54 protein-coding genes, 3 tRNA genes, 1 other RNA gene and 1 pseudogene (2 of these 59 cut by a window edge) are annotated in these 57,671 nt (G+C 68.2%); 45 read left to right on the top strand and 14 right to left on the bottom strand.

All coding sequences use genetic code 11. The features are described 5' to 3' along the window. The 6 genes from CLV49_RS17425 to ssrA form a co-directional block, all read left to right on the top strand. Positions 1–642, top strand: the 3' portion of a protein-coding gene (locus CLV49_RS17425; RefSeq protein ID WP_106564673.1) for an ABC transporter ATP-binding protein. It extends 108 nt beyond the left edge of the window; 642 of the gene's 750 nt are visible here — the last part of the coding sequence; its start codon lies off the left edge, out of view; it ends in the stop codon at positions 640–642. Next, positions 639–1,871 (top strand): ABC transporter permease, encoded by a 1,233-nt coding sequence (locus CLV49_RS17420; protein ID WP_106564672.1) that lies wholly within the window; start codon positions 639–641, stop codon positions 1,869–1,871. The genes CLV49_RS17425 and CLV49_RS17420 overlap by 4 nt, the downstream gene beginning before the upstream one ends. Before the next feature lie 49 nt (positions 1,872–1,920). Then, positions 1,921–2,772, top strand: coding sequence for a hypothetical protein (locus CLV49_RS17415; protein ID WP_106564671.1), 852 nt, complete (start codon positions 1,921–1,923; stop codon positions 2,770–2,772). Then, a complete protein-coding gene (locus tag CLV49_RS17410; RefSeq protein WP_106564670.1) occupies positions 2,765–4,741 on the top strand; it encodes an efflux RND transporter periplasmic adaptor subunit in 1,977 nt (658 codons plus the stop codon). Before CLV49_RS17415 ends, CLV49_RS17410 begins: the two co-directional genes overlap by 8 nt. 163 nt (positions 4,742–4,904) lie before the next feature. Beyond that, positions 4,905–5,381: an SsrA-binding protein SmpB gene (gene smpB / locus CLV49_RS17405; protein ID WP_106564669.1), complete on the top strand. Its 477-nt coding sequence runs from the start codon at positions 4,905–4,907 to the stop codon at positions 5,379–5,381. 155 nt (positions 5,382–5,536) lie between these two features. After that, positions 5,537–5,905, top strand: a transfer-messenger RNA (tmRNA) gene (gene ssrA, locus CLV49_RS17400). An 83-nt stretch (positions 5,906–5,988) separates the two neighbouring features. Here ssrA and poxB read toward each other — a convergent pair. From poxB to CLV49_RS17385, 3 genes are all read right to left on the bottom strand, one after another. Next, entirely contained in the window at positions 5,989–7,713 is a 1,725-nt protein-coding gene (gene poxB / locus CLV49_RS17395) for a ubiquinone-dependent pyruvate dehydrogenase (RefSeq protein WP_106564668.1), read from the bottom strand. Between the two features lie 146 nt (positions 7,714–7,859). Next, positions 7,860–10,760: an aminotransferase gene (locus tag CLV49_RS17390; protein ID WP_243696512.1), complete on the bottom strand. Its 2,901-nt coding sequence runs from the start codon at positions 10,758–10,760 to the stop codon at positions 7,860–7,862. A gap of 16 nt (positions 10,761–10,776) precedes the next feature. Further along, the gene (locus CLV49_RS17385; RefSeq protein WP_106564666.1) at positions 10,777–11,592 is read right to left on the bottom strand and encodes an inositol monophosphatase family protein; all 816 of its coding nucleotides are present in this window, start codon (positions 11,590–11,592) and stop codon (positions 10,777–10,779) included. A 154-nt stretch (positions 11,593–11,746) separates the two neighbouring features. On the opposite strand from CLV49_RS17385, the gene CLV49_RS17380 reads away from it, so the two are divergent. After that, a tRNA-Lys gene (locus tag CLV49_RS17380) sits at positions 11,747–11,819 on the top strand. A 401-nt stretch (positions 11,820–12,220) separates the two neighbouring features. On the opposite strand, the gene CLV49_RS17375 is transcribed toward CLV49_RS17380, so the two are convergent. Further along, the gene (locus CLV49_RS17375; RefSeq protein WP_106564665.1) at positions 12,221–12,649 is read right to left on the bottom strand and encodes a VOC family protein; all 429 of its coding nucleotides are present in this window, start codon (positions 12,647–12,649) and stop codon (positions 12,221–12,223) included. A gap of 119 nt (positions 12,650–12,768) precedes the next feature. Here CLV49_RS17375 and CLV49_RS17370 point away from each other — a divergent pair, with 119 nt between their 5' ends. Together CLV49_RS17370 and CLV49_RS17365 are read left to right on the top strand one after the other, a co-directional pair. Continuing rightward, a complete protein-coding gene (locus tag CLV49_RS17370) occupies positions 12,769–13,224 on the top strand; it encodes an SRPBCC family protein (RefSeq protein WP_106564664.1) in 456 nt (151 codons plus the stop codon). Between the two features lie 124 nt (positions 13,225–13,348). Next, the gene (locus tag CLV49_RS17365; protein ID WP_106564663.1) at positions 13,349–13,711 is read left to right on the top strand and encodes a hypothetical protein; all 363 of its coding nucleotides are present in this window, start codon (positions 13,349–13,351) and stop codon (positions 13,709–13,711) included. 9 nt (positions 13,712–13,720) lie between these two features. Here CLV49_RS17365 and CLV49_RS17360 read toward each other — a convergent pair whose 3' ends face one another. The 3 genes from CLV49_RS17360 to CLV49_RS17350 all read right to left on the bottom strand — a co-directional run bounded on the left by CLV49_RS17360 (position 13,721) and on the right by CLV49_RS17350 (position 15,020). Continuing rightward, on the bottom strand, positions 13,721–14,227 hold the full coding sequence (locus CLV49_RS17360; protein ID WP_208019757.1) for a metallophosphoesterase family protein: 507 nt from the start codon (positions 14,225–14,227) through the stop codon (positions 13,721–13,723). A gap of 31 nt (positions 14,228–14,258) precedes the next feature. After that, on the bottom strand, positions 14,259–14,588 hold the full coding sequence (locus tag CLV49_RS17355) for a hypothetical protein (RefSeq protein WP_127054217.1): 330 nt from the start codon (positions 14,586–14,588) through the stop codon (positions 14,259–14,261). A gap of 213 nt (positions 14,589–14,801) precedes the next feature. Continuing rightward, positions 14,802–15,020: a hypothetical protein gene (locus CLV49_RS17350; RefSeq protein ID WP_106564661.1), complete on the bottom strand. Its 219-nt coding sequence runs from the start codon at positions 15,018–15,020 to the stop codon at positions 14,802–14,804. A gap of 209 nt (positions 15,021–15,229) precedes the next feature. Here CLV49_RS17350 and otsA point away from each other — a divergent pair, with 209 nt between their 5' ends. From otsA to CLV49_RS17310, 8 genes are all read left to right on the top strand, one after another. Further along, complete coding sequence (gene otsA / locus CLV49_RS17345; RefSeq protein ID WP_106564660.1) at positions 15,230–16,726, top strand: alpha,alpha-trehalose-phosphate synthase (UDP-forming); 1,497 nt, start codon at positions 15,230–15,232, stop codon at positions 16,724–16,726. Next, a complete protein-coding gene (otsB, locus tag CLV49_RS17340) occupies positions 16,723–17,511 on the top strand; it encodes a trehalose-phosphatase (RefSeq protein WP_208019758.1) in 789 nt (262 codons plus the stop codon). The genes otsA and otsB overlap by 4 nt, the downstream gene beginning before the upstream one ends. Before the next feature lie 72 nt (positions 17,512–17,583). Next, positions 17,584–19,278, top strand: coding sequence for a dihydroxy-acid dehydratase (gene ilvD / locus CLV49_RS17335; RefSeq protein WP_106564659.1), 1,695 nt, complete (start codon positions 17,584–17,586; stop codon positions 19,276–19,278). A 51-nt stretch (positions 19,279–19,329) separates the two neighbouring features. Next, entirely contained in the window at positions 19,330–21,138 is a 1,809-nt protein-coding gene (locus CLV49_RS17330) for an acetolactate synthase large subunit (protein WP_106564658.1), read from the top strand. Position 21,139: 1 nt separating this feature from the next. Then, positions 21,140–21,649, top strand: a complete 510-nt coding sequence (ilvN, locus tag CLV49_RS17325) for an acetolactate synthase small subunit (RefSeq protein WP_106564657.1) — start codon at positions 21,140–21,142, stop codon at positions 21,647–21,649. 34 nt (positions 21,650–21,683) lie between these two features. Then, complete coding sequence (gene ilvC / locus CLV49_RS17320) at positions 21,684–22,709, top strand: ketol-acid reductoisomerase (protein WP_106564656.1); 1,026 nt, start codon at positions 21,684–21,686, stop codon at positions 22,707–22,709. Between the two features lie 73 nt (positions 22,710–22,782). Continuing rightward, entirely contained in the window at positions 22,783–23,262 is a 480-nt protein-coding gene (locus CLV49_RS17315) for a hypothetical protein (protein WP_106564655.1), read from the top strand. Further along, positions 23,262–23,615 carry a hypothetical protein gene (locus CLV49_RS17310; protein ID WP_106564654.1) on the top strand — a complete coding sequence of 118 codons (354 nt, stop codon included), beginning with the start codon at positions 23,262–23,264 and terminating at the stop codon, positions 23,613–23,615. Before CLV49_RS17315 ends, CLV49_RS17310 begins: the two co-directional genes overlap by 1 nt. A gap of 33 nt (positions 23,616–23,648) precedes the next feature. Here CLV49_RS17310 and CLV49_RS17305 read toward each other — a convergent pair whose 3' ends face one another. Next, complete coding sequence (locus tag CLV49_RS17305) at positions 23,649–24,041, bottom strand: DoxX family protein (RefSeq protein ID WP_106564653.1); 393 nt, start codon at positions 24,039–24,041, stop codon at positions 23,649–23,651. Positions 24,042–24,191: 150 nt separating this feature from the next. On the opposite strand from CLV49_RS17305, the gene serA reads away from it, so the two are divergent. Beyond that, entirely contained in the window at positions 24,192–25,781 is a 1,590-nt protein-coding gene (gene serA / locus CLV49_RS17300) for a phosphoglycerate dehydrogenase (RefSeq protein WP_106564652.1), read from the top strand. Positions 25,782–25,790: 9 nt separating this feature from the next. Here serA and CLV49_RS17295 read toward each other — a convergent pair whose 3' ends face one another. Together CLV49_RS17295 and CLV49_RS17290 are read right to left on the bottom strand one after the other, a co-directional pair. Further along, positions 25,791–26,201, bottom strand: coding sequence for an SRPBCC family protein (locus tag CLV49_RS17295; RefSeq protein ID WP_106564651.1), 411 nt, complete (start codon positions 26,199–26,201; stop codon positions 25,791–25,793). A gap of 63 nt (positions 26,202–26,264) precedes the next feature. Further along, on the bottom strand, positions 26,265–26,834 hold the full coding sequence (locus tag CLV49_RS17290) for a TetR/AcrR family transcriptional regulator (RefSeq protein WP_243696513.1): 570 nt from the start codon (positions 26,832–26,834) through the stop codon (positions 26,265–26,267). A gap of 78 nt (positions 26,835–26,912) precedes the next feature. Between CLV49_RS17290 and CLV49_RS17285 the strand changes: the two genes are divergently transcribed. The 9 genes from CLV49_RS17285 (at position 26,913) to CLV49_RS17245 (ending at position 36,082) form a co-directional block, all read left to right on the top strand. After that, on the top strand, positions 26,913–28,445 hold the full coding sequence (locus CLV49_RS17285) for an MFS transporter (protein ID WP_106564650.1): 1,533 nt from the start codon (positions 26,913–26,915) through the stop codon (positions 28,443–28,445). Positions 28,446–28,521: 76 nt separating this feature from the next. After that, on the top strand, positions 28,522–29,604 hold the full coding sequence (locus CLV49_RS17280) for a 3-isopropylmalate dehydrogenase (protein WP_106564649.1): 1,083 nt from the start codon (positions 28,522–28,524) through the stop codon (positions 29,602–29,604). Continuing rightward, entirely contained in the window at positions 29,601–30,710 is a 1,110-nt protein-coding gene (locus CLV49_RS17275) for a branched-chain amino acid aminotransferase (RefSeq protein ID WP_106564648.1), read from the top strand. Before CLV49_RS17280 ends, CLV49_RS17275 begins: the two co-directional genes overlap by 4 nt. A 9-nt stretch (positions 30,711–30,719) precedes the next feature. Beyond that, entirely contained in the window at positions 30,720–31,493 is a 774-nt protein-coding gene (locus CLV49_RS17270) for a fumarylacetoacetate hydrolase family protein (protein WP_106564647.1), read from the top strand. Then, the gene (locus tag CLV49_RS17265) at positions 31,490–32,734 is read left to right on the top strand and encodes an MFS transporter (protein WP_106564646.1); all 1,245 of its coding nucleotides are present in this window, start codon (positions 31,490–31,492) and stop codon (positions 32,732–32,734) included. The genes CLV49_RS17270 and CLV49_RS17265 overlap by 4 nt, the downstream gene beginning before the upstream one ends. A 44-nt stretch (positions 32,735–32,778) precedes the next feature. Further along, positions 32,779–34,299 (top strand): glutamate--tRNA ligase, encoded by a 1,521-nt coding sequence (gene gltX / locus CLV49_RS17260; protein WP_106565193.1) that lies wholly within the window; start codon positions 32,779–32,781, stop codon positions 34,297–34,299. Beyond that, a complete protein-coding gene (locus tag CLV49_RS17255) occupies positions 34,296–35,273 on the top strand; it encodes an NAD(P)/FAD-dependent oxidoreductase (RefSeq protein ID WP_106564645.1) in 978 nt (325 codons plus the stop codon). Before gltX ends, CLV49_RS17255 begins: the two co-directional genes overlap by 4 nt. Before the next feature lies 1 nt (position 35,274). Beyond that, positions 35,275–35,931, top strand: a complete 657-nt coding sequence (locus CLV49_RS17250) for a hypothetical protein (RefSeq protein ID WP_106564644.1) — start codon at positions 35,275–35,277, stop codon at positions 35,929–35,931. Positions 35,932–36,010: 79 nt separating this feature from the next. After that, positions 36,011–36,082, top strand: a tRNA-Gln gene (locus CLV49_RS17245). 40 nt (positions 36,083–36,122) lie between these two features. Here CLV49_RS17245 and CLV49_RS17240 read toward each other — a convergent pair. Beyond that, positions 36,123–37,448 carry a flavin monoamine oxidase family protein gene (locus CLV49_RS17240; RefSeq protein WP_106564643.1) on the bottom strand — a complete coding sequence of 442 codons (1,326 nt, stop codon included), beginning with the start codon at positions 37,446–37,448 and terminating at the stop codon, positions 36,123–36,125. A 131-nt stretch (positions 37,449–37,579) separates the two neighbouring features. Here CLV49_RS17240 and CLV49_RS17235 point away from each other — a divergent pair, with 131 nt between their 5' ends. From CLV49_RS17235 to CLV49_RS17225, 3 genes and pseudogenes are all read left to right on the top strand, one after another. Further along, positions 37,580–37,921, top strand: coding sequence for a YciI family protein (locus CLV49_RS17235; protein WP_106564642.1), 342 nt, complete (start codon positions 37,580–37,582; stop codon positions 37,919–37,921). 127 nt (positions 37,922–38,048) lie between these two features. After that, positions 38,049–38,426 (top strand): DUF7882 family protein, encoded by a 378-nt coding sequence (locus CLV49_RS17230; protein WP_208019759.1) that lies wholly within the window; start codon positions 38,049–38,051, stop codon positions 38,424–38,426. Then, positions 38,423–39,070 (top strand): annotated as a pseudogene (locus CLV49_RS17225) (GAF and ANTAR domain-containing protein); the annotation flags it as partial. The gene CLV49_RS17230 and the pseudogene CLV49_RS17225, both read left to right, overlap by 4 nt. A gap of 10 nt (positions 39,071–39,080) precedes the next feature. Here CLV49_RS17225 and CLV49_RS18590 read toward each other — a convergent pair. Next, the gene (locus CLV49_RS18590) at positions 39,081–39,767 is read right to left on the bottom strand and encodes a sigma-70 family RNA polymerase sigma factor (protein WP_158262000.1); all 687 of its coding nucleotides are present in this window, start codon (positions 39,765–39,767) and stop codon (positions 39,081–39,083) included. 111 nt (positions 39,768–39,878) lie between these two features. Here CLV49_RS18590 and CLV49_RS17215 point away from each other — a divergent pair, with 111 nt between their 5' ends. Then, positions 39,879–40,406 carry a DUF6328 family protein gene (locus tag CLV49_RS17215; protein WP_106564639.1) on the top strand — a complete coding sequence of 176 codons (528 nt, stop codon included), beginning with the start codon at positions 39,879–39,881 and terminating at the stop codon, positions 40,404–40,406. 497 nt (positions 40,407–40,903) lie between these two features. On the opposite strand, the gene CLV49_RS17205 is transcribed toward CLV49_RS17215, so the two are convergent. Beyond that, positions 40,904–41,542 (bottom strand): MBL fold metallo-hydrolase, encoded by a 639-nt coding sequence (locus tag CLV49_RS17205; protein WP_106564637.1) that lies wholly within the window; start codon positions 41,540–41,542, stop codon positions 40,904–40,906. Positions 41,543–41,610: 68 nt separating this feature from the next. Here CLV49_RS17205 and CLV49_RS17200 point away from each other — a divergent pair, with 68 nt between their 5' ends. The 13 genes from CLV49_RS17200 to thiL all read left to right on the top strand — a co-directional run bounded on the left by CLV49_RS17200 (position 41,611) and on the right by thiL (position 55,950). After that, a complete protein-coding gene (locus tag CLV49_RS17200) occupies positions 41,611–42,528 on the top strand; it encodes a YegS/Rv2252/BmrU family lipid kinase (protein ID WP_106564636.1) in 918 nt (305 codons plus the stop codon). A 52-nt stretch (positions 42,529–42,580) separates the two neighbouring features. Then, a tRNA-Glu gene (locus CLV49_RS17195) sits at positions 42,581–42,653 on the top strand. A 303-nt stretch (positions 42,654–42,956) separates the two neighbouring features. Beyond that, positions 42,957–44,582, top strand: coding sequence for an ABC transporter substrate-binding protein (locus tag CLV49_RS17190; RefSeq protein WP_106564635.1), 1,626 nt, complete (start codon positions 42,957–42,959; stop codon positions 44,580–44,582). Between the two features lie 95 nt (positions 44,583–44,677). Continuing rightward, entirely contained in the window at positions 44,678–45,778 is a 1,101-nt protein-coding gene (locus CLV49_RS17185; protein WP_106564634.1) for an ABC transporter permease, read from the top strand. A gap of 1 nt (position 45,779) precedes the next feature. Then, positions 45,780–46,811: an ABC transporter permease gene (locus CLV49_RS17180; RefSeq protein WP_106564633.1), complete on the top strand. Its 1,032-nt coding sequence runs from the start codon at positions 45,780–45,782 to the stop codon at positions 46,809–46,811. Continuing rightward, a complete protein-coding gene (locus CLV49_RS17175; RefSeq protein WP_106564632.1) occupies positions 46,808–48,499 on the top strand; it encodes a dipeptide ABC transporter ATP-binding protein in 1,692 nt (563 codons plus the stop codon). Before CLV49_RS17180 ends, CLV49_RS17175 begins: the two co-directional genes overlap by 4 nt. 152 nt (positions 48,500–48,651) lie before the next feature. Continuing rightward, positions 48,652–49,740: a TerC/Alx family metal homeostasis membrane protein gene (locus tag CLV49_RS17170; RefSeq protein WP_243696514.1), complete on the top strand. Its 1,089-nt coding sequence runs from the start codon at positions 48,652–48,654 to the stop codon at positions 49,738–49,740. 131 nt (positions 49,741–49,871) lie between these two features. Further along, on the top strand, positions 49,872–51,362 hold the full coding sequence (gene leuC / locus CLV49_RS17165) for a 3-isopropylmalate dehydratase large subunit (protein WP_106564630.1): 1,491 nt from the start codon (positions 49,872–49,874) through the stop codon (positions 51,360–51,362). 3 nt (positions 51,363–51,365) lie between these two features. Continuing rightward, the gene (leuD, locus tag CLV49_RS17160) at positions 51,366–51,968 is read left to right on the top strand and encodes a 3-isopropylmalate dehydratase small subunit (protein ID WP_106564629.1); all 603 of its coding nucleotides are present in this window, start codon (positions 51,366–51,368) and stop codon (positions 51,966–51,968) included. Positions 51,969–52,057: 89 nt separating this feature from the next. After that, positions 52,058–52,846, top strand: coding sequence for a lysophospholipid acyltransferase family protein (locus tag CLV49_RS17155; RefSeq protein ID WP_243696515.1), 789 nt, complete (start codon positions 52,058–52,060; stop codon positions 52,844–52,846). After that, positions 52,843–53,964, top strand: coding sequence for an NAD(P)H-dependent glycerol-3-phosphate dehydrogenase (locus CLV49_RS17150; protein WP_243696516.1), 1,122 nt, complete (start codon positions 52,843–52,845; stop codon positions 53,962–53,964). Before CLV49_RS17155 ends, CLV49_RS17150 begins: the two co-directional genes overlap by 4 nt. Then, on the top strand, positions 53,867–54,964 hold the full coding sequence (locus CLV49_RS17145) for a D-alanine--D-alanine ligase family protein (RefSeq protein ID WP_106564627.1): 1,098 nt from the start codon (positions 53,867–53,869) through the stop codon (positions 54,962–54,964). The genes CLV49_RS17150 and CLV49_RS17145 overlap by 98 nt, the downstream gene beginning before the upstream one ends. After that, positions 54,964–55,950, top strand: a complete 987-nt coding sequence (gene thiL / locus CLV49_RS17140; RefSeq protein ID WP_106564626.1) for a thiamine-phosphate kinase — start codon at positions 54,964–54,966, stop codon at positions 55,948–55,950. Before CLV49_RS17145 ends, thiL begins: the two co-directional genes overlap by 1 nt. Here the strand turns inward: thiL and rsmD are convergent. Then, a complete protein-coding gene (rsmD, locus tag CLV49_RS17135; RefSeq protein WP_106564625.1) occupies positions 55,947–56,561 on the bottom strand; it encodes a 16S rRNA (guanine(966)-N(2))-methyltransferase RsmD in 615 nt (204 codons plus the stop codon). The genes thiL and rsmD overlap by 4 nt on opposite strands. A gap of 69 nt (positions 56,562–56,630) precedes the next feature. On the opposite strand from rsmD, the gene CLV49_RS17130 reads away from it, so the two are divergent. Next, a protein-coding gene (locus tag CLV49_RS17130; RefSeq protein WP_106564624.1) for an ATP-dependent DNA helicase RecG crosses the window boundary here: on the top strand, positions 56,631–57,671 show its start. Its footprint extends 1,131 nt past the window's final position; the window shows 1,041 of its 2,172 coding nt (coding positions 1–1,041); its start codon is at positions 56,631–56,633; its stop codon lies beyond the right edge, outside the window.

Raw genomic sequence — 57,671 nt, 5'->3', positions numbered from 1 at the left:
TTCGAGGCGCTCAAGGGCATCGATCTGACGATCGGCGTGGGCGAATACGTGGCCATCATGGGCCCGTCGGGCTCGGGTAAATCGACGCTCATGAACGTCCTTGGATGTCTCGACACGCTGACGACCGGCGAGTACCGGCTTGCCGGCGCCGACGTCGGCGAACTCGACGAGATCGAGCTCGCCGGCATCCGCAATCGCGAGATCGGCTTCGTGTTCCAGCAGTTCCACCTGCTCCCGTCTCTCGCTGCCTGGCGCAACGTGGAACTGCCGCTGCTCTACCGCGGTACGCCCCGGGACGAGCGTCGAGAACTGGCGGCGAAAGCCCTCGAACGCGTCGGCCTCAGAGACCGCCTGGCGAACAGGCCAGGCGAGCTCTCGGGCGGCCAGCAGCAGCGCGTCGCGGTGGCGCGAGCGCTCGTCGGCGAGCCCGCACTCATCCTCGCGGACGAGCCGACGGGGAACCTCGACAGCGTGTCCACGGAGGACGTGCTGTCGCTCTTCGACGAGCTCCATGAGCAGGGCAGGACGGTCGTGCTCATCACCCATGAACTCGAGGTCGCCCAGCGGGCGCGCCGCATCGTGTTCGTCCGCGACGGCGAGATCGCAGCGGACACCCCGAGCGCCGAGGCGGTGGCGTCGTGACCTGGTCTGAGACCTTTCGATCGGGCTGGTCGGCGGTGCGCTCACATGCGCTCCGCTCCACCCTCACGGTATTGGGAATCCTCATCGGCATCGCCGCCGTCATCCTGACGGTCGGGCTGGGCCTCGGCACACAGAAGGACGTGAGCGAGGACATCAGCTCCCTGGGGAGCAACCTGCTCATCGTGACGCCCGGCAGCAGCACCGATGCGTCCGGCATCCGCGGCGGATTCGGGACCAGTACGACGCTCACCGTCGATGACGCCGACGCCCTCGCGGACTCGCCGAGCACACCGGATGTGTCGGGAGTGGCTCCCGAGACCTCGACGAGCGTGTCGCTGGAGAACGGCGACTCGAACTGGACGACGACCGTCACGGGAACGACCGCGTCCTGGACGGACGTGCGGTCCCGCACACTCGCGGTCGGCGAGTTCTTCACAGAGGAGGACGTCGCATCAGCCGCCGACGTCATCGTGCTCGGTTCCGAGACCGCCGACGAGCTGTTCGGGCGCCTCAACGTCGTCGGTCAGCAGGTCACGATCGACGGAACCGCGTACTCGGTGATCGGAGTCCTCGAATCGGCCGGCTCCAGCTCGTCCACGAACCTCGACGACATCGCGGTGGCACCGATCAGCACGGTCGGCCAGCAGCTCATCGGGGGCACGACGGCGAACGCCGTGTCGACCGTCTACATCCAGGCGGAATCGGCCGATCAGCTCTCCGCCGCGTACCAGGAGGTCGAGAGCCTCCTCCTCAACCTCCACGGGATCACGGATTCTGAGGACGCCGACTTCACGATCGAGAGTCAGGACGCGCTCGTCGAGACTGCGACCTCGGTCTACGAGACGCTCACGATCCTGCTCACCGGCGTCGCCGCATTGTCGCTGCTGGTCGGTGGAATCGGAGTGATGAACATCATGCTCGTCTCCGTCACCGAGCGGACCCGGGAGATCGGTCTCCGCAAGGCGCTCGGTGCACCCCCGTGGGCCATCCGACGGCAGTTCCTGGTCGAGGCGTCGATCCTGGGACTCATCGGAGGAGTGCTCGGCGCCGTCCTCGGAGTGGTCGCCGCGCTGACTCTGCCAGACGTGATCGGAAGCTCCATCGTGGTCTCCGGTCTCGCCGTCGGCGGTTCCCTCGTGATCGCCGTCGCGATCGGCGTCACCTTCGGCGTCTATCCGGCCACCCGAGCAGCTCGACTCGCCCCGATCGACGCGTTGCGCAGCGAATGATGCGCGTCGATCCCCATCCATCCTCGACCCCGACACCAGGAGATCATCCGTGACCCCTTCACCCTCTTCCCGCACCCTCGCCCGCGGCGGCGCGTCGATCGCCCTCATCGCGGCCGGCGCTCTGTTCCTCGCGGGGTGCTCGTCCGATTCCTCGGAGACCTCGAGCGCATCGAGTGCGCCGAGCGCAGCGAGTGATCAGCAGATGCAGGCGCCGTCAGGGGTCTCCGGTCTCATCGCCTCGATCTCCGACGGAACGATGCAGGTGCAAGGCACGGACGAGCAGAACGCCGTGTCCTACGGCGACTCCACGACCGTGAGCGAGACCGTGTCAGGTGACGTCTCGTCCATCGTCGTCGGGTCCTGCGTCCTCGTGACCGGCTCGGCGGACGGCGACGACGAGAGTGCCACGGTCACCGCCGAGAGCGTCACCGTCTCCGAAGCCGTGGACGGCGAGTGCACGGGAGGGTTCGGAGGCGGCATGCCGTCAGGGGATCTGCCCACCGGCGATGACGGCGAGATGCCGGCCCGACCGAGCGGAGCCCCGGCCGACGGTGAGATGCCGAGCGGCGCTCCGACAGGAGCGGGCATGGGAGGCGGGATCGTCGTCGGGCTCGTGTCAGCCGTCGACGGCGACACGGTGACGGTGGAGTCGTCCATGGGCGATGAGTCGACGACCCGTTCGGTCGTGACGACCGACGACTCCAGTGTGACGACGACCGTCGCCTCTGATGCTTCGGCTCTCGAGGTGGGGCGCTGCGTCGTCGTGCAAGGTGACGCTGACGATGCCGGCACGGTCGAGGCCACGGCGCTGACGGTGAGCGACGCCGTCGACGGCGAGTGCACGACGGGCATGCCGGGAGGATTCGGCGGCCGCCCCGGTTCGGAGAGCACCGATGACTGAGTCCTCCGCGGGGACGTCGGCCGCCCGCCGGAAGAGTCGACGTCGCCGCTCCCGGGTGGTCGTCGTCGCGGCGATCGTCGCGGCACTCGCGCTGGCGGGCGGAGGAGTGGCTCTCGCCGCGACCACCGGATCGTCGGGCGACTACCGCACCGCGACGGCCCGGCAGGGTGACGTAACCCAGGTGGTCGACGCGGTCGGTACCGTTGCGGCCGCTGATCGCTACGACCTCTCATTCGATGTGGCCGGGGAGGTCGCCTCGGTGTCCGTGGGCGTCGGCGACGAGGTGGAGTCAGGGGCGGTGCTCGCGACGCTTGACACCGAATCCCTGCAGGACGCGGTCGACGACGCGCAGTCGACGCTCGACGACGCGGAGAGCCAGCTCGCGACCGACCAGGAGGCGCAGTCCTCCGCCAGCTCGTCGTCCAGCAGCACGACGACCGACCCGACGTCCGGCTCGGCTACGACAGGCGGGACCAGCACGACTCCCTCTCCGACGCCCACGGCGACGCCGACCACCACTCCCACCGCCACTCCCACGACTCCGGGCGACGACGGTTCGACCGATCCGGCCGTGGAGGAGGCGATCGCGGCCGTGACGACGGCCCAGGAAGCCCTCCTCACCCAGTACGAGACGGCGGCGGCGGCGCTCCAGGTCTCGAGCGATGCCGTGACGAGTTCAGGGACGGCCTGCCAGCCGTTCCTCGACGCCGCCATCGAGGAGTCCGAGGAATCGGACGACGAGACCGTCCCGGAAGGCGACGACACGACGGCCGGGGAATCCGCGGCCGATGACGGTACGACCGACGAGACGACGACCGGCTCGGGAACGAGCACCATCGTCGAGGCGCTCGAAGCATGCCAGGCCGCGATCGGGACGGTTCTCGAGAATCAGTCCACCGTCGACGAGGCGCAGTCGGCGCTCCAGGAGCGTGCCACGGCTCTCGACGAGGCGGTGACCGCTCTGCGCACGGCCGTCGCGGAGGCGTCGTCCGCCTCGTCCGACGGCAGTGGCACCTCGGGCTCGGGGTCGACGCCGTCATCGAGCGCGCCGACGGAGAGCACCCCATCGACGGAGGGCTCACCGTCGACGGGTAGCACCGAGGCCGCGGAGACCAGCTCGTCGGCGGAGACCACGACGCCGTCCACGACGGCGACGTCGGGAGGGGATGCGACGATCGGAGGCACCTCGACGACGGTGACGGCCGAGACGCTGCTCGCGGACGCTGCCGCGATCACCCTCGCCGAGCAGCAGCTCGCGATCGCTCAGCAGCAGCTGGCGGACAACACGATCACGGCGCCGGCGAGCGGAACCGTTGCGGCGGTCTCGCTCGCGGCAGGCGACGAGGTCGAGGCCGCCTCGACGACGGCTGTCATCACGGTCCTCGCCGACTCCGGCTACGTCGTCGAGTCGACACTGCCGCTCAGCGACGTCCGTGCCGTCGACGTCGGGCAGGCCGTCGCGATCACCGTCGAGGGAGAGGATTCCGACATCGCCGGCACCGTCTCCTCGATCGGCGTCCTCAACGTCTCGGAGACCTCGACGCCTTCGTTCGCCGTGACGGTCTCTCTCGACGACACCGAGGTGGAACCGCTGACCGGTACAGCCGCTTCGCTCGCGATCACGGCCGCCGCCGCGTCCGATGTCCTCGTCGTCCCGACGTCGGCGGTGCACGTCTCCGGCACCACCTCGACGGTGGACGTCCTCGTCGACGGAACGGTCGAGTCTCGCCAGGTCGAGCTCGGCGCTGTCGGCGCCGACTACACCGAGGTCGCAGACGGTATCGCGTCCGGCGATCTCGTGGTTCTCGCGGATCTCGACCAGGAGATCGCGTCCGACGATGCGGAGACGGAGACGGGGCTCACCGGTATCGGCGGGTCGAGCGACTCGGAGATGTCCGGGGGAGGGTTCCCCGGCGGGAGTCTCCCCGACGGGTTCACTCCGCCCGAGGGCTTCACCCCGGGCGGTTGACTCCCGCCGTCGCGGCGACGCGTTCCTCGTGGACGCCGTCGCGGCGGCGGCATCCGTGACCGGCCGGTCCGCGCGCATCCCCCCTCGTGTGCGCGGACCGGTCCCTTTCCCGATAGAATAGGAGGCTGTCTTCACCGGAAGACGAGCGGACGAGGAGCGGACGATGCCGAGAGAACAGGGCGAGAAGGTGGTCGCCACCAATCGGCGTGCCCGGCACGACTACCTCATCGAGGACACCTACGAGGCGGGCCTCGTGCTGACCGGCACAGAGGTCAAGTCGCTGCGCCACGGTCGAGCGTCCCTCGTGGACGGCTACGCCTACATCGACGGCGCCGAGGCCTGGCTCGACGCCGTGCACATCCCGGAGTACGGCCAGGGCACCTGGAACAACCACCCGGTGAGGCGGAAGCGCAAGCTGCTCCTGCACAAGCAGGAGATCCTCAAGATCAGTCACAAGATCGCGCCGGGCGGGTACACGCTCGTCCCGCTCCGTCTCTACTTCAGCGACGGGCGCGCCAAGGTCGAGATCGCCGTGGCGAAGGGAAAGCGCGAATTCGACAAGCGCCAGGCACTGCGTGAGAAGCAGGACAAGCGCGAGGCCGACCGGGCGATGCGCACGAAGAACATGGTCGGCGACTAGTCGGATCCATCCGCGAACGGGGAATAGCTGCGGCGAGCGGCCGTTGTAGACTGTGACTGCGCTTCACGCGCACGATGACCGGTTCGCCGGTCGTGACAACTCGACAGTGTGATGACGACCCGTTCTACCGGAGGCGACTCCGATGGATCGAGCAGGGGGATGATCGGTTTCGACATCGCCTGCAAAACCGAGAGAAGCGGGCCGAGGATGCAGGGTTATCTCGTAAACGATCTCTGCAAAACACAAGTGCCAATTCCAAGCGCACTGACTTCGCTCTCGCTGCCTAAGCGAGTTTGAGAGTCCGTCAGACCGGATGCGTTCCCGTTCCGGACCCTGGCGTCATTTAGGGGACTTGCTGCGCACCGGCGTTCGGACGGTGTGTGGGACTTTTCCCGGACTGGGCCCGTCGACCTAGATGCCTGTGGCAAAGGTCGGGGCCGAGTAGAACGTCTGCACAGGATACGCCCGTAGAAGGCTCGGAATTACAGCGATGGACGGGGGTTCAATTCCCCCCATCTCCACCATCGGTCGTCATCACACCGTCGAGTAGACGGAGAGGGTCGCCCCACGGGGCGGCCCTCTCCGTCTTTTTCCTCGTGCCCGATGCTCAGAACACCTGTCGGAGGTTCGTCTTCGCGAGGTCGATGAGTTCGTCGCCGCGACCGGACATCACGGTCCGGAGGGCGTACAGCGTGAAGCCCTTCACCTGCTCAGCCGTGATGCTCGGAGGCATCGAGAGCTCTTGACGGGCCGTGACGACATCCAGGACGGCCGGGCCGTCATGCGCGAGGAACTCCTCCACGACGCTCTCGAGCTCCGAGCTCTTCTCGACGCGGAAGCCGCGGATGCCGAGGGCGTTCGCGACGGCGGCGAAGTCGGGATTGGCGAGGTCCGTTCCGAAGTTCACGAAGCCCGCCGCCTTCATCTCGACCTCGACGAAGGCCAGGGACGAGTTGTCGTACACCACGACCTTCACCGGCAACCGGTTCTGCGTGAGGGTGATGAGCTCTCCCATGAGCATGGCGAGGCCACCGTCGCCGGAGAGCGCGATCACCTGGCGCCCCGGGTGGGCCGCCTGGACGCCGATGGCGTGGGGCAGCGCATTCGCCATCGTCCCGTGCGAGAACGAACCGATGAGCCGGCGCTGCCCGTTCATCGTGAGATAGCGCGATGCCCAGATGACCGGAGAACCCACGTCGGGGATGAACACGGCGTCCTCCGACGCGTGGCGGTCGAGGAGGCGGGTGAGGAACTGCGGGTGCACGGGCGCACGATCCGATCCGGGTTCAGCGAGGTCGTCGAGCTTCGCCCGCGTCTTCCGGTAGTGATCGACAGCGTCGTCGAGATGCGCGCGATTCGTGGCGCGATCGAGGAGGGGGAGAAGCGCCTCGATCGTCGGGCGGACGGATCCGACGAGACCGAGATCGACGGTCGTGCGCCGCCCGAGGTTCTCGCCGCGCACGTCCACCTGGATGACGGTCGCGTGCTCGGGGAAGAACTGCGGATAGGGGAAGTCGGTGCCGAGCATGAGGAGCGTGTCGCACGATTCCATGGCACGGTAACCGGAGGCGAAGCCGAGGAGTCCGGTCATGCCCACGTCGTAGGGATTGTCGTATTCGACGAACTCCTTGCCGCGGAGCGCGTGCACGATCGGGGCGCCCAACCGATCGGCGAGGGCGACGAGCTCGTCGTGCGCCCCCTGCACCCCCGCGCCGGCGAGAATCGTGATCTTCTGGCTCCCGTTGAGCAGACCGGCCGCGTCGTCGAGCTCACGAGGGGACGGGACGATCACCGGCTCGGCCGCGTGGATGACCGGCACGCTCGTATCGGTGGCGGACGAGAGCAGCACGTCTCCCGGCACGACGACCACGGCGACGCCACGCTTCTCGACCGCCGCGCGCATCGCGATGGCCAGGACACGCGGTAGCTGCTCGGGGACCGCAGCGTATTCGACGTAGACACTGCACTCGCGGAAGAGTTCCTGCGGGTGCGTCTCCTGGAAGTACGTCGTCCCGATCTCGGAGCTCGGGATGTGGGCGGCGATGGCCACCACGGGTACCCGCGAACGGTTGGCGTCGTACAGCCCGTTGATGAGGTGGAGATTACCCGGCCCGCAGCTGCCGGCGCACACGGCGAGCTCGCCCGTCGTGTGCGCTTCGGCCGCGGCCGCAAGCGCCGCGGCCTCTTCGTGTCTCACGTGCACCCAGTCGATCGAGCCGTTCGTCCGGAGTGCGTCCGTGAAGCCGTTGAGCGAGTCGCCCGGCAATCCGTACACGCGGTTCACGCCGCTCGCCTCGAGGATCGCGACCATGTTCTCGGCCACCGTCGTCATCTCGTCCCTCTTCCCGCGGACCGTCGAGAGGGGGTCGGTCCGCTCTCATCGACCCTACGCGCGGCCCGCGCCGCGGAGGACGCCTTGCGGCATCCGTCCAGGAGGGCGACAACGTGTCGGCGCAGTCGAGGTCAGCGCAGTCGAGGTCAGCGCAGTTCCGTCAGGGCACGGTCGAGGGTGGAGACGAAGACGTCGGCACTCGCCTCGGAGAAGCACAGCGGAGGTTTCACCTTGAGCACGTTCCCGCGGTCTCCGGTCGGCTGGACGATGACGCCGAGGTCGAGCATGCGGTCGCAGATGAGGCGGGTCTCCTCGGTCGCCGGTTCGAGGGTGTCGTGATCCCGGACGAGTTCGACGCCGAGGTAGAGGCCCTGTCCATGGACGGTGCCGACGAGCGGATGCCGCTCCGCGAGCGCGACGAGCGCATCCCGGAGGCGGCCTCCCGTGCGAAGCGCGTTGCCCTGGAGGTCTTCGTCCCGCAGGACGTCGAGCACCGTGACGCCGATCCGCGAGCTGAGAGTGCTTCCGCCGGAGGACGAGAAGACGGTGCCCTGGTCCGCGAGCGCTGCCACGATGTCGCTGCGCGTGATCACCGCGCCGAGAGGGTGGCCGTTCCCCATCGCCTTCGCCACCGTGACGATGTCGGGTACGACTCCGTGGTCCTCGAAGCCCCAGAACACGGAGCCCTGGCGACCGTAGCCCACCTGCACCTCGTCGGAGATCGTCACACCCCCGCCAGCACGCACCGCCTCGGTGACCGCGGCGAGGTATCCAGGAGGCACGGCGATCCCCCCGGCATTCCCGTTTCGCGGTTCGGCGATGAACGTCCCGATCGGCGTCCCGGCAGCTCGCAGCGCGTCGAATCGTTCGCGGGCGTCGTCGGCGTAGGCCGTGCCCGCGTCGTCCCCCCGGTGCACGCCGCGATACGCGTTCGGGGCATCGAGCACGTGGACCCACGGCGGACGGGTCTCAGCGGCGCGCGGGTTGTCCGATGTCGACGTCGAGACGGCATCGGCCGCGAGCGACCAGCCATGGTAGCTCTCGGCGACACACGCCACATCGGGACGTCCGGAGAAGGCACGGGCGAGCCGCAGGGCGAGGTCGACGGCCTCGGTGCCGCTGTTGACCAGCAGGACGGTGTCGAACGAGTCGGGAAGGGTGGCGAGCAGGCGCTCGCTCAGCTCGGCGACGGATGCGTAGTGGAACCGCGAGTTGGTGTTCAGGAGACGCCATTGGCGTTCGGCGGTCCGAGCGACCGCGGGGTGCCCGTGTCCCAGCACGGTGACGTTGTTCACCATGTCGAGGTAGTGGCGCCCGTCCACATCGATGAGGTGCTCGCGCCACCCGCGCTCGATCCGCGGAGGTTCCGCGTAGTAATGACCCTGGATGGGGGAGTAGGAGCGCGAACGACGTGAGAGGAGATCGGTGGACGGAGCCGCTGTCGGACGTGCGACGGCTCCGCCGAAGAGATAGGGCGTGGGATCGGCGTAGCGTGATCGGAGGGCGTCGAACCGTGCTCGTGTCGTGACGAGGTCGTGTTCGTCCTGTGCGACGTCCGGCCGCGTCGCCCACACCGTCGACCGGTTCCCGACCGACCCGAGCGGATCTCCGACGCGCAGTCGCGAGCCGGCGGGCGCCGCATCGTCGAGGTGGTCGATGACGAGGGCGACGTCGGCGCCCGCGAGGACGATCCGGCCGGAGGGCGTCCGCTCGATCACACCGTCGAGGGGTGCGGAAACGAGGACGGGGGATTCGGGGAACAGTTCGACGCCGAGAGCAACGTTGGCGGGCGGTGCGGGGCTGTGGAGGGCGGAGCGCGTGAGCCGGGCCTCGCCGAAACGCGTGATCGAGACGCCGGTTCCGGGGCGAACCGCGTCCGCCGCCTCGGCTTCGCGTCTCTCCGGATCCTCCGTGAGCCAGTCGCCGTCCCGCAGGATGTCGGACGACCAGGAGAGGTCGACGGGAGCCGTCTGGACGGCGGGGAACGCGTGCGCATCGGTCGATGGGTCGAAAGCTGTCGTCGGACGCCCGAGAGCGAGACGGACGGCGCGTTCGGCGACGTCGAGGGGCAGGGACGCCGCCGTGGCGAAGATGCTCCACTCCCGGTCGAGCGCTTCCGACGCGTAGTCGTTCGTCGGGTCGATAGCCACCTGCTGCAGTCCGCTCACGACGAGGACGGCTCCGCGCAGGATCACGAGGGGCCAGAGTGCGGTGATCTCCGCGTCGTCGAGGGGGACCCGGCGGTCGAACGCCGCGATAAGGGGGAGCGCCGTGAACGGATCGTTTGGCTCACGGTGCAGCACAGCCGTGCACGCGACCGCGAGCTCGGCCACACGCCAACTCGTCATGGCGTCGCCGAAGTCGATGATGCCCGCCAGATCGTGCACACCGCGGGAGGCACGTGTCACGACATTGTCGTCCGTGAGGTCACCGTGGACGGTCTGCAGTCGCAGGTCGTCACGAACGGGCCCGACTGCCTCACCGACCGCTTCCAGGGCCGCCGCGACCCGCTGACGCCGCCCGTCATCCGGGACATGGTGCAGAAGAGCCCTGACGACGTCCTCACCCTGGCGGAGATCCCACTGGAGGTCACGTTCCAGGCCCGGATGCTCGACGTCGGCGAGCACGACGACGGTGCGGCCTGCCAGATCGCCGAGAGCAGCCGCATCGGCGGGGGAGAGGACGGCGCGGTCGATGAGAGGGTCGCCCTCGACGAAGCTGAGCAGCCTGACGTGATGGGGCTCCCCACCGATCTCGCGCACCGCGATGTCGTCCCCGTCGATCGAGGCGATGGGGACGGGGACATCGATCCCCGCGGCGTCGAGGTGCCTCATCACCGCGTTCTGGGCCTCGACCTCCGCGCGGGAGAAGGCACGATTGCTCACCTTGAGGAGGACGCGGCCGTCTCCGGTCGACACGAGGATGTTGCGGTCCTGCTGGCTGCCCAATTCCCGAACGGTTCCCGTGACGGCGAACAGGTCGCGAGCGAGGCGTTCGGCTTCGGCGAGGTCGATGTCGGGCCGGGGAAGCCCCTCGTCGGTCGTCACGTCGCGCCGTCGGCCGTCAGCGTCCGAGCGCGGCGATGACGTCCGCGTGGAGGGCCCCGTTCGTGGCGACGGAGCTGCGAGCGGAGATCGAATCGGTCCCATCGACGGACGTGAATCGTCCGCCGGCCTCCTCGACGATCACGGCGAACGGTGCGATGTCCCATTCCTTCACATCGAACTCCGCGACCACGTCCACGAGTCCCTCCGCGAGGAGGCCGTACGACCAGGCGTCCCCGTAGGCGCGGTCCCGCCAGACCGCGCGCGTGAGGTCCACGAGACGGTCCAGGTAGCCCGCCTCGTCCCACTGCTGGATGCTCTGGAAGCTCAGCGACGCGTCGGCGAGCGACTCGACGCCCGAGACGCGAAGACGCCGCGGCTCGACGTCGCCGTCGTGCAGCCACGCGCCGAAACCGCGCGACGCCCACCAGCGCTTGCGGAACGCCGGAGCGCTCGCCACGCCCACGACAGGGCGTCCGTCGACAGCCAGGGCGATGAGGGTCGCCCAGTTCGGCACCCCGCGGAGGAAGTTCGCGGTGCCATCGATCGGGTCGATGATCCACTGCCGCTCCGTCGAACCGCCGGTTCCGAACTCCTCTCCGAGGATCCCGTCCTCCGGGCGCTCTGCGGCGAGGACGTCGCGGATGGCCGTCTCGACGGCGAGGTCCGCATCCGTCACGGGAGTGCGGTCGGGCTTCGACGTGACCGACAGATCGGCCGAGCGGAAGCGCTCCAGAGCGATGGAATCGGCGATGTCCGCGAGGCGGAGGGCGAGATCGAGATCGGCCGACAGGGCACGACCGTCGAGAGGAGCGTTTCCGGGGGCAGAAGTCACGCTCCCACGATAGGGCGTCCGTGTCGGCCGGTGAGAGGGAATTCGCGGCTCGGATCCTTTCGCATCGACCGGCTTCCGAGAGCGACGCCGTCGATTGGCGCCGACCGCGGATCGGATGCTAGTGTTGTCCCTCGGTTCGGGTCATCCGAATCACGCACCTCTAGCTCAATCGGCAGAGCAACTGACTCTTAATCAGTGGGTTCTCGGTTCAAGTCCGAGGGGGTGCACGAAAAGCCCTGTACCTCTCGCCAGGTATGGGGCTTTTTGCTGTCTGTTTTGCTTGGCCACTCGGAATCGTGGGATGCGGTTCACGTCCGAGGGGGTGCACGAAAAGCCCTGTACCTCTCGCCAGGTATGGGGCTTTTTGCTGTCTGTTTTGCTTGGCCACTCGGAATCGTGGGATGCGGTTCACGTCCGAGGGGGTGCACGAAAAGCCCTGTACCTCTCGCCAGGTATGGGGCTTTTTGCTGTCTGTTTTGCTTGGCCACTCGGAATCGTGGGATGCGGTCCACGTCCGAGGGGGCGCACGAAAAGCCCTGTACCTCTCGCCAGGTATGGGGCTTTTTGCTGTCTTGGGTGTGTCGGTCGGTCGGGATCGTGGGGGGCGTTTCACGTCCGAGGGGGCCGTCTAGGAGAACGACACCGTGCCATCGTCGGCGACGAGCCAGCCCGGGTTGTGGGCGATCTCCCACAGGACGCCGTTCGGGTCGCGGACGATCGCGTGGAAGACGCCCCCGAACGCACCGGGCTCCGGCGGTACGACGACGTTGCCGCCCGCGCCGGTGAAGCGGTCGACGAGATCCACGACGGCCTCTGGACTGTCGACGTTGTGCGCGAGCGTCACGCCGGTCGCGGCGACAGGGCCGGCGCCCCGGACATCCTGCGAGAAGCTCTTCGCGTCGAACAGTCCGAGGACGAGTCCCGGCGCGATCTGGAAGAAGAGGATCTCGCCGGGCACATCGAGCAGGGGGTGCCATTCCAGCCCGTTCACATAGAACCGACGCGCCGCGTCGAGGTCGGGTGTGGAGAGGGTGACGAAATGAACGTCCTGGCGCATGACGGCCGATGATAGGCGCTCATCGCTCAAGAAGCGAGGCTCCGGCCCGAATCCGGTTCCCCGCAGGTGGCGTGGGTAACGTCACGAACGCACACTCGGAAATCGCTAAGGAGTTCAGCATGCCCCAGGTCATCGAAACCATCGACGTCGACGTTCCCGTCTCCGTCGCCTACAACCAGTGGACCCTCTTCGAGGAGTTCCCGAAGTTCCTCGACGAGGTCGAGTCCATCCAGCAGGTCACCGACACGCTGACGGTCTGGAAGGTGAAGGTCGGCGGCTTCGAGCGCGAGTTCGAGGCGAACATCACCGAACAGCACGCGGACGAGCGCGTCGCCTGGAACAGCACAGGCGGTGACACCGACCACGCCGGCGTCGTCACGTTCCACAAGCTCGGAGACGCTCAGACGCGCGTCACCGTCCAGATCGACTGGGAGCCGTCAGGGCTGCTTGAGAAGCTCGGATCCACGCTCGGCGCCGACAACCACGCCGTCAAGAAGGACCTCAAGAACTTCAAGGAGTTCATCGAGTCCCGCGGAGTGGAAGAAGGCGGCTGGCGCGGAGACGTCCAGGCCTGACCTTCTCGCGCCCGTTCCGCCGTCCTCCGATCGGTGTCGACCACTCGACACCGGTCGGAGGATTTCGTCTGCGGGGAGGGGTGACCGGGGCGGGAAGCAGCAGCATGCGGGCTAGGCTTGCTCGGTGATCTCCCGCCGCGACGCAGCCATCCAGCTCGACATCCCGCTCGAGATGGCCGCGAAGCACGGCATCCCCAAGCAGGTGGCCCCCGACGTGCTGGCCGCGCTCGAAGCAGAGCCGCCCGCGTGGCTCGTCCAATCGCGGTTGAACCGCACGGGCAAGCCTGTGTGGGCCGAGCTGCGCTGTGTGGTCTGCCGCTTCGCCGAGGTGGAACGGCCGAAGAAGTGGTGGCCGTCGTGGACGTTCCTCGCCTGCGACGATCACGATGCCGACGAGCTGCCCGTCGTGCCGGATGGGGCGCACCGGGACGCGACGTACGGTGTCGGATCCCGCTTCGTCGCCTACGTGGATTCGGTTCCCGCGTAGTCCGCCGCCTCAGCGCGGGGGAAGCCGTACCAGTTCGACCGGCCCGATGGTGCCGTCGTCCATCGTCAGCGTCATGAACGTCGCGTGGGGCTGCCGACGCCGATCCGTCGGCGAACCCGGGTTCACGAGCCGCAGTCCCGAGGGTGCTGTCGTGTCCCACGGGATGTGGCTGTGTCCGAAGACGAGCAGATCCGTGTCGGGAAAGGCCTCGTCCATGCGTCGTTCGCGCCCCGTGGCCGCACCCGTCTCGTGGACGACCGAGATGCGGATCCGCTCGATCTCCGCCGTGGCGACCTCGGGCAGTCGCCGCCGGAGCTCGCCGTGGTCGTTATTGCCATAGACGCCGATCAGCCGCGACGATCTCTGCTCGAGAAGGTCGAGCGTTGCGGTGTCGACCCAGTCGCCCGCGTGGATCACCACGTCGGCCTCGTCGACGGCGCGGAGCAGCGGATCGGGAAGGACCTTCGCCCGCTTCGGCAGATGGGTGTCGGCGATGAGGACGACCGCGGTGCTCACGGCGTCGCAGGCCGAGCGGACGAGACGCGGCTCACGCGCCGGAGACGACCCGGAGCGGAACGGTGTGCGGCTCCGGCGACACGATGCGGGGATCGACGGTGTCGGGATCGTGACGGGTCGGGTCGGCCCAGACCGCGACAGCGGTGTGCTCGGCGCGCGGTGACAGGACGGTCCGTTCGTGGGCGCCCGGCAGGTGGGATGCAACCGGAACGACGCCGGCACCGACGATGGCCTGCGTGATCGCGAGCGACAGCGACCGGCTCGCCAGCTGCGAGAAGATCGCGTCGGTGTCGGCCGCGCTGCGGAGAACGAGCGAATAGCGGCCGTCGGGACCGAGAGCGTCTGCGACGCGTCGGTTCACGAGATCGTAGACGTCATCCGGTGTGAGCGACGACGGCTCAGAGGAGGAGACGCCTCGAGAGGAGGCGCTCGTGGACTTCGGTGTGGCCGGGCGGTCCGTGGAGACTTTCGCGCGGCGACGGCGACCGAACATGGATCGTCCCCCGTTCAGAGCTGACTTGCGGTCATCTTCTCCCGGGGGACGGTCTTTCGGGCGTTGACACGCCGATGAGGCCTACTTGCGGCCGTCGGAGAGCTTCTTGGCCTTCTTCTCGGCGGGCGAATCGTTCGCCTCGTCGGCGACCGAACCGATCGCGAGGGCGAGTGTCGCGATCCACGAGATCCAGATGAAGACGAGTCGCCAATCGCGCGGGCCCTTCCGGGTCGCCTGCAGCGTCTGGAACCCTCCGAACACCGCGCCGATGATGGCTGAATTCATGATGTATTTACGCATGGGGCGTCCTTTCGCTCGAGCGCAACGCTAGCGGATCGACCGGGGCGACCGCGGGGTTTGCGCACCACGAGCGCCTCCGCTAGGAAGCCGCTACCACAGGAGACCACCGCTCGGGGCAGTCGAGGGCGCGCTGATAGCCTGGATACCGTCCGGCGCGGAAGGGAACCATCATCGCCACCCACACTTCAACCGACGACCGAGACGACGCCGTGGAGCTCGAGGACGAGAGCTACGACTTCGTCGTCGTCGCGAACAGGCTCCCCGTCGACAGCGTCACAGAGGCCGACGGGACGAAGGGATGGAAGCTCTCGCCAGGCGGTCTCGTGACGGCGCTCGAGCCGGTGATGCGTTCAGCTGACGGCGCATGGATCGGCTGGCCAGGGGCCGCGGACACCCACGTCGACCCCTTCGAGCACGACGGCATCACGATGGTGCCCGTCTCCCTCGATCAGACCGAGGTGGAGCGCTACTACGAGGGCTTCTCGAACGACACTCTGTGGCCTCTCTATCACGACGTGATCGCTCAGCCGAGCTACCACCGCGAGTGGTGGGACTCCTATGTCTCCGTCAACCGCCGGTTCGCCGATCGTGCAGCGTCGCTCGCGTCGCACGGCGCCATCGTGTGGGTCCACGACTACCAGCTGCAGCTCGTTCCCGGGATGCTGCGGGAGAAGCGTCCCGATCTCACGATCGGCTTCTTCAACCACATCCCGTTCCCGGCGTACGGCCTGTACTCGCAGCTCCCGTGGCGTCGCCAGATCCTCACAGGACTCCTCGGAGCCGACGTCATCGGGTTCCAGCGCACTGCGGACGCCGGCAACTTCGCTCGTGCCGTGCGTCGGCTCTTCGGGTACGAGACGCGCGGGTCGTCCATCCGCGTCCCGCTTGAGGACGGCGCGGAGAGGCGTTCGAGGCACTCCCGCACCGTCGTGGCCCGGGCGTTCCCGATCTCGATCGATTCCGCGTCCTTCGCCGATCTCGCGGCCCGCCCGGATGTCGTGGAACGTGCTCGGCAGATCCGCGAGGACCTCGGCAACCCGAAGACGATCCTCTTCGGCGTCGACCGGCTCGACTATACGAAGGGCATCCGGCACCGCCTGAAGGCATACGCCGAACTGCTCCAGGACGGCCGGCTCGACGCATCGGAGACCACACTCATCCAGGTCGCGAGCCCATCCCGAGAACGTGTCGCCGCGTACATGGAGTTGCGCGACGAGATCGAGATGACCGTCGGACGCATCAACGGCGACTACGGATCCATCGGGTCCGCGCCGGTGCACTACCTCCACCACGGATATCCGCGGGAGGAGATGGTCGCCCTCTACCTCGCGTCCGACGTCATGCTCGTCACGGCGTTGCGCGATGGGATGAATCTGGTGGCGAAGGAATACGTGGCGTCGAGGATCGACGGGGACGGTGTCCTCATCCTCAGCGAGTTCGCCGGGGCCTCAGACGACCTCCGCCAGGCGCTGCTCATCAATCCGCATGACATCCAGGGTGTCAAGGAGGCCATCGTGACGGCCGTCGAGATGGAGCCGCGCGATCGGAAGCGGCGTATGCGCGCGCTCCGTCGCAAGGTCATCGAGAACGACGTCGCGAAGTGGTCTGCGACATTCCTCGAGGAACTGAGACGCGCGTCCCACGCCGGCACCGCGGCAGACACTCCGGAGCACGAGACGACGGATCCCCAGGAGACGAACGCGTGAGCGCCATCGAACGACCCCTCGACCTCGCACTCCAGCGTCTCGCCGAGACGGACGTGCTCCTCGTCGCCCTCGACTTCGACGGCAACATCTCCGTCCACGTCGACGACCCGGAGGCCGCAGGCCCGCTGCCGGAGGCGGCCGAAGCCGTCGAGGCTCTCTCAGCGCTCGACTCCACGTCGGTGGCCCTCGTCTCTGGACGGGCGATCGATTCCCTCGTGGAGGTCTCCGGAGCCGGTGACCACATCCTGCTCGCCGGGTCCCACGGCGGCGAGTACCGGATGGAGGTGGGCGCCCCTCCGCTCTCCCTCAGTGAGAAGGAGCTGGACGACGTCGAGCGACTCGGCGCGATCCTGCACGAGGTGTCCTCCCGTCACCCCGGCACGGCTGTCGAGTCGAAGCCGGCGGGACACGCCCTGCACCTGCGGAACGCGGACGACGAGGTCGCCCTCGACGCGCAGCACGACGTCCGGCGTCGCGTCCTGGCTGAGCTCCCCGGTGTCACGGCACGGCCGGGTAAGGACGTCGAGGAGTTCTCGGTGCTCGCGGCGACCAAGGGCGACGCGATCGAGAGGATCCGCGCTCACGTCGGGGCGACGGCCACCTACTACTCGGGCGACGACCTCACCGACGAGGACGCGTTCCGTGCGCTCCACGACGGGGACGTCGGTGTGAAGGTCGGCCCGGGGGACACTCTCGCTCCCTTCCGCGTACCGGCCCCCGTGGACGTCGCCGTGATCCTCACCCGTCTGGCCGAGTTGCGCGCAACGCACGTCCGCTCGCGCTGACGGGCCTCGACGGCCTCGACGGAGGCCGCGTCGGTGGACGTGAGGGCATCCGTCGCGTTCTAGACTCGTAACATGCCAGACATCGATGTGAAACCGCGGTCGCGCGCGGTCACCGACGGGATCGAAGCGACGACGAGCCGGGGAATGCTCCGTGCCGTCGGCATGGGGGATGAGGACTGGGACAAGCCCCAGATCGGTATCGCGAGCTCGTGGAACGAGATCACGCCGTGCAACCTCTCGCTCGACCGTCTTGCTCAGGGCGCCAAGGAAGGCGTGCACTCCGGCGGGGGATACCCGCTCCAGTTCGGCACCATCTCCGTCTCCGACGGGATCTCGATGGGGCATGAGGGCATGCACTTCTCTCTCGTGTCCCGCGAGGTCATCGCCGACTCGGTCGAGACCGTCGTGATGGCCGAGCGCCTCGACGGAACCGTCCTGCTCGCAGGCTGCGACAAGTCGTTGCCCGGCATGCTGATGGCCGCCGCCCGTCTCGACCTCGCCTCCGTCTTCCTCTACGCGGGTTCCGTCGCTCCCGGATGGGTCAAGCTCACGGACGGCACCGAGAAGGAGGTCACGATCATCGACTCCTTCGAGGCCGTCGGTGCGTGCAAGGCCGGGAACATGAGCGAAGAGGACCTCAAGCGCATCGAGTGCGCGATCGTGCCGGGCGAAGGCGCGTGCGGCGGGATGTACACCGCCAACACCATGGCCTCCGTCGCGGAGGCTCTCGGAATGAGCCTTCCCGGTTCCGCGTCGCCGCCCTCGGCCGACCGCCGTCGCGACTACTTCGCGCACCGCTCGGGCGAGGCCGTCGTCAACATGCTCAAGAAGGGCATCACGGCGCGCCAGATCCTCACGCGCGAGGCGTTCGAGAACGCGATCGCCGTGGCCATGGCCTTCGGCGGATCGACGAACGTCGTCCTGCACCTTCTCGCGATCGCCCGTGAGGCCGAGGTCGAGCTCACGCTCGACGACTTCAACCGCATCGGCGACAAGGTCCCGCACATCGGCGACCTGAAGCCGTTCGGGAAGTACGTCATGAACGACGTCGATCGGCACGGCGGAGTCCCCGTGGTCATGAAGGCGCTCCTCGACGCCGGTCTGCTGCACGGCGACTGCCTCACGGTGACCGGCAAGACCGTCGCTGAGAACCTGGCAGAGATCGCGCCGGAGCCGCTCGACGGCAAGGTGCTGCGCACGCTCGACGACCCGATCCACGCCACCGGCGGACTCACCATCCTCAGGGGATCGTTCGCCCCCGAGGGCGCCGTCGTCAAGACGGCCGGCTTCGACGCGCAGGTGTTCGAGGGTCCGGCCAGGGTCTTCGAGCGGGAGCGTGCCGCGATGGACGCACTCACCGAGGGGAAGATCGCGGCGGGGGATGTCGTCGTCATCCGCTACGAGGGGCCGAAGGGAGGCCCGGGAATGCGCGAGATGCTCGCCATCACGGCGGCCATCAAGGGCGCTGGGCTCGGCAAAGATGTATTACTATTGACAGACGGACGATTCTCAGGCGGCACAACCGGCCTGTGCATCGGCCACATAGCACCCGAAGCGGTGGACGCAGGTCCCATCGCCTTCGTGCGCGATGGTGATCTGATACGGGTCGATATCGCTGCTCGCTCTCTCGACCTACTTGTCGACGACGCTGAGCTGGCTGCCCGCCGAGAAGGCTGGGCCCCACTTCCTCCCCGCTACACCCGCGGTGTCCTCGCGAAGTACTCCAAGCTCGTGCACTCCGCAGCGGAGGGCGCGATCACGGGGTAGTGAGCACGAGGCCTCCGCCGGATCATCGATCACTATCGTCAAGGAAACGCCATGTCTGCCGATCCCATCCCCAGTCCGCTGCCGCGGAAACCACAGGCCGCCGTCTCTCAGTCGGAGATCCTCACGGGTGCCGCGGCCGTCGTCCGGACCCTCGAACTGCTCGGCATCGACGACATCTTCGGCCTCCCCGGCGGGGCCATCCTCCCGGTCTACGACCCGCTCATGGACTCGAAAGATCTTCGCCACATCCTCGTGCGCCATGAGCAGGGCGCCGGCCATGCCGCGGAGGGATACGCCTCCTCGAGCAACAGGCTCGGCGTCTGCATCGCGACGTCCGGGCCCGGTGCGACGAATCTCGTCACCGCGATCGCCGACGCGTACATGGACTCCGTGCCGCTTCTCGCGATCACCGGACAGGTCTTCTCGACCCTCATGGGCACCGATGCCTTCCAGGAGGCCGACATCGTCGGCATCACGATGCCGATCACGAAGCACTCCTTCCTCGTGAAGGACGCGAGCGAGATCCCGGCGACGATCGCTGCGGCGGCGCACATCGCCTCGACGGGGCGACCGGGTCCGGTCCTCGTCGACATCACCAAGGACGCTCAACAGGCCACGGCACCCTTCGTCTGGCCGCCCAAGATCGACCTGCCGGGCTACCGCCCCGTTACGAAGGCTCACGGCAAGCAGGTGCAGGCCGCGGCCCAGCTCTTCGTCGAGGCCAAGAAGCCCGTGCTCTACGTGGGCGGCGGTGTCATCCGAGCGCAGGCCTCGGACGAGCTGCTCGAGCTCGCGGAGCGCACGGGAGCGCCCGTCGTCACGACTCTCATGGCGCGGGGAGCGTTCCCCGATTCGCACGAGCAGCAGCTCGGCATGCCCGGGATGCACGGCACCGTTCCGGCGGTGCTCGCCCTCCAGGAGGCCGATCTGATCGTCGCTCTCGGCGCGCGCTTCGACGACCGGGTCACCGGGAAGGCCGAGCTCTTCGCGCCGAATGCGAAGGTCGTGCACGTCGACGTCGACCCCGCCGAGATCTCGAAGATCCGCATCGCCGACGTCCCCATCGTGGGCGACGCGAAGGACGTCATCGTCGACCTCGTCGCCGCGTACGACGCCGCGGCGAAGGAGACGGAGCCGGATATCTCCGAGTGGTGGACCTACCTGAACGGCCTCCGTGAGGAGTTCCCGCTCGGCTACGCGCCCACGACGGACGGTCTCCTCGCCCCTCAGTACGTCATCCAGCGCATCGGCGAGATCACCGGACCGGAGGGTGTCTTCGCCTCCGGCGTGGGACAGCACCAGATGTGGGCTGCGCAGTTCATCAAGTACGAACGTCCGAACTCGTGGCTCAACTCCGGCGGTGCCGGCACCATGGGGTACTCCGTACCCGCAGCGATGGGCGCCAAGGTGGCCCAGCCCGACCGGGACGTGTGGGCGATCGACGGTGACGGATGCTTCCAGATGACGAATCAGGAGCTCGCGACCTGCGCGATCAACAACATCCCGATCAAGGTCGCGATCATCAACAACTCCTCGCTCGGCATGGTGCGCCAGTGGCAGACGCTGTTCTACGACGGCCGCTACTCGAACACCGACCTCAACACCGGCCACGACACCGTCCGGGTGCCGGACTTCGTGAAGCTCGCCGAGGCGTACGGCTGCCTCGGTATCCGCGTCACGAAGGAGGAGGAGGTCGACGCCGCGATCAAGCTCGCCCTCGAGACGAACGATCGTCCTGTGGTGATCGACTTCGTCGTGAGCGCGGACGCGATGGTGTGGCCGATGGTCCCGCAGGGCGTCAGCAACAGCTACGTCCAGTACGCGCGCGAACACGCCCCGTCGTGGGATGAGGAGGACTGAGATGACCGCCCATGTTCTGAGCCTCCTCGTGGAGGACAAGCCGGGTCTGCTGACCCGTGTCGCCGGACTGTTCGCCCGCCGCGGCTTCAACATCCAGTCGCTCGCCGTCGGTGTGAGCGAGATCGACGGGCTGTCGCGCATCACGGTCGTGGTGGACGTCGAATCGCTCCCTCTCGAGCAGGTGACGAAGCAGCTCAACAAGCTCGTGAACGTCATCAAGATCGTCGAGCTCGACCCGGCGCAGTCGGTCCAGCGGGAGCACCTGCTCATCAAGGTACGGGTGGACAACACCACGCGCTCCCAGGTGCTGGAGGCCGTGAACCTCTTCCGCGCCCGCGTCGTCGACGTCTCGACCGACGCGCTCGTGATCGAGGTCACGGGCGACTCCGGCAAGACCACCGCGTTCCTGCGCGTGCTCGAGCCGTACGGCATCAAGGAGATCGCCCAGTCGGGCCTCCTCGCCATCGGACGCGGATCGAAGTCGATCTCCGAGCGCGTCTTCAAGAACTAGAACGACGAACCTCAACAACAAGGAGAAACCAGCAGTGACTGAAATCGCTTACGACCAGGACGCCGACCTCTCGCTCATCCAGGGCAAGAAGGTCGCCGTCATCGGATACGGGTCGCAGGGTCACGCCCACGCTCTCAACCTCCGCGACTCGGGAGTCGAGGTCGTCGTCGGCCTCAAGGACGGCTCCGCGTCGATCCAGAAGGCCCAGGAGGCCGGCTTCGAGGTGAAGAACGTCGCCGACGCGTCCGCATGGGCCGACGTCATCGTCATCCTCGCTCCCGACCAGCACCAGCGCACGATCTTCGCGGAGTCGATCAAGGACCAGCTGTCCGACGGCAAGGCCCTCGTGTTCGGTCACGGCTTCAACATCCGCTTCGGCTACATCGAGGCTCCCGAGGGCGTCGACGTCTTCATGGTCGCCCCGAAGGGCCCCGGCCACACCGTCCGTCGTGAGTTCGAGGCCGGCCGCGGCGTGCCCGTCATCGTGGCCGTCGAGAAGGACGCCTCGGGCTCGGCATGGGACCTCGCCTGGTCCTACGCGAAGGCGATCGGCGGCCTGCGCGCCGGCGGCATCAAGACGACCTTCACCGAGGAGACCGAGACCGACCTCTTCGGCGAGCAGGCCGTCCTGTGCGGTGGCACCTCGCAGCTCGTCCAGTACGGGTTCGAGACGCTCATCGAGGCCGGCTACCAGCCGCAGATCGCCTACTTCGAGGTGCTCCACGAGCTCAAGCTCATCGTCGACCTCATGTGGGAGGGCGGCATCGCGAAGCAGCGCTGGAGCGTCTCCGACACGGCCGAGTACGGTGACTACGTCTCCGGTCCCCGCGTCATCGACCCCTCCGTCAAGGAGAACATGAAGGCCGTCCTCGCGGACATCCAGTCGGGTGCCTTCGCGAAGCGCTTCATCGAGGACCAGGACGCTGGGGCTCCGGAGTTCCAGGAGCTGCGCGCCAAGGGCGAGGCTCACCCCATCGAGGCGACGGGCAAGGAGCTCCGCGCCCTCTTCGCGTGGAAGCAGCAGGACGACGACTACACGGACGGCAGCGCCGCTCGCTGATCCTCGTCGATCGAATCGTGAAGGCCGTCCGGGCGACCGGGCGGCCTTCGCTCGTCGCGGTATCGTGGGGGACATGAGCACGGACGACGACGAGGCCTTGAGCTGGGCGGGTGACGAAGCGCCCGTGCGCCCGTCGTCCGTCGGTGCACGCCAGGCGAGGGCGCGCCGAGGCGAGCGGGCCGAGGCCGCCGAACGAGAGGTGCGCGCCGATGGACCCGATGGCACCGCGGACGTTGCGACGGTGCACGCCGAGCCGGCCCAGACCGGTTCCGTCGCCCTCGTGCTCCTCGGTCTTCTCGGGGGAGTGCACCTGCTCTACGCGGTCGGCTGGGTCCTCTCGGTCGGCGCTCTGCAGGCTGCCTACCGGCCCCTCGACGTTCTCGGAGGGGCGATGTTCTCCCTCGGTCTCGTCTTCGCGATCGCGGCGCCGCTCGTCTGGTTCGGCGCGAGCTTCTGGTTCACGCGGTCACGCCCGAGCTGGCAACGGATCGCGGCCCTCGTCGCCGGCGCAGTGATCCTCGTGCCGTGGCCGTTCCTCGTGGGGATGCGCTGATGGCGCGCGAGACCGACGTCGTGGAACGACGGGTCGCTCCTCGATGGATCCGTCTCGTGCTCGCCGTCGTCTTCGGACTGCTGCTCGCGTGGGACGTCTGGGAGGCCGTCGGCAACCTCCTCGGCGTCACCGGCACGGCGAGCGCACTCAGCACGTCGGTGTCGGGCGTGGGGTGGGCCGTGCTCGTCCTGGCCATCGTCCTCCCGGTGGCCGCGTTCCTCGGAGTGCTCTGGTTCGGGCGACGCACCGGTGTCGTATCGCTCACGATCGCCTACGCGACGGTGACGGTCGTGGTGTCAGCCCTCTCGCTCGATCTCCTCGCCATCTACGGGATCGGCACACTGCTCGTCTGAGCTCGTCGTTCGACCGCGGGGGTGACGGGTCGCTCAGACGGGAACCGCGGCGGTCAGGCACAGTCCGATGAGGACGATCTGGCCGATCAGTCGAGGCCAGAAGGGGATGGCGAGGCGGCCGAAGCGTTCGGGGTGGCGGGCGGCGAAGGCGTTCGCGGGGAAGACGGCGACGAGGAACACGGCGAGCAGGATCCCGGCGACGGTGTGCACGCCGGGAACGAGGAGACCGACCCCTCCCGCGATCTCGCATACACCCGTGAGGGCGACGAGCCGTCTCGGTGTGCGCGGATCCGAACCGCGGAGGGCCGGAGGGATGATCGCGGCCATGCCGCGCGCGGCCGACGGCACGAAGTGGAGCACGCCCATGGCGACGAACGCGATCGCCAGGACGATCCGCAGGACCAGGGAAGCGACCTCGATGCTCATGGCGCTCCACCCTACGTCACACGGACGGCCCATCCCCCGGGGCTGGACTAGGCTGGTCGCCGCGTGCCCCAACGGTCTGTGGCACGACGAGTCGACTCCGTGCCCCCTGTGCCGCGCCGCCCGCGCACGTACCGTCAGAAGGAAATCTCCGTGTCACAACCGATCGTCCTGATCGCAGAAGAACTCTCCCCGGCCACCGTCGACGCCCTCGGGCCCGACTTCGACGTGCGCAACGTCGACGGCACCGACCGGCCGGCGCTCCTGGCCGCCCTCGCCGACGCGAGCGCTGTCCTGGTGCGCTCCGCGACGAAGGTCGACGCCGAGGCGATCGCCGCTGCCCCCCACCTCAAGGTCATCGCGCGCGCCGGTGTCGGACTCGACAACGTCGACATCAAGGCCGCCACGTCGGCCGGCGTCATGGTCGTGAACGCGCCGACCTCGAACATCATCTCCGCCGCCGAACTCACCGTCGGCCACATCCTCTCCCTGGCGCGTCACATCCCAGCCGCGCACAGCGCTCTCGCTCAGGGTCAGTGGAAGCGTTCCGCCTACACGGGCGTGGAACTCTACGAGAAGACCGTCGGCATCATCGGACTCGGCCGCATCGGCGCCCTGATCACGGCGCGCCTCCAGGCCTTCGGCGTCGACGTCGTCGCGTACGACCCCTATGTCACGAGCGCACGCGCCCAGCAGCTTGGCGTGCGCCTGTTGTCCCTCGACGAGCTCCTCGCCCAGTCCGACTTCATCACGATCCACATGCCGAAGACGCCGGAGACCACGGGGATGATCTCGACCGATCAGCTCGCGCTCATGAAGCCGACGGCGTTCATCGTGAACGTGGCCCGTGGTGGCCTCATCGACGAGGACGCGCTCCATGACGCGCTCGTCGCGAAGAGCATCGCGGGCGCCGGCCTCGACGTGTTCGTGTCGGAGCCCCCCACGGGTTCGCCGCTCCTCGCCCTCGAGAACGTCATCGTCACGCCCCACCTCGGCGCCTCGACGGACGAGGCCCAGGAGAAGGCCGGTGTGTCTGTGGCGAAGTCGGTCCGTCTGGCCCTCGGTGGCGAACTCGTCCCTGACGCGGTTAACGTCGCGGGCGGCGTCATCGACCCGTACGTGCGTCCCGGCATCCCGCTCGTCGAGAAGCTCGGCCAGGTCTTCTCCGGTCTCACGCACTCGCCGCTCACGAGCGTCGACGTCGAGGTCCACGGCGACCTCAGCGAGTACGACGTCTCCGTGTTCCGCCTCGCGGCCCTCAAGGGCATCTTCACGAACGTCGTGAGCGAGACCGTGTCGTACGTGAACGCCCCGCTCCTCGCCGAGCAGCGCGGCCTCGAGGTCCGCCTCATCGTCGACGGGACGAGCGACGAGTACCGCAACGTCATCACGCTGCGCGGCGCGCTCAGCGACGGCTCCCAGATCTCCGTCTCCGGCACCCTCACGGGCACGAAGCAGATCGAGAAGATCGTCGAGATCAACGGCTACGACGTCGAGGTGCCGATCGCCGAGCACCACATCGTCATGCTGTACCGCGACCGCCCCGGAATCGTCGCGGTCTACGGGCAGCGGTTCGGTGACGCGGAGATCAACATCGCCGGCATGCAGATCGCGCGTCGCGAGGCCGGGGGAGAGGCGCTCAGTGTGTTGACCGTCGACTCGCGCGTGCCGGACGACCTCCTCGAGGACGTGTCGCGTGTCATCGAGGCGAGCGTCATCCGCTCCATCGACATCACGGCCTAGTCGGCCCCGTCAGCCGCCGACGGCGGACGGCAGGCGGTCGAGGCAGTCGTTCCATCCCTGGCGGAGGTCCGCCGCTGTCGCCTCTCCGTCGATTCCCGTGTGGGTGAGGTCGAGCAGTGTCGAGCGGCCGCGCGCGACGGAGAGGCGCACCTCGACGACGGTATGAGCGGCCTCCCCCTCCCACGTCCACGTGAAGGCGAGCCTCTCCGGTGCGTCGACGGCCGTGAACTCTCCGCCGACGGCCATCGAGGCGACGGGGGAGGCGACGCGCCATCGTCCGCCCGGTCGCGCGTCGAGCTCGTAGACGGGATCGAGCCGGGATGGCCAGAACCACGAGGCGAAGACCGACTCGTCGGTCCAGGCGCGCCACACCTCGTCGATCGGTGCATCGATCCGGCGGGTGAGGACGATGTCTGTCATCCGTCGAGCATGACGCCGCCGTGCGTCGTCGGCAAGGGGCTCCGGGTCCGGTCGGTACGCCGGTCAGTGCGGAGAGCTCTCGGCGGGTCCTGATTCCGGCGTGAGGCGGGAGAGGACGGCGATGAGCTCGTCCATCGCCCCGTCCCGCGTGTCGCGGGTCTCGCGGGCACCGAGCACCGTCGAGTTGTAGTAGAGACCGTCGCTCACGAGCATGATCGTCCGCGCGATCGCCGGGTCGCCGACCGACGCGGCGATAGCCGCCTCCCAGCGTGCGCGGAACGATGCGAGCGCCGTCCGAGCCTCCTCGTGCGAGCCCTGGGCGAGACGCGACATGGCGATGAGGGCCTCGTCGAACGGCGAGCCGCTGTCGACGGAGGAGCGGATCACGTAGTCGACCGTGCCCTCCTCGGCGGTCCGCATGCGCTCGTCGTCGGCCTCGACGAACGCTTGGACGCGTCCGATCAGGCCCTCGACGAGTGCATCCTTCGACGCGAAGTGGTAGAGCAACCCACCCTTGGAGACGCCGGCCGCCGCGGCGACGGCGTCGAGCGTCGCGGAACGTTCCCCGCTCGTGACGAGCAGCTGCTGGAACGCGTCGAGGATGCGGTCGCGTGCGGAATCGGGTCTCGCCATGCCGTCCATCGTATCCGAACGGGGGTGGTTACTGTACCGACCAGACGGTATAGTGATCGAGACAGGAAAGGCAGCACCATGAGCATCCCCACCACAACCGGACGTCCCACGACCGCGCTCGGCCCCCGCGCCGGGCTGCGCGAATGGGGCGCCCTCGTCGTGTTGATGCTCCCGGTGCTCCTCGTATCGGTCGACAACACCGTGCTCAACTTCGCGCTGCCCGCGATCTCCGAGGCGCTCCGGCCCACGGGAGTGCAACTCCTGTGGATGATCGACGTGTACCCGCTCGTGCTCGCCGGTCTTCTCGTCCCGATGGGGAGCCTCGGCGACCGCTTCGGCCGTCGCCGGCTGCTGCTCATCGGCGCCACCGGCTTCGGCGTCGTCTCGGCTGCCGCCGCCTTCGCCCCCAACGCCGAGGCGCTCATCGGTGCACGCGCGCTCCTCGGCGTCTTCGGCGCGATGCTCATGCCGTCCACGCTGTCGCTCCTGCGCAGCATCTTCGTGGATCGGGAGCAGCGGCGGCTCGCGATCGCCGTGTGGGCGTCGGGCTTCGCGGGCGGGAGCGCGCTCGGGCCGATCGTGGGAGGCGTGCTGCTCGAGCATTTCTGGTGGGGCTCCGTCTTCCTCCTCGCCGTTCCCGTCCTCATCCCTCTCGTCGTCCTCGTGCCGTTGCTCGTTCCCGAATCGCGTGACCCCGCTCCCGGCCCGATCGACCCCCTCAGCATCGTGCTCTCCCTCACGACGATGCTGCCGATCGTCTACGCCATCAAGAGTCTCGCGAGCCACGGCTTCGCGGTCGATTCCGCTCTCGGCATCGTGATCGGGCTCGCGAGCGGGATCGCCTTCGTGCGCCGCCAGCTGCGCGCACGGACACCCATGCTCGACATGAGCCTCTTCCGGCGCGGCTCGTTCAGCGGAGCCGTCGGAGTGAACCTCCTGAGTGTCACGGCCTTCGTCGGCGGACTGTTCTTCGTCTCGCAGCACCTGCAGCTGGTACTCGCCATGTCGCCGCTCGACGCCGGTCTCGTCCTCGTTCCCGGCCTCGTCGTCATGATCGTGTCCGGTCTCGTCGTCGTGCCGATCGCGAAGCGCGTGCGTCCGTCGATCGTCATCCCGGTGGGGCTCAGTATCTCGGCGGTCGCCTACGCCCTCGTCGCACTCTCGGGCGGACAGCTCACGGCGATCGGGCTCGCGCTCATCTTCATGGGTCTCGGGCTCGGGATCGGCGCGGCCGAGACCGTCTCGAACGAGCTCATCATCGCGACGGCGCCGGCGGAGAAGGCCGGCGCGGCCTCGGCCGTGTCGGAGACCGCGTACGAGCTCGGAGCGGTCCTCGGGACGGCCGTGCTCGGGACCATTCTCACGGCGTCGTACCGCGCGAACGTAGACCTCCCCGACACGCTGACCGCGGCGCAGCGACTCGCGGCGGGGGAGACCCTCGGGGGCGCCGTGTCGGTCTCCGAGCAGCTCCCGGGTGAGGTCGGGGAGGCTCTCCTCGCATCGGCTCGTGACGCGTTCGACAGCGGGGTCGGTGTCGCTGCGTGGATCGGGTCGGCGCTCATCGTCGCGGCGATGGTGGTCGCGCGGACGACGTTGCGTCGCGCACGCTGAGGCGGCCGTGGCGTGCCTCGTCGGCACAAGCCGCGCGAGTAGGCTGAAGGCTGTCCACACCGCCAGTAGGAGCCTCATGTCGCGCACCGTCTCACTCGCCGTCATCCCCGGGGATGGAATCGGACCGGAAGTCACAGCGGAGGCGCTCAAAGTGCTCCACGCCGTGGCGTCCGACCACGACGTGGAGTTCGAGACGACGTCCTTCTCCCTCGGGGCTGCGCGCTATCTCGAGACCGGCGACGTGCTCACGGATGAGGACCTGGCCGCCATCGCCTCTCACGACGCGATCCTCCTCGGTGCGGTCGGCGGCGTGCCCGGTGACCCGCGCCTCGTCGGCGCGAACATCGAGCGGGGTCTCCTGCTCCGCTTGCGCTTCAGCCTCGATCACTACGTGAACCTCAGACCCACGCGCATCTACCCCGGCGTGCCGAGCCCGCTCGCCGACGCGGGGGATGTCGACTTCGTGGTCGTCCGCGAGGGCACCGAGGGGCCCTACGTCGGCAACGGCGGGAGCATCCGGACCGGTACACCGCACGAGGTCGCGAACGAGGTCTCCGTGAACACGGCGTACGGCGTCGAGCGCGTCGTGCGCTATGCGTTCCGCACGGCACAGTCCCGCCGGCGCAAGCTCACGCTCGTCCACAAGACCAACGTGCTCACGTTCGCCGGTTCTCTGTGGAAGAGGATCGTCGACGCGGTGGCTGCGGAGTTCCCCGACGTCGAGGTCGACTACCTCCACGTCGACGCGGCCACGATCTTCCTCGTCACGAATCCTGGTAGATTCGACGTCCTGGTCACCGACAACCTGTTCGGTGACATCCTGACCGATCTGGCCGGCGCGATCAGCGGCGGCATCGGTCTGGCGGCCTCCGGCAACATCAACCCGGACGGCACGTCTCCGAGCATGTTCGAGCCGGTACACGGCTCAGCTCCCGACATCGCGGGCACCCAGAAGGCGGACCCGACGGCGGCGATCCTCTCCGTCGCGCTCCTGCTCGATCACCTCGGCCTCTCGGAGGCCTCGGCCGCCGTCACCACGGCGGTCACCGCCGACATCGCGAGTCGCGCCGGACGGACCCGTTCCACCTCGGAGATCGGCGACGCCATCGCGACGGCCGTCTCCCAGCCCACTCCCTCAGCCTCCAAGGACCTCTCATGACCATCGCACCGACTGCGGACCGGCTCGCCTTCAGCCACACCGCCGCTCCGTCCCCCCGCTCCGACGCCGAGCGCGCGGAGATCCTCGCCGACCCGGGCTTCGGCAAGCACTTCACCGACCACATGGTCGCGATCGACTGGACGATCGACGGAGGCTGGCACGACGCTCGCGTCCAGCCGTACGGCCCGCTGCAGCTCGACCCCGCAGCATCCGTGCTCCACTACGCCCAGGAGATCTTCGAGGGGCTCAAGGCGTATCGCCACGCCGACGGATCGATCTGGACCTTCCGTCCGGAGAAGAACGCAGAGAGGCTCCAGCGCTCCGCGCGACGACTCGCGCTCCCCGAGCTGCCGACCGAGACCTTCGTCGATTCCGTCAAGGAGGTCATCGCGGCCGACGGCGCCTGGGTGCCGTCGGGAGACGACCAGAGCCTCTATCTGCGTCCGTTCATGATCGCGAACGAGTCGTTCCTCGGCGTGCGATCGGCCCAGCGTGTGGGCTACTACGTCATCGCGAGCCCCGCAGGCGCCTACTTCACCGGTGGAGTGAAGCCCGTGTCGATCTGGCTCTCCACCGAGTACTCCCGCGCCGGGCGTGGTGGCACCGGAGCCGCGAAGTGCGGTGGCAACTACGCTGCATCGCTCCTCCCGCAGAACGAGGCGGCAGCGAACGGATGCGCACAGGTGCTCTTCCTCGACGCGGAGACGGGCACGCGGGTCGATGAGCTCGGAGGCATGAACGTCTTCCTCGTGTACCGCGACGGGCGTGTCGTGACCCCCGCACTCTCCGGCGCGATCCTCGAGGGTGTCACACGCGAGAGCATCATCCAGCTCGTCCGCGACCGCGGACTCGACGTGGAGGAGCGCGAGGTCCTCATCGACGAATGGAAGGACGGCGTGGCCTCCGGGGAGATCACCGAGGTCTTCGCGTGCGGCACGGCCGCCGTCATCACGCCGATCGGCGAGCTCAAGTCGGCCGACTTCTCCGTCGGCGCCCCCGACGCAGTGGCAGGCGAACTCACCATGTCGATCCGCTCGGAACTCACGGACATCCAGTACGGCCGCATCGCCGATCGGCACGGATGGCTCACGCGCCTCGACGCCTAGGCTGGACGCATGAAGATCGCTCGATTCAGCTCGTCCGGGTCCATCCACTTCGGAATCGTCGACGGCGAGGATCTCGTCGTCCTCGGCGGAGACCCGATGTTCCAGGGATTCGACACGACGGGCGAGCGCATCCCGCTCGCGCAGGCGACCCTCCTGGCGCCGTCGATCCCGCGGTCGAAGGTCGTGGGAGTGGGGAAGAACTACGTCGACCACGTGCAGGAGATGGGCGGAGACGCGCCCCCGACCGAGCCGCTCCTGTTCCTCAAGCCGAACACGTCGGTCGTCGGTCCCGGTGACACGATCGTGTTGCCTCGGCAGTCGCAGCAGGTGGACTTCGAGGGCGAACTCGCGATCGTGATCGGGAGCATCGCGAAGAACGTCTCGGCGGACAGGGCCGCCGAAGTGATCTTCGGGTACACCGTGGCGAACGACGTGACGGCGCGCGACCTGCAACGGTCCGATCCGCAGTGGACGCGCGCGAAGGGCTTCGACACGTTCTGCCCCGTCGGGCCGTTCGTCGAGACGGACTTCGACGTCTCGGACGGCACGATCACGACGACGGTGAACGGCGAGGTGAAGCAGTCAGGACCGCTCACGGACATGGTGCACGGCGTCGCGGAGATCGTCGCATACGCCTCGTCCGTGTTCACCCTGCTCCCGGGAGACATCATCCTCACCGGAACGCCGGCCGGGGTGGGGCAGATCGTCGCGGGCGACGTCGTCGACGTGTCCATCTCCGGAATCGGCACGCTTTCCAACCCGGTCTCGGGCCCCCGCTCGTGACCGCAGGGGACGCCGCCCGGGACCGGGTGCGTCCCCGCATCATCGGCGTCCTCGTCGCCGGACAGGTGCTCGGCGGCGTGTCAGCCGGTGCCACGATCTCTCTGGGCGCTCTGCTCGCGGCCGACGTCACCGGCTCCGAAGCCCTGTCGGGTCTCGCCTCGACGTTCCTGACGCTCGGTGCAGCCATCGCGGCCGTCCCGCTCGCTCGGCTCGCCGTCCGCTCCGGCCGACGGATCGCTCTCGCGAGCGGGGTGCTCCTGAGCGCGGCCGGGGCGGCTTCGACGATCGCAGCCGTCGTGACGATGTCGCCGGTGTGGCTCTTCGGCTCCTTCCTCCTCGTGGGGGTCGGCTCGGCCGTCGGACTGCAGGCGCGATTCGCCGCAACGGACCTCTCGGGATCGTCGACGCGCGCGCGAGACCTCTCTGTCGTCGTCTGGGCGACGACGATCGGCGCGGTCCTCGGCCCTAATCTCGTGGGTCCGGGTGCCGCGGTAGGTGACGTCGTGGGTCTCCCTGATCGGACCGGACCGTTCCTGTTCAGCATCGTGAGCGGGCTCCTGGCGGCGACCGTCTACCTCGTCGGGTTGCGTCCAGACCCCCTCCTCGAGAGTCGTCGACGGGTCTCGGACGCTCCCGCGGTCGGCGGTCGGAGCCTCGAAGCCGTGCCGTCGGAGGGCCGCAGACGGTTCGCCATCGTCGCGGTGGCGGCGAGCCATGCCGTGATGGTCGCCGTGATGGCGATGACCCCTGTCCAGTTGCACCATCACGGCGACGCGGATGCCGTCGTCGGTTTCACCCTCAGCCTGCACATCGCGGGAATGTACGCACTGTCTCCGGTCTTCGGCTGGCTCGCCGATCGGATCGGCCGGGTACCGGTGGTCATGGGGGGACAGGGTCTCATCGTCGTGGCCCTCGTCGTGGCGTCGGTCGGTGCACACGACTCCGTCGCCGTCGGCACGGGGCTCGTCCTCCTCGGCGTGGGCTGGAGCGCGTCGACGATCGCCGGCTCGGCGCTCGTGACCGAATCGACCGTCGCGGAGGACCGTCCACGCGTGCAGGGCCGGACCGACCTGACGATGAACCTCGGGGGAGCGGCTGCCGGTGCTCTCGCGGGTGTGGTCCTCTCGCTCGTCGGCTACGGGGGCCTCGCCCTCTCTGGTCTCGCCCTGGTCGCCGTCGTGGTGGTCACCGGCCTCGTCACCATCGCGTCATCGCGACGAGAAGCGGCCGCACGCGGCTGAGTGCGACCCGGAAGAGGCATCCTCCCGCCGATAGAATGGCGGTGATGTCTGCCCTCACCGCACCCCCGTTCTCCTCCGCCACCGGTTCCGACGTCCGCGTCCGGTTCTGCCCGTCACCGACGGGAACACCGCACGTCGGACTCGTCCGCACCGCCCTGTTCAACTGGGCATACGCCCGTCACACCGGCGGCACCTTCGTGTTCCGCATCGAGGACACCGACGCCGCCCGCGACAGCGAGGAGAGCTACGAGCAGATCCTCGAGGCGCTGCGGTGGCTCGGCCTCGACTGGGACGAGGGCATCGATGTGGGCGGTCCGCACGGACCGTACCGTCAGTCGCAGAGAGCCGACATCTACACCGACGTGATCGAGCGACTCGTGGCCGCCGGTCACGTGTACGAGAGCTTCTCGAACGCTGAGGAGATCGACGCCCGCAACGAGGCGGCCGGCCGCGCGAAGCAGCTCGGCTACGACAACTTCGACCGCGACCTCACCGACGAGCAGCGTGCCGCATTCCGCGCAGAAGGCCGCGAGCCGGCCCTCCGCCTCCGCGTGCCCGACGCCGATCTCTCCTTCGACGACCTCGTGCGCGGGGAGATCACGTTCCCCGCCGGTTCGTTCACGGACTTCGTCGTCGAACGTCCCAACGGTCAGCCGCTCTACACTCTCGTGAACCCCGTCGACGACGCCATCATGGGCATCACGCACGTGCTGCGCGGCGAGGACCTCCTGTCCTCCACGCCGCGCCAGATCGCGCTCTACCACGCCCTCGTCGACATCGGACTGACGGACGTCGTGCCGCGCTTCGGCCACCTCCCGTACGTCATGGGCGACGGCAACAAGAAGCTCTCCAAGCGCGACCCTGAGTCGAACCTCTTCCATCACCGCGAGCGCGGATTCATCCCCGAGGGGCTCGTGAACTACCTCGCCCTGCTCGGGTGGGGTCTCTCGGCCGACCGCGACGTCTTCAGCCTCGACGAGATGGTCGCAGCCTTCGACGTGGAGAACGTCAACCCGAACCCCGCGCGGTTCGACCTCAAGAAGGCCGAATCGATCAACGGAGACCACATCCGTCTGCTCGACGTCGCCGACTTCGCCGAGCGGACGATCCCGTACCTCCGCGGAGCCGGCGTCCTGGCAGCAGAGCCGACCGCCGAACAGCGGTCGCTGCTGCTCGCGGCCGCCCCGCTCGTCCAGGAACGCGTCGGTCTGCTGGGCGAGACGCCCGGAATGCTCGGCTTCCTCTTCACGACCTCCGACGCGCTCGAGTACGCCGAGGATGCGGTCGCCGGCCTTCCGGCCAACGCCGACGATGTGCTCGCCGCCGCTTCGGCGGCCCTCACCTCCATCGACGACGGGGAGTGGAATACCGAGGCCATTCAGACGGCACTCGCCAGCGGGCTCGTCGAGGGTCTCGGGCTCAAGCCGCGCGTGGCCTACGGCCCCGTGCGGGTGGCGATCTCCGGTCGTCGGGTGTCTCCGCCTCTCTTCGAATCCATGGAGCTCCTCGGTCGGGAGGAGTCCCTCGCCCGTGTCGAGCGGCTGAGGGCTCGGATCTCCGCATGACCGACTGGGATGTCGTCGTCGTCGGCGGGGGACCGGCCGGTCTCTCCGCCGCGCTCAATCTCGTCCGGGCGCGGTTGCGCGTGCTCGTGCTCGACAGCAACAGGCCTCGGCATTCGGCGACGCTCGTCTCGCACGGCTTCCTCACGCGGGACGGCATAGCGCCCCATGAGCTCCGTGCGCTCGGTCGCGCCGAGGTCGACGGGTACGACGATGCGGAGGTGGCGTTCGCACTCGTGACCTCGATCGAGCGAGCAGGAACGGGCTTCCGCGTGCGCGCGACGGGTGTCCGCGGCGCTCCGGACCAGGACGTCGTCGCGGCTCGTGTGCTCGTCACGTCGGGTCTCTCGGAGACGCTCCCGGACATCACCAACATGCGCGCCTACTACGGCACGAGCCTGCACAGCTGTCTCACGTGCGATGGCTACGAGAAGAGCGGTGAGCCCCTTGCCGTGATCGGCGACACGGACGACCTCGCCGAGGTCGCGTGGCGCACGCTGCAGTGGACCGACGACCTCGTCGTGTTCACGAACGGGTCCGGCGTGGTGTCGGGAGACGATCGCGCGTCCCTCGAGTCTGTCGGCGTGCGCGTCGTCGACGACAAGGTGGCCTCGCTCGACGGCGATCGATCGGGCCTCACCGGTGTCACTCTCGACTCGGGGGAGACCGTTCCGCGGACCGGAGGCTTCGTCCGTCCGCGCTGGACGACGAGCCTCGGATTCCTCGCCCCGCTCGCGGACGACCTCGTCCTCGACGACCTCGGGCTCGTGCGCACCGACGACGTAGGACACACGAGTGTGACCGGTCTCTTCGCTGCGGGCGATCTCACCCCGCCGGGGCCGCAGCAGCTCGTGGTCGCCGCGGGCCACGCGGCCGTCGTCGCCGGCGGCATCCTCTCCGACATCACCGCGGAACGACGCCGCTCGGCACCGTCCCTGTCCGTCCGCACGCCAACGTCGCCCGTCGAATCGGTCTGACATGTCGGATCGCGCGTTCTCCCGGAAGCGGCCCCGATGGCTCATCTGGGTGCCGTCGCTGCTGGCCGTCGTCCTCATCGCGGGCGCCGGTGTCCTCGCGTGGCAGGTCTCATCCGGTTCGGTCGGTCGAGACGCCCCGCCGGAGGTTGCCGAGGCCGTGACTCAGGACGGCTACTCACGGTTCTCCGAGGACGGGGTCACCTACATCGAGGACTCGCTCCAGGCTCGAATCGACCTCAGCGAGCCCGAGCCGGACGCCTCGGAACTCGGGCTGCCGGCGAACGGCGACACGGTGGTCGAAGCGAACGGCTTCTCGGTGAGCGTCGGTCTGTACGTCGGAGAGGACTCGATCCGCATCCCGACGAGCTCGATGACGCTCACGACGGAGGACGGTCGCCTCGTCGGGCTCTCTCTCGCAGCGTCGAGCGGCGGTTACCAGGCGCAGAGCGCGATCCTCGATGCGGTGGCCGAGCGCTTCGGTCTCGACCGCGGGGCTCTGGATCTCGACGCCGCGGTCGCGGACGACGTCCGCACCGGGGCTTCCGCTGAATACTCCTTCGGTCCGGGGACCGATTTCGGCCGTCCGACGACGGCGACGGTGTCCGTCTCGGGTGCCGGAGGCTCGGCCCTCACGGTCGACGTCGACTTCTCGTCCTGAGAGCCGTTCCGCCGGTTTGGAGGGAGCTCCCTCGGTGAGCTAGGGTTGGATGTCGGTCGGGGCAAGGCTCCGAAACCGGTGGGGTATGGTGTAATTGGCAACACGGCTGATTCTGGTTCAGTTGTTCTTGGTTCGAGTCCAGGTACCCCAGCAAGTCACTCCTCCGTCCTCAGGCGGGGGAGTTTTTGCATTCACCTCGACCAGAGGTCTGCGATCCGGATCTCCCGGCCGAGCACGTTCTCCGCGGCGCGATGCCCGGAGTGCAGCGCGGCCGTGACAGTGGCCGGGTCATCGGTCCACGTGGCCTCGCCGGCGAGGTGGAGGACACCGCCGATCGGCGCCGCGAGGTCGTCGTGGTCGGCCGTCGTCGATCCCACCGTCATGTAGGCGTAGGAGCCGCGGGAGAACGGATCGTCCTGCCACGCGCTGACGCGCGCGCTCGTGGGCTGCTCGACGCGGTCGCCGTACAGCCGGCGCAGCTGGGAGAGGACGGACTCGACGACCCGCTCCTCGGCCCATCCGCGCATCTCGCGCGCGGCGGGCCCGGCGGCGAACGTCAGCAGGGTCGGGTCGCCATGCAGCCTGGTCAGGTCGTACCAGGAATGCCACCACACGCCCTCAGGACCCTGCTGCCGGATCGCGTAGACGTCGTCGTCCCAGAACCGGCTAGGGAACCGAAGGACGACCTTCTCGAAGGCGTTCATGGCGAGCCTGGAGAGGGCGCCGGCGTTCGGCTCGGCGAGAGGGGGAGAGATGGTGAACTCGTCCGACTGGAGCACGCCCACCGGGACGGTGACGACGGCGTCGCGTCCGCGGAATGCTCCGTGGTCGGTCGTCACGGTGACGCCGTCCTCCGCCCAGTCCACGCGGGACACGACGTGCTCGAGGCGGACGTCGAGCCCGTCCGCGAGGTGTCGAGGGAGGCGGTCGTAGCCGTCGGGGAAGACCACCTCGTCTCCGTCGGTCACATCGTCGTCGAGCCCGTGCGCCGCGAGGTCCTCGATCCACGCGCCGTACTGCTCCTCCGTGCGGTGCTGCAGATACTCGCGAACCCGTTCGGCGCGCTCCGCCTCCCAGCCCTGCGCCGCGAGGGCGGCCTCTGTCGCGTCGTGGTAGGAGTCCCCAGGTCCCGACGCAGCGATCACGGGCAGGAGTGCGGCGTCGACCGCGTGGATGTCCGCCGCGAACACCTGAGCCTCGGCGTCCGACAGGCGGACGCCGTTCGGGTCGTAGTACGCGATCGGGCGGCTGTCGGGCTGGTAGCCGCCCACGGTGAACTCGACGGTGTCCATTCCGAATGCCTCGACAGCCTCGAACACGGCACTGTCGGTGATCCCGTGGATCCAGGAGGCTCCCATGTCGGTGACGAGTCCGTCTCGGCGATCGGTCCACACGCGTCCGCCGACGCGATCGCGTGCCTCCAACACGACCACCCGTCGGCCGGCGTCCTCCAGGAGCCGGGCAGCGGTGAGGCCCGCCACGCCGGCGCCCACCACGATCGTGTCGACGTGTTCCATCTCGGCCTCCTTCGGATGCGCTCCGGTGCGCAATTCGACGGTACCGCTGCGGGCGCTCCGTCGGGATAATCGGGACACGGCGTTGACGCGAACCCGCGGCGGACGCAGGAGGACACCGTGAGGAGTCGACGATGACGAACTACCTGATCTCGTTCCCGAGCGAGGCGATGATGCTCTCAGAGGCGGAGCTGTCCGAGGTCGTGGAGACCTCCCACGCGGTGGTCCGGGACATGCGCGATGCCGGCGTCCTCGTCTTCGCGGGCGGGATCGACGAGAGCACCCCACCGGTGCGCGTCGCGGCGGATGCCGCGGTCACTCCGGGCACGTACCCGCAGACGGTCGGATTCAACGGCGGATTCACCGTCATCGACGTTCCGAATCGGGAGGAAGCCGTGGAATGGGCTGCGCGGGTCGCGGCAGCGTGCCGGTGCGATCAGGAGCTCCGTGCGTTCGGAGAGGACGCGCTCGATTGACGTCGGGACCGGCGGCGTCGACATGATCCCGAACGATTTCTCGATTCCTGTCTGAAACCGCATCGCCCTGGGTACGTGGGGGATGGACGTGGAAACACCACGTCGTGGATTTCTCAGGGAGATCTGAATGGGCACGCTCAAATACGGCACCGGCGACTACGAGTTCGACGACCGGATCCTCGCACACCTGCGGGTCGTCATCGCACAGAAGCTCCGTCGCCGGGAGAGCTTCCTGCTCTCGTGGGACCACCACGCGCACAACGGCGGCGGGCGCAGCTCCCTCTGGATCACGGACGGGGTCAACCTCGGCTTCACGTTCTTCGGCAGCCGAGCAGCCAATCTGGATCGCGAATGGCTCGATCGGATGATGTCCGCAAGCCACTCCGTGATGGGCCTCAACCTGGAGGACGTCCCCGAGGTGCCGGCGGGGGACGAGACGGGTGCCGGAACCGCGCGCCGTGGATCCTCGAGAGGTGGTCGGGGACCCGATCGTGCGGCATCATGAGGGATATGAGTGAACCCGGCGCGGAGTACTTCGCGAGACTCGCATTCGATCTGCAGGCCGAACCCGACACGGAAGCCACCGTCGAGGTCGTCGTCGAGTATGCCAGGGACGCCGTGCGGTGCGACGACGTCGGCATCCACCTGCTCGAGGGCAAGAAGATCCGAACGGCCGCGGCCACAGGCGAGCGCGTCTGGGAGGCCGACGAACTGCAGAACGAGCTCGGGGAAGGGCCGTGCGTGTCGTCGATCGAGACCCTCGGCAGCTACGTGGTGCCCGACACCGCGAACGACCCCCGCTGGCCGAACTACGGTCCCCGACTCGCGCGCCTCGGCTACAGATCGATGGTGAGTGTCCCGCTCGTCACGAAGGACAAGGTGATCGGTTCCCTGAACCTGTTCTCCGTCGCACCCAACTCGCTCGACGACACGGACGAGGCCGTCGCCCGGATCTTCGGTCGTCACGCGTCGATCGCGCTCGCGAACGCGCGTTCGGAGGACAACCTCGAGAAGGCGCTCGACGGCCGGAAGACGATCGGGCAGGCCCAGGGCATCCTCATGGAACGCTTCAGCATCGACGAGGGACGCGCGTTCTCGCTTCTCCGTCGGTACTCCCAGCACCACAACATGAAGCTCGTGTCCGTGGCCCAGGACGTCGTCAGCGGTGAGCTGTTCGCGGCCCTGGGAGATGTGGAGCCGACCCAGACAGCTCCTGTCGAAGAGATCGGAGCGACGCTGCGAGCAAGCGGGAGACGGCCTTCTGCGTCGAGCCCGTCCGATGAGCGATCTCGTCTTGCGTGAGGTCCTCGAAGTACCGCAGGTAGACCACGAGCCGAGCATCCTTCGGCAGTGAGCGCAGCGCGCTGAGCAGCGGCACGCGGGATTCGACGGCGTCGAGTCGACGATCGAAGTCGCCGACGGTCGACGAGAACGGAACGTCCTCACCGTCGAGCGTGAGCGCGGCGTCGAGCGAGAGCGGTGCGGCGACTCCGTCCGGGCCGGCCTTCTCCGCGATGGCGCGAGGGAGTCGGATCGTCCGTGAGGTGTCGCGGAGGTAGTGCATGAGCTCTCCGCGGATGTAGGACGCGGCGAACGCGGCGAAGACACCCCGTCCCCGGTCGAACCGCTTGGCGGCCTGGACCAGACCGAGGTAGGCGACCTGCCGGAGGTCGAATCGCTCGGACGGCCGGGTCGACCACCGTTCGGCGAGGGCCTCGGCGAGCGCGAGATGGCCGTGGATCAGGTCGTGGGGCGCGGCGGGATCGACGCCGACCGTACGATCGCAACGAGATCTCGATGCGACGGTCGAGCGTGCGGGGACCCCGGCTCGGGTGAGAGTGGACACGGGTGGCCTCATCACAGAAGAAGAGAAGGCGATGGCACGCTGTTTGACCACCGGTGTGATGCCAGCCTAACACCCGTTGACACGATTCCACCGATATGCACTGATGGGACCGTGAACGATCGCTCCTCCCCATCCGATGCCGACGCGGACGCTCAACCCGATGGACGGCGAGAGACGCACAACGAACGACTCGACCGCCACTGGGCAGATCTCCTCCAGGAGTTGCGCGTCACCCAGACGGGAACGCAGATCCTCACGGGCTTCCTCCTCGCCCTCGCCTTCCAGCCGGCGTTCGCCGATCTCGACCGTGTGCAGACCGGGGTGTACTTGACGCTCGTGTGCCTCGCCGTACTGGCGACAGTGACGGGCCTGGCGCCGGTGAGCTCCCACCGTGTCCTCTACGGCCGTCTCGTGAAGGAAAGGGTGGTGGCCTTCGGCGACGTCCTCCTGAGGATCACTCTCGTGACGATCTCGCTGCTCCTCGTCGGCGTGGTGTTCTTCCTGTTCGACGTCGTGCTCGATCGCACCGCTGGTCTGGTCGCGGGAGCGCTCGCCTTCGCGGTCCTCGTCGCGCTGTGGCTGGTCGCGCCGCTCGCCGTGCGCCGACTGGACGACTCGGACGACATCACAAATGCATGACAGAACCTCGACTTCGTTGTCAACGTATTGGCGGCCGACGCATGACGGAACAGAATCATGGATCGAGGGGCCGTCCGACCACTCGTGGTGCGTCGAGTGGTCGGGCGTGCCCTGCGCGATCCGGCCCCTCCACGATCTGCCAGCCGTCGTGTAGGCGTCGCGATTCACGCCGCGGACGGTCAGGCCGTACGTGCGCGGCGTTCCTCACCGTCGGTCCGCGTGATCCGCTCGCGATGTGCCACGCGTCCCCGTTCGTCGTACCACGTGATGCGTCGGTCGCTTCCGGCGGTTCGGACGCACTCCTCCACGATCCGTCCGTCCGACGTGATGTCGTGGTTACCCCACCGTGTGGCCGTGCTCTGATCCATTGCCTGCCAGTCTCCTCATCGAGACCTTCACGCTAGGTCGACGCGAGTCGCGCCGACAGACCTTGACGGACCGGCGCGCGTGCGGCAGACACCCGACCCGATGCGCCGAGGGCACCGGCGCGCCGAGACTCAGACGGAGAGCTTGTCGCCGGGCTCGAGCGGGTGGAACGTGCCGCCGCCCTGTTCCGTCGCCCACGCGAGTCGCTGGTTCGACATGTCCTTACCCGCGCGAGACAGCACCATCTCGTGGGTGGGGAACGCGTGCCGCGGCTTCACGGCGAGCACGTAGTCGATCGTCTCGGACACCTTCATCCAGGGAGCGCCCGCCGGGGCTGCCAGGACGTTCACGTCGACACCGTCGGGGATCGTGAAGGAGTCACCGCCGTAGTACAACGCGTCGTTCACGAGGACACCGACGTTGTCGACCACCGGGATGGACTCGTGGATGACGGCGTGCTTGCGGCCGAAGAAGCGAAGCCGGAAGGGACCGGCGGTCACGGAGTCACCGTGCGCGACAACCGTGATCGGGATGTCTCCGGCCGCTGCCGCGACTCCAGCGGGAGCGAAGATCGTGACGCCGGGACTCGCCTGGACGATGCGGTCGAGCTGCTCGCGCGTCCAATGATCGGGGTGTTCGTGGGTGACGACGATCGCGTCGGCCCGCGTGCCGTCGGTGATGGCGGTGGTGAACGCACCGGGGTCGATGAAGAGGCGCCTGCCCGCTTCCTCGAGGATGAGAGCGGCATGTTCGAGCTTCGTGAGTTCCATGGCACCAGCCAAGCGGGCGGAACCTCGGGCGGCAAGGGGAACGCGCCGCCGGTGCGATAATTTCGCTCGTGTCCACAAGTAGTCGTACCATCGCCGTCGCCGTGAACCCGGCTGCGGCCGGGGGAGCGAGTCGACGGGTCGGGTCCGCGGTCGTCGACACCCTGCGTTCCGCGGGCGTCGACGTCCGGGTCATCGCGGCTGTGGACGAGGGCGAGCTGCGCTCGCGCCTGGGTGACGCCGTCGCGTCGGCCGTCGACGCCGTCGTGGTGGTCGGCGGTGACGGTGTGGTCAATCTCGCCGTCGACGTCCTGGCCGGTACCGGGACGCCCCTCGGCATCGTGCCGGCAGGGACCGGGAACGACGCTGCCCGTGAGCTCGGCGTGCCGATCGATGATCCAGCTGCGGCGTGCCGTCGCGTGGTGGACGCGCTCGCGGGGGGAGGTCGCCTCATCGACGTCGGCGTGATCGAATCCCTCGGCGGAGGAGCGGGGGAGCGGCGGCGATTCCTGTGCGCCGTGTCAGCAGGCTTCGATGCCCTCGTGAACGAGCGCGCGAACGCTCTCAGATTTCCGAGAGGGCCGCAGCGCTACACCGTCGCTCTCCTCCTAGAACTCCTCCGGCTCCGCGCGCGACGGTATCGGGTCACCGTCGATGGGCGCGCGTATGAGCTCGACTCCGTCCTCCTCGCTGTCGCCAACCTCGGATCGATCGGAGGCGGGATGCGCATCGTCCCGTTCGCGTCCGCCGAGGACGGTCGGCTGGACGCGCTCGTCGTCGCTCCGGTGAGCCGGCTGCGGTTCCTCCGCCTGTTCCCGCGGGTCTTCGCGGGTCGTCACACGGAGCTCGACGTCGTCTCCTTCCTCTCGGGGTCCGTCATCACGATCGACGCGGAGGAGACGATCGTCGCCTACGCCGACGGCGAGCGGATCGGTCCTCTGCCGGTGCGGATCTCGCTCGAAGAACGAGCTCTGCGGGTGCTGATCTGAGCCGATTTGGCTCACTCCGAACGGTGTGTCATACTCAATCTCGTTGTTTTCCGGCCCCATCGTTTAGCGGCCTAGGACACCGCCCTCTCACGGCGGCAGCGCGGGTTCAAATCCCGCTGGGGTCACGTGTCACCACGATCAACGTCCGAAAGGGTCAGATCTCGAGTGACGTAGTCGGATTGAAACAACAGCAGAAAACCCCCCTCGATGCGTGCGTCGAGGGGGGTCTTCTGCATCCCTGGAGCGCGCTCGCGCTCCTCGCACTCTGCCGCCGCCGTGCCACGTTGCGATCGGATTAAATCCGATGGGAACGGTCACACCGGCAGTGGCTGAGAGAACGATGTGTGTTAGACCTGGAACATCACAGCGGCGTGCGCCGCGACTTGTCGCGCCCACGCCATCCCCCACCAGGAAGGAATGACGGATAGATGACATCCGCATCCAGGCGTCGAGCGCGCCTCCTCACCATCACAGCAACCGCAACGGGCGCAGCCCTCGTTCTCGCCGGTTGCGCCGGCGGGTCGAATGACGGCGGCTCCTCCTCCAGCGCCATCACCGTCGGCACGACCGACAAGGTGACGGTCCTCGACCCCGCCGGCTCGTACGACAACGGATCGTTCGCGGTCATGAACCAGGTGTTCCCGTTCCTCATGAACACCCCGTACGGCAGCCCCGACGTCGAGCCGGACATCGCGGAGTCCGCCGAATTCACCTCGCCGACCCAGTACACGGTGACCCTCAAGGAGGGCCTCACGTTCGCGAACGGCAACGAGCTCACCTCGTCCGACGTGAAGTTCACGTTCGACCGCCAGCTCGCGATCGCCGATGAGAACGGCCCGTCTTCGCTGCTCTACAACCTCGACAGCGTCGAGACGCCTGACGACCTCACGGCCGTCTTCAACCTCAAGAGCGAGAACGACCAGGTCTTCCCGCAGATCCTCTCGAGCCCCGTCGGCCCGATCGTGGACGAGGACGTGTTCTCGGCGACCGAGCTCACGAGCGACTCCGACATCGTCGACGGTGAGGCGTTCGCAGGCCAGTACACGATCGAGAGCTACGACTTCAACAACCTCATCTCGTTCAAGGCCAACCCGGACTACCAGGGCGTCCTCGGCGCTCCGGAGAACGAGCAGGTCGTCCTCCAGTACTTCGCCGACTCCTCGAACCTCAAGCTCGCGATCCAGGAGGGCGAGATCGACGTCGCGCACCGCAGCCTCTCGCCGACCGACATCGCCGACCTCGAGGGCAACGACGACGTGAGCGTCGAGACCGGCCCGGGCGGCGAGATCCGCTACATCGTCTTCAACTTCGACACGCAGCCCTTCGGCGCCCAGACCCCGGAGGCCGACGAGGCCAAGGCCCTCGCCGTCCGCCAGGCCGTCGCCGATCTCATCGACCGTGACGCCCTCTCCGAGGATACGTACAAGGGCACCTACACCCCGCTCTACTCGTTCGTCCCCGAGGGACTGACAGGCGCCACCGAGCCCCTCAAGGAGCTCTACGGCGACGGCGAAGGCGGACCGGACGCCGACAAGGCGGCCGCACGACTGGCCGACGCCGGCATCGACGGACCCGTCGAGCTGAACCTCCAGTACTCGAACGACCACTACGGACCCACCTCCGGCGACGAGTACGCCGCGATCAAGTCGCAGCTCGAGGAGTCCGGCCTGTTCACCGTGAACCTGCAGACCACCGAGTGGGTGCAGTACTCGAAGGACCGGACGAGCGACGTCTACCCGCTCTACCAGCTCGGGTGGTTCCCCGACTACTCGGACGCCGACAACTACCTCACCCCGTTCTTCCTCACGGAGAACTTCCTCGGCAACCACTACGACAACCCCGAGGTCAACGACCTCATCCTCCAGCAGGCCACGACCGTCGACCCCGACGAGCGCGCCTCGGTGATCGGTGAGATCCAGCAGAAGGTCGCGGAGGACCTGTCGACGATCCCGTACCTGCAGGGTGCACAGGTCGCCGTCGTCGGTTCCGACGTCAGCGGAGTGACGCTCGACGCGTCGTTCAAGTTCCGCTTCGCCCCTCTCACGAAGGGCTGATCCGCCGCCTCGACCGGCCGATCCGACCCACGAGGCCGGGGTGACCGTTCACGGTCACCCCGGCCTCTCCACGTTCCCACTCCGGAGGTCTTCTTCTGAACGCCACAATCCGCACCGACGATCCGGCGACGACGCCGGCTCCGGCTGCGACCCCGCGGAAGCCACGACAGGCCGGCTCGAATCTCGGGCGCTACATCCTGATCCGCTTCCTGCTCATCTTCCCCACGATCTTCATCCTCGTCACCCTCGTGTTCCTCCTCATGAGGACGACGGGCGACCCGATCACCGCGGCCCTCGGAGGCCGTCTCACAGCCGATCAGCTCGCCGAGCGGGTGGCCGCCGCCGGATACGATCGGCCGCTGTTCGTCCAGTACGTCGAGTACCTCGGCCAGATCTTCACCGGGAACTTCGGAACGACGCTGTCCGACAACCGTCCGGTCGTCGAGGTCCTCGTCGTCTATGGAGCGGCGACAGTGGAGCTCGCGTTCTACGCGCTTCTCGTCGCCTTCGTCGTCGGCATCCCGCTGGGGATGGTCGCGGCGTACTTCCGAGACCGCACCCCTGACGCCTTCCTGCGCATCCTCGCGATCCTGTTCTACGCGACGCCCGTCTTCTTCGCCGGGCTGCTGCTGAAACTCGTCTTCGCGGTGACCCTGAAATGGCTGCCCGTCTCCGGGCGCGCGTCGACGACCTCCGAGCTGCAGTTCGCTCTGCTCGACGGACGCTCCGGTTTCTACATCGTGGACGCGTTCCGCACGGGTGACGCCGAGGTCATCGGCGACGTCCTCGCGCACGCGGTCCTGCCGGGGCTCGCCCTCGGCCTGCTCACGGCCGGTGTCTTCCTCCGCCTCGTGCGCACGAACATGATCGGGACACTCAGTACCGACTACGTCGATGCTGCGCGTTCGCGCGGAGTGAGCGAGCTGCGACTCGTCCGCACCCACGCATACCGACCGGCTCTGATCCCCATCATCACGGTGATCGGCCTGCAGGTCGCGCTCCTGCTCGGCGGAGCCGTGCTCACCGAGACGACCTTCGAGTGGAAGGGACTCGGGTTCCAGCTGTCCGAGTACCTCCAGGCGCGCGACTTCGTCGCCGTGCAGGGGATCGTCGTCCTGCTCGCCGTCATCGTGGCCGTGACCAACTTCCTCGTCGACATCATCGCGGCGCTCATCGACCCGAGGGTGAGGTACTGACATGACCGCAACGACCCAACGGGTGCCGCGGCGGCGGCTCGTCGACCGGCTGCCCGTGATCCGGCAGCTGAGGCAGAGCGTCGGCATCCAGCGCTTCATGCTCATCGCCGGCCTCGTGCTCACGGCGATCTTCGTCCTCTCCGCCATCTTCGCCCCGCTCATCGCGCCGTACGGCTTCAGCCAGACTCGGAACGACGACGGCGGCTTCGGCACCCAGCAGCCGCCGAGCGCCGCCCACCTCCTCGGCACCACCGTCAGCGGCTTCGACGTGTTCTCGAGAGTCGTGTGGGGCGCGCAGACGGCCCTCGGTGTCGTCGTGATCGCCGTCGCCCTCTCGATCGTGGCCGGTGTCTTCCTCGGACTCGTCTCCGGCTACTTCGGTGGATGGCTCGATCGGGTGCTCGTGGTGGTGTGCGACGCGATCTACGCGTTCCCGTCGCTGCTCCTCGCGATCGTCATGTCGATCGTCATCTCCGGCGGGCGCTCGAGCCTCTGGGGCGGCATCTTCGCCGCGGCGATCTCGATCACGGTCGTCTTCATCCCGCAGTACTTCCGCGTGATCCGCGCGGAGACGGTGAGGATCAAGACGGAGGCCTTCGTCGAGTCGGCTCGTGTGATCGGGGCCAGCAACGGCCGCATCATGTTCCGGCACGTGCTGCGGAACGCGACCCGCACCCTCCCGCTCATCTTCACCCTCAATGCGTCAGAGGCGATCCTGACCCTCGCGGGTCTCGGCTTCCTCGGCTTCGGCATCGAGCCGACGGCCGCCGCGGAGTGGGGCTTCGACCTCAACCGCGCGATCGCGGACGTGTCGAGCGGCATCTGGTGGACGGCTGTGCCCCCGGGCATCGCGATCGTGCTCACGGTGCTCGGTGTGACCCTGGTGGGCGAGAGCCTCAACGACCTCTCCGACCCGCGTCTCCGCGGACGCCGGTCCGTGTCGGCCGACGCCGGCACCGTGGCCGAGACCTCGGTGGTGCCGGGAGGCAGCATCGATCCCACGACCATCGACGGAACGGACGGACGAGCATGACCGACGTATTGACGATCTCCGACCTCGACATCTCGTTCTCGACCGATGCGGGGGCGGTGAAGGCCGTCGACGGCGTGAGCCTCACGGTCGGGCAGCGCGAGGTCCTCGCCATCGTCGGCGAGTCCGGCTCGGGCAAGACGGTCACCGCCAAGACGATCCTCGGGCTGCTGCCGCACACGGCGACATCCTCCGGTGCGGTCGTCCTGCGGAGTCGCGACGGGTCGAGTGAGAACGACGTCATCTCCGTCTCCGGAGCGACCCTCCGTCGTCTGCGGGGTTCCGACGTCTCGATGGTGTTCCAGGAGCCCTCCACCGCGCTCAATCCGGTCTTCACGGTCGGTTGGCAGATCGCCGAGGGTCTCAGGGCCCACGACGCGAAGCTCGGGCGGAAGGCCGCACGCGCGAAGGCGATCGACATCCTCCGCCGCGTGGGGATCCCCGAGCCCGAGTCTCGCGTCGACTACTACCCGCATCAGTTCTCGGGCGGGCAGAAGCAGCGCGTCGTCATCGCGATGGCCCTCGTGCTCGATCCCGGCCTCATCGTCGCGGACGAGCCCACGACGGCTCTCGACGTCACGGTGCAGGCCGAGATCCTCGACCTGCTGCGGCGATGCCGTGACGAGTTCGGGGCATCGATCGTGCTCATCACCCACAACATGGGAGTGGTCGCGGACCTCGCAGACCGGGTCGCCGTCATGTATCAGGGGGAGCTCGTGGAGGAGGCGGACGTCCAGACGCTCTTCTCGTCGCCGAAGGACCCGTACACGAAGCGGCTCCTGGAGGCCGTTCCCCGCATCGGGCAGAAGCTCGAGGCGGCCGAGCGGCGCGTACCCGCTGAGGTGGGTACCGCCCCGATCGTGGTCGCGAAGGACCTGCGCATCCAGTACCCCGGTCGCTTCGGTCGGCCCGGCTTCGTGGCCGTCGACGGCGTCGATCTCACGATCGGCGCTGGCGAGGTCGTCGGCCTCGTGGGGGAGTCCGGATCGGGGAAGACGACGATCGGGCGGGCCATCGCCGGCCTCACGCAGGTCACCTCCGGTTCGCTCAGCGTGCTCGGGATCGAGATGAACGGGGTCCGCGAGCGGACCTTCGCGCCGGTCCGTAAGGACATCGGGTTCGTGTTCCAGGACCCGGCGTCGAGCTTCAACCCGCTGTTGTCCATCGCCGAGGCGGTGTCGGAGCCCCTCGCGGTGCACCGGCCCGACCTCGACGAGCGTGCGGCGCGGAAGCGGGTCGATGAGCTCCTCGAGGCGGTCCAGCTTCCGAGGTCCTACGGCGATCGGTTCCCGCACGAGCTGTCGGGCGGACAGCGTCAGCGCGCCAGCCTCGCTCGAGCGCTCGCGCTCGAGCCGAAGCTGCTCGTCGCCGACGAGCCGACGAGCGCGCTCGACGTCTCGGTCCAGGCTCGTGTGCTGGAGCTCTTCGCGGAGCTCCAGGCCGAGTTCGGCTTCGCGGCACTGTTCATCAGCCACGACCTGGCTGTCGTGGACATCCTCTCCGACCGGATCGCGGTGCTGTACCGCGGGCGGCTCGTGGAGGAGGGCACGGGGGAGGAGGTCCTCGGATCGCCGACGGATCCCTACACTCGGCGCCTTCTCGCCTCGCTCCCGGTCCCGGACCCCGCCGCCCAACGGACGCGGCGCGAGGACCTCGCCCGCATCATCGCGGCGGAACGCGCCGCGGGCTGACCGGGCCCTCGACCCCCAGAGGTGTCACGATCGGTCACCGTCCTCGTCGGATGACGACAGATCGTGACACCTCAGGGGGTTGTACACTTGACCGCTGCTGCCGACATCCGCGATCGTCCGGTCGGTCAGCCCCTCGTCACGAAAGGCACAGAGTGCACCCCGAGCTTCCCCTGGTGTTCGAGATCGGGTCGTACATCGCCCTCGGCCTGATCCTGCTGTTCGACTTGCTCTACGTGGTCAAGCGTCCCCACATCCCCTCGTTCAAGGAGGCGACGCTCTGGGTCGTCTTCTACGTGAGTCTCGCGCTCGTCTTCGCCGGGCTCATGTGGGCGTTCGCGGGAGGCGAGTACGCCGGCCAGTTCCTGGCGGGATGGCTCACGGAGTACAGCCTGTCCGTCGACAACCTGTTCGTGTTCGTCATCATCATGGCGCGCTTCTCCGTGCCCCGGAAGTACCAGCAGGAAGTGCTCATGGTGGGCATCGTGATCGCGCTCGTCCTGCGCGGGATCTTCATCCTCCTGGGTGCGCAGATCATCGCGAACTTCTCGTTCGTGTTCTACATCTTCGGCATCTTCCTGCTGATCACGGCGTACCGGCAGGCGTTCGCGGACAACGACGACGCCGACGACGGCGAGACGCGATTCACGCTCTTCCTGCGTCGCAAGCTCGGCGTGCACGACGAGTTCGACGGATCGAAGATCCGCACGACCGTGAACGGGAAGCGCTACTTCACCCCGATGATCGTCGTGTTCATCGCCATCGGCACCACCGACTTCATCTTCGCGATCGACTCGATCCCCGCGATCTTCGGCATCACCCAGAGCCCGTTCATCGTGTTCACGGCGAACGTCTTCGCGCTCATGGGACTCCGTCAGCTCTACTTCCTGCTCGGCGGCCTCCTCGACCGGTTGCGCTACCTGCACTACGGGATCGCCTTCATCCTCGCCTTCATCGGCGTGAAGCTCTTCCTCCACGCGATGCACGAGAACGAGCTGCCGTTCATCAACGGCGGCGAGCACATCGAGTGGGCCCCGGAGATCAGCACGTGGGTGTCGCTCATCGTCATCGTCGCGTCTATGGCCGTCGCGACCGTCGCGAGCCTGCTCCACTCGGCCCACGAGAAGCGCAACGGCATCGACCCGGAGGGCGAGAAGGACCGCGTGGAGTCCGCCGTCGAGGCCTCGGAATCCGACAGGACTCCGGACGCTCCGCGCTCTGATGACGGGGGATCGCCCCGGTGACGGGTGCTATTCTGTGACGATGCTGCTCGATCGGTCCCTCCTCCTTCGTCGCCGCGACGAGGCCTGATCAGCTGGCCTCCCTCGTCGCGGAGGTTGCTGTGGCCGGACCCGATCGAAGAAGGACCGAAACCATGAAAACAGTTCCCGTGAGCACACCTGTGAACTCCTCCGTCGTGGATCCCGACGGGTCGACGGAGGCGTCCGGGCAGTCCGGCTCGCCCCTGACGCTCGCCGAGAAGATCTGGCGCGATCACCTCGTCGTCAAGGGCGAGGACGGTACGCCGGACCTCCTCTACATCGACCTGCACCTCGTGCACGAGGTGACGAGCCCCCAGGCGTTCGACGGCTTGCGCCTCGCCGACCGGCCCGTGCGACGCCTCGACCTGACGATCGCGACCGAGGACCACAACACGCCGACGCTCGCTATCGACAAGCCGATCGCCGACCTGACGAGCCGTACCCAGATCGAGACCCTGCGTCGCAATGCCGAGGAGTTCGGCGTGCGACTGCACTCGCTCGGCGACGTCGAGCAGGGAATCGTGCACGTGGTGGGTCCGCAGCTCGGCCTCACGATGCCCGGCATCACCGTCGTCTGCGGCGACTCGCACACCTCGACCCACGGCGCCTTCGGAGCGATGGCGTTCGGCATCGGCACGAGCGAGGTGGAGCACGTGCTCGCCACGCAGACGCTCCCGCTCAAGCCCTTCAAGACCATGGCGATCAACGTCGACGGAACGCTCAAGCCGGGCGTCACGGCGAAGGACATCATCCTCGCGGTCATCGCCAAGATCGGCACGGGCGGTGGACAGGGCTACGTGCTCGAGTACCGTGGATCCGCGATCCGGCAGCTCTCCATGGAGGGCCGCATGACCATCTGCAACATGTCGATCGAGGCCGGCGCGCGCGCCGGCATGGTCGCTCCGGACGACACGACCTTCGAGTACCTCAAGGGACGACCGCACGCGCCGGCCGGTGCCGACTGGGACGAGGCCGTCGCCTACTGGCGCACGCTCCCGACGGACGACGGCGCGACCTTCGACGCCGAGGTCTTCCTCGATGCAGACGAGCTCGAGCCGTTCGTGACGTGGGGGACGAACCCCGGTCAGGGTGTGTCGCTCAGCGAATCCGTGCCGGACCCCGAGGCCATCGCCGACGCGAACGAGCGCGCCGCCGCTGAGCGGGCGCTCGAGTACATGGCGCTCGAGGCCGGCACGCCGATGAAGCAGATCCCCGTCGACGCGGTGTTCATGGGATCGTGCACGAACAGCCGGATCGAGGACCTCCGGGCCTTCGCATCGGTCATCCAGGGCCGCAAGAAGGCCGAGCACGTCCGCGTCATGGTCGTCCCCGGATCTGCCCGCGTGCGCCTCGAGGCCGAGGCGGAGGGGCTCGACAAGGTGTTCATCGACTTCGGCGCGGAATGGCGGTTCGCGGGGTGCTCCATGTGTCTCGGGATGAACCCGGACCAGCTCGCCCCCGGGGAGCGCTGCGCATCGACGAGCAACAGGAACTTCGAGGGGCGACAGGGCAAGGGAGGCCGTACCCACCTCGTCTCTCCGCTCGTCGCGGCCGCTACGGCGGTTCGCGGAACCCTGTCCAGCCCGTCCGATCTGGAGGCGTAGACCATGCAGAAGTTCGAGACCGTCACGGCCGTCGCGATGCCGCTCAAGCGGTCGAACGTCGACACCGACCAGATCATCCCCGCCGTCTACCTCAAGCGCGTCACGAAGACCGGCTTCGAGGACGCCCTCTTCGCCGGCTGGCGGCAGGACCCGGAGTTCGTCCTCAACCAGCCGCAGTACGCCGGTGCCGAGGTCCTCGTCGCCGGCCCCGACTTCGGCACGGGGTCGAGCCGCGAGCACGCCGTCTGGGCGCTCCGCGACTACGGCTTCCGTGTCGTGGTGAGCGCCCGCTTCGCCGACATCTTCCGCGGCAACAGCGGCAAGCAGGGACTGCTCGCCGCTGAGGTGGCGGAAGCCGACGTCGAACGGATCTGGGCGATCATGGACGCGCAACCGGGTCTGCGCCTCACGGTCGATCTCGTCGAGCGCACGATCGTCGCCGGCGACGAGACGTTCTCGTTCCAGGTGGACGACTACACGCGGTGGCGACTCATCGAGGGGCTCGACGACATCGGCCTCACGCTGCGCAACGAAGAGGCCATCACGCGCTTCGAGCAGACGCGGGCCGGATGGCGTCCGACGACGATCCCGGCGCGGAGCCTCTGAGCCGCGAGCGTACGACCGTGCGCGACCGGTTCCGGCGCCGCCGGGCCGGTCGCACGGTCGTGGGAACGACAGCGGGAGATAATGGTCCGGTGTCTGTGAGTTCATCGGGTCGGCGTGGCCGCCGGACGAAAGCCGAGAGGCGATCGAATCCGGAGAAGTCCCGGCCCTCCTTCTTCTGGTTCCTCGCCGGCGTCGCGCTGCCGCTCAGCAGGGCGATGATGGTCATCCGCATCGAGAACGGCCACAAGCTGCCGCGCTTCGGCCCGGCCATCGTGGCACCGAACCACTACTCGGAGATCGATCCCGTCGTCGTCGGGCTCGCGATCTGGAAGCTCGGTCGTGCGCCGCGCTTCCTCGCGAAGTCGTCACTCTTCCGCGTGAAGGTACTCGGTTGGATGCTTCGGTCCTCCGGTCAGATCCCGGTCGAGCGAGCGGGCGCGACCCGCGGCAGCGATCCCATGGCCGCCGCTGTCCAGGTGGCGGAGAAGGAACAGGTCCTCGTCGTCTATCCGGAGGGCACGCTCACCCGCGACCCCGCGATGTGGCCGATGCGCGGCAAGACGGGGGCGGTACGACTCGCGTTGCAGCACGGAATCCCGATCTACCCGGTGGCGCATTGGGGAACCCAGAACCTCATGGCGCGGTATTCGAAGAAGATCGACTTCTTCCCTCCGAAGACCATCCGTGTCCGCTTCGGGGACGCCGTCGACCTGTCTGCTTTCCAGGGCAAGCCGCTCGACGGGCAGACGCTCGCGGCGGCGACCGAGGTGGTCATGGCGGCGGTGACGCACGAGCTCGAGGAGCTGCGCGGCGAGACGGCCCCGGACTCCCGTTGGGACCCGACCGAGCGCGGACAGACCGAGACAGGACGATTTTGAGTCGACGACAACAGGCGAAGGTCGCGGTGCTCGGCACCGGCAGTTGGGGCACCACGTTCGGCAAGATCCTCGCGGACGGCGGTGCGTCGGTGACCATGTGGGCCCGCCGGCCCGAGATCGCCGCTGAGATATCGCGGACCCACCGCAACAGCGACTACCTCCCGGGGATCACCCTCCCGGTCGGCCTTTCGGCCACGTCGGATCTGAAGGCGGCGTTGGCCGGGGCGAGCCATGTGTTCGTCGCGGTTCCCAGCCAGACGCTGCGCGACAATCTCGAAGCGGTGCGGCCCCTGCTCGCCCCCGGCGCCGTCGTCGTCTCCCTCATGAAGGGCGTGGAGAAGGGCTCGGGCCTTCGGATGAGCGAGGTCATCGTCGAGAGCCTCGGCATCGATCCCGACCGTGTCGCCGTGGCCTCCGGACCGAACCTCGCCCTCGAGATCGCTCGTGAGCAACCGACCGCCGCCGTGATCTCGTCGAGCCGCCTCGAGACGGCCCAGAGCGTCGCCATGCTCGCCCGTAATCGGTACTTCCGCTCGTTCGTGAACACGGATGTGATCGGCACCGAGTTCGGCGGCGTGCTGAAGAACCTCATCGCTGTCGCTATCGGCATCGTCGACGGTGTGGGCTACGGAGAGAACACGAAGGCCTCGATCATCACGAGAGGCCTGGTCGAGATGACCGATTTCGCCGTGGCTCGGGGGGCGAAGGCAGAGACGCTCTCCGGCCTCGCCGGTCTCGGCGACCTGATCGCGACGTGTCAGTCGCCGCTCTCCCGCAACAACACCGCTGGTCGACTCCTCGGCCAGGGGTACAGCTTCCAGGCCGTCGTGAAGCAGATGCAGCAGACGGCGGAGGGCCTCGCTTCGGTCGCCCCGGTGCTCGAGCTCGCTCGCGAGATCGGCGTGGAGATGCCGATCGTGCAGCAGGTCAAGCAGGTGCTCGATGGAACTCTCGATCCGCGCGACATCGCGCCCCATTTGACGACAGACAGTGACGAGCCCCAGGGCGAGAGGACAGGCGATGACAGTGAAGCGACGAGTGGCGGTTCTCTTCGGCGGGCGTTCAAGCGAGCATTCGATCAGCTGCGCAACGGCGGGCGGAGTGCTCTCGGCGATTGACCGCGACCTCTTCGAGGTCGTGCCGATCGGGATCACCAGGGGAGGCGCCTTCGTCCTCGAGGAGGACGACCCCGCGAAGTTCGCCCTCGATCCCGAGCGGCTGCCGGAGGTCGTGGACAACGGCTCGCGCGTGATGTGGCCAGAGAACGCGACGTCACGCGAACTCTCGGTGACGTCGGTCGACGGCGCGGTGTCGTCTCTCGGCGTGATCGACGTCGTCTTCCCGATCCTGCACGGGCGATACGGCGAGGACGGCACGGTGCAGGGGCTGTTCGAACTCGTCGGTCTGCCCTACGTCGGTTCGGGAGTGCTCGCGTCATCGGTCTCGATGGACAAGCACTTCACGAAGACCGTCCTCCAGCACGCCGGGATCGCGGTGGCCCCCTGGGTGACCGTCTCGGCCGTCGGATTCCGGGCCGACCCGGGTGCGGCGCACCGAGGCGCGGACGCGCTCGGCTACCCGGTCTTCGTCAAGCCGGCCCGTGCGGGCTCGAGCGTCGGCGTGGCCAAGGTGGAGGAACCGGGCTCGCTCGACACGGCGATCGCCGAGGCCCTGACCCACGATGATCGCGTCCTCATCGAGTCGACCGTCGTCGGACGGGAGGTCGAGATCGCCGTGCTCGAGGGGCGAGACGGTGCGCCGCCCCGTACCTCCGTCGCGGGGGAGATCGTCGTCTCGGGCCGCGGCTTCTACGACTTCGAGGCGAAGTACCTCGACGCCCCCGGTATCGACCTCGTGTGTCCTGCGGACATGACGGAGTCCGAGCTGACGGAGATGAGCAGGATCGCGTCCGCGGTCTTCGACGCCGTCGGCGCCGAGGGGCTCGCTCGTGTGGACTTCTTCCTCACGGAGGACGGTTTCGTCGTGAACGAACTCAACACCCTTCCGGGTTTCACGCCGATCTCGATGTTCCCGAAGTGCTGGTTGGCGAGCGGGCTGGCCTATCCAGACCTCATCACGGAACTGCTCGAGCTCGCGGTGGCCCGCGGTCCGCGCTGATGCCCTCCCGCCCCACCGTCTCCGATGAGACAGAGGGCGCGATCCTTGCGCGCATTCTGCCTCTGCTGTCCCCGTCGTCGTCTGCGACGCTCGGCCCGGGAGACGACGCGGCGGTCGTCTCGGCGCCTGATGGTCGTTTCGTCGTGACGACGGACCTCATGGTCCATGGTCCCGACTTCCGGCTCGCATGGTCGTCGCCGTGGGAGCTCGGTTGGAAGGCAGCGGCGACGAACCTCTCGGACGTCGCGGCGATGGGCGCACGGCCGACGGCCCTCGTGATCGCTCTCGCCGTGACGTCCGACATGCCTGTCGTCTCACTCGAAGAGTTCGCGCGAGGGGTTTCGGCCGCGATCGAGCAGCTCAGCCCCGATTGCGGGGTCGTCGGGGGCGACCTCTCCGTCTCGGACACCTTCACGATCGCCGTCACGGCCTTCGGCGACCTCGAGGGGCGTGCGCCCGTGGTCCGTTCCGGCGCGAAGGTCGGCGACGTCGTCGCCGTCTCGGGTGCGCTCGGGAACGCCGCGGATGGCCTCAGCCTCCTTTTCCGTGATGCGGTCGACGAGGACGGTCGACCGGATGCAGCGCGTGCTGCGCGTCTGCGGGAGACGGAGGCTGAGCGCCTGGCCGCCCAATTGACCCCGTCACCACCGATCGCGGACGGCGTGCTCGCGGCCGTCGCCGGCGCGACCGCGATGCTCGACCTGTCCGACGGTCTCGCGAAGGACGCTGCGCGCGTCGCGGCCGCGAGCGGAGTGGGTATCGACTTCGACTCAGCCACGCTCGGCCCGGACGTGGCTCGGGCGCTGGGCGGGGGAGAGGACCACTCGCTGTTCGCGACGTTCCCTCCCGGGACTGCGCTCCCCGGAGGGTTCCGGCGTGTCGGCACGGTCGTCGCGTCGCCGGTCGCGGCGGTCACGTGCGACGCTCAACCGGTCGACGTCGCCGGCTGGGACCCGTACGCCGGTTGGGACGGCGGCCGCGGCTAGTCGCTGGCGCGGCTCGTCTCGGATCTTTCGGCTTCGTCGGATTCCGGAGCCGGAGACTCGGCGAACCACAGCGTCGTCTCGCCGTACGCGCGTTTCCTGATCGCCTCGATGCCGGTGGGCCATGTGGGCTCGGGGGAGCGGGAGCTGCGTTCGACGACGATCACGCCGCCGGCGGAGAGCAGCCGCGCGATCGCCGCGAGATCGTCGGCGATGTCCTGCTCGGAGACGTCGTACGGCGGATCCACGAGCACCAGGTCGACGGGTGGAGTGGCCGTCGTGAGGTGAGCGCGAACCGAGCGCGTGGACACGTCGATCGGCGTCGGACGCGGACCCAGCGCGCGCTGCACAGCTGCGGCGTTTGTCCGGCACAGGCCTGCCGCTTTCGCGTTGCGTTCCACGAGCACGACGGACGAGGCGCCGCGCGAGGCGGCTTCGAGGCCCAGGGCCCCCGACCCGGCGTACAGATCGAGGACGTGGGCGCCGGAGATCGCGTCCCATGCGTCGAGCGTGGAGAACAACGCCTCTCGCACGCGCTCGCTGGTCGGCCGTGTCCCGACGGACGGGACGGAGAGACGGACCGATCGGGCGCGTCCGGCGATGATCCTCGTCACTCCTCGAGCGTACCGGGCGACGCACCGTGAGCCGGCCGCAGTGTCGGGGGTGCGCCGTAGAATCGGGTCATGACGGCTCTCGGACTCGATGATCGACTCGATCGTGTTCTCGGGGCCAAGACCGCCGGCGTGTTCGAGCGTGGCTTCGGGTTCCGCTCCGTCGGCGATCTCCTGGCCCACTACCCTCGTCGGTATGCACGGCGCGGCGATCTCACCGTGCTGTCCGAACTGCCGATGGACGAGAACGTCACGATCGTCGCGCAGGTCGTGGAGGTCAACGAGCGTCCCATGCGCGCCCGACGCGGCTCCCTTCTCGAGGTCCTCATCTCGGACGGCAACGGCGCTCTCACACTCACGTTCTTCAACCAGTCATGGCGTGCCAACGAGCTGAAACCCGGACGCGCCGGTGTATTCGCCGGCAAGATCAGCTCGTACAAGGGGCACAACCAGCTGGCTCATCCCACGTACGAACTGTTCGAGCCCGACGCCCCGACCGGGATCTCGCCGAAGGTCTGGGCAGAGACGCCGCTTCCGATCTACCCCGCGACGGCTGCGGTCACGAGCTGGGTGATCCAGAAGTCGATCGCGCTCGTCCTCGACGGACTCGGAGCGATCGACGACCCCGTCCCGGCCGACGTGGCGGTGGAGGAACGGATCCTCGGCTTCCGAGACGCGCTGGAGCGCATCCACCGGCCGGCCGACGACCCCGATTGGAAGCGTGCGAGGGAGACCCTGCGCTTCCACGAGGCCTTCGTCCTCCAGGCCGGTCTCCTTCAGCGGCGTCTCTCCGAGCGGGCCGAACACGCCACGGAACGTGCCGCCGCGCCCGGCGGGCTGCTCGAACGGCTCGACGCCGCCCTCCCGTTCGAGCTCACCGACGACCAGCGGCACGTCGGACAGGAGATCGCCGACGAGCTCGCGTCCGGCATCCCCATGAACCGCCTCGTGCAGGGCGAGGTCGGTTCAGGGAAGACCCTCGTCGCCCTCCGTGCGATGCTCGCCGTCGCGGAGTCGGGCGGTCAGTCGGCCCTCCTCGCCCCGACGGAGGTGCTCGCTGCGCAGCACCTGCGGTCGATCGTCGCGTCCCTCGGCCCCGATCTCGCGGCGGAG

The organism is Labedella gwakjiensis (genome assembly GCF_003014675.1).
Taxonomy (GTDB): domain Bacteria; phylum Actinomycetota; class Actinomycetes; order Actinomycetales; family Microbacteriaceae; genus Labedella; species Labedella gwakjiensis.
The sequence above is the reverse complement of the archived record's forward strand: the minus strand, read 5'-3'. Positions and strand labels throughout refer to the sequence as shown.

Coding starts and splice junctions, on each gene's coding strand:
- CLV49_RS17410 (WP_106564670.1), top strand. CDS start 2,765: ATGACTGAGTCCTCCGCGGGGACGTCGGCCGCCCGCCGGAAGAGTCGA.
- smpB (WP_106564669.1), top strand. CDS start 4,905: ATGCCGAGAGAACAGGGCGAGAAGGTGGTCGCCACCAATCGGCGTGCC.
- poxB (WP_106564668.1), bottom strand. CDS start 7,713: ATGACGACGGTGGCCGAGAACATGGTCGCGATCCTCGAGGCGAGCGGC.
- CLV49_RS17375 (WP_106564665.1), bottom strand. CDS start 12,649: ATGCGCCAGGACGTTCATTTCGTCACCCTCTCCACACCCGACCTCGAC.
- CLV49_RS17370 (WP_106564664.1), top strand. CDS start 12,769: ATGCCCCAGGTCATCGAAACCATCGACGTCGACGTTCCCGTCTCCGTC.
- CLV49_RS17350 (WP_106564661.1), bottom strand. CDS start 15,020: ATGCGTAAATACATCATGAATTCAGCCATCATCGGCGCGGTGTTCGGA.
- ilvD (WP_106564659.1), top strand. CDS start 17,584: ATGCCAGACATCGATGTGAAACCGCGGTCGCGCGCGGTCACCGACGGG.
- CLV49_RS17330 (WP_106564658.1), top strand. CDS start 19,330: ATGTCTGCCGATCCCATCCCCAGTCCGCTGCCGCGGAAACCACAGGCC.
- ilvN (WP_106564657.1), top strand. CDS start 21,140: ATGACCGCCCATGTTCTGAGCCTCCTCGTGGAGGACAAGCCGGGTCTG.
- CLV49_RS17315 (WP_106564655.1), top strand. CDS start 22,783: ATGAGCACGGACGACGACGAGGCCTTGAGCTGGGCGGGTGACGAAGCG.
- CLV49_RS17310 (WP_106564654.1), top strand. CDS start 23,262: ATGGCGCGCGAGACCGACGTCGTGGAACGACGGGTCGCTCCTCGATGG.
- CLV49_RS17305 (WP_106564653.1), bottom strand. CDS start 24,041: ATGAGCATCGAGGTCGCTTCCCTGGTCCTGCGGATCGTCCTGGCGATC.
- CLV49_RS17295 (WP_106564651.1), bottom strand. CDS start 26,201: ATGACAGACATCGTCCTCACCCGCCGGATCGATGCACCGATCGACGAG.
- CLV49_RS17290 (WP_243696513.1), bottom strand. CDS start 26,834: ATGGCGAGACCCGATTCCGCACGCGACCGCATCCTCGACGCGTTCCAG.
- CLV49_RS17285 (WP_106564650.1), top strand. CDS start 26,913: ATGAGCATCCCCACCACAACCGGACGTCCCACGACCGCGCTCGGCCCC.
- CLV49_RS17280 (WP_106564649.1), top strand. CDS start 28,522: ATGTCGCGCACCGTCTCACTCGCCGTCATCCCCGGGGATGGAATCGGA.
- CLV49_RS17275 (WP_106564648.1), top strand. CDS start 29,601: ATGACCATCGCACCGACTGCGGACCGGCTCGCCTTCAGCCACACCGCC.
- CLV49_RS17270 (WP_106564647.1), top strand. CDS start 30,720: ATGAAGATCGCTCGATTCAGCTCGTCCGGGTCCATCCACTTCGGAATC.
- gltX (WP_106565193.1), top strand. CDS start 32,779: ATGTCTGCCCTCACCGCACCCCCGTTCTCCTCCGCCACCGGTTCCGAC.
- CLV49_RS17255 (WP_106564645.1), top strand. CDS start 34,296: ATGACCGACTGGGATGTCGTCGTCGTCGGCGGGGGACCGGCCGGTCTC.
- CLV49_RS17250 (WP_106564644.1), top strand. CDS start 35,275: ATGTCGGATCGCGCGTTCTCCCGGAAGCGGCCCCGATGGCTCATCTGG.
- CLV49_RS17240 (WP_106564643.1), bottom strand. CDS start 37,448: ATGGAACACGTCGACACGATCGTGGTGGGCGCCGGCGTGGCGGGCCTC.
- CLV49_RS17235 (WP_106564642.1), top strand. CDS start 37,580: ATGACGAACTACCTGATCTCGTTCCCGAGCGAGGCGATGATGCTCTCA.
- CLV49_RS17230 (WP_208019759.1), top strand. CDS start 38,049: ATGGGCACGCTCAAATACGGCACCGGCGACTACGAGTTCGACGACCGG.
- CLV49_RS17205 (WP_106564637.1), bottom strand. CDS start 41,542: ATGGAACTCACGAAGCTCGAACATGCCGCTCTCATCCTCGAGGAAGCG.
- CLV49_RS17190 (WP_106564635.1), top strand. CDS start 42,957: ATGACATCCGCATCCAGGCGTCGAGCGCGCCTCCTCACCATCACAGCA.
- CLV49_RS17180 (WP_106564633.1), top strand. CDS start 45,780: ATGACCGCAACGACCCAACGGGTGCCGCGGCGGCGGCTCGTCGACCGG.
- CLV49_RS17175 (WP_106564632.1), top strand. CDS start 46,808: ATGACCGACGTATTGACGATCTCCGACCTCGACATCTCGTTCTCGACC.
- leuC (WP_106564630.1), top strand. CDS start 49,872: ATGAAAACAGTTCCCGTGAGCACACCTGTGAACTCCTCCGTCGTGGAT.
- leuD (WP_106564629.1), top strand. CDS start 51,366: ATGCAGAAGTTCGAGACCGTCACGGCCGTCGCGATGCCGCTCAAGCGG.
- CLV49_RS17145 (WP_106564627.1), top strand. CDS start 53,867: ATGACAGTGAAGCGACGAGTGGCGGTTCTCTTCGGCGGGCGTTCAAGC.
- thiL (WP_106564626.1), top strand. CDS start 54,964: ATGCCCTCCCGCCCCACCGTCTCCGATGAGACAGAGGGCGCGATCCTT.